The 57,671-nt window shown below is 56.1% G+C and carries 49 protein-coding genes (1 of these 49 running past the window's edge); 25 read left to right on the top strand and 24 right to left on the bottom strand.

Features of this window, described 5'->3' with window-relative positions:
* Nucleotides 1-151, bottom strand: the beginning of a protein-coding gene (gene degP, locus ACSVHP_RS16855; protein WP_417315119.1) for a serine endoprotease DegP. Its footprint begins 1,292 nt before the window's first position; 151 of the gene's 1,443 nt are visible here — the first part of the coding sequence; its start codon is at nucleotides 149-151; its stop codon lies beyond the left edge, outside the window.
* A 131-nt stretch (nucleotides 152-282) separates the two neighbouring features.
* Entirely contained in the window at nucleotides 283-1,797 is a 1,515-nt protein-coding gene (dgt, locus tag ACSVHP_RS16850) for a dGTPase (RefSeq protein ID WP_447552509.1), read from the bottom strand.
* An 82-nt stretch (nucleotides 1,798-1,879) separates the two neighbouring features.
* Here dgt and mtnN point away from each other — a divergent pair, with 82 nt between their 5' ends.
* From mtnN to ACSVHP_RS16835, 3 genes are read left to right on the top strand one after another with little or no spacing between them, the layout of a single operon-like run.
* Complete coding sequence (mtnN, locus tag ACSVHP_RS16845) at nucleotides 1,880-2,578, top strand: 5'-methylthioadenosine/S-adenosylhomocysteine nucleosidase (protein ID WP_417315115.1); 699 nt, start codon at nucleotides 1,880-1,882, stop codon at nucleotides 2,576-2,578.
* Entirely contained in the window at nucleotides 2,571-3,386 is an 816-nt protein-coding gene (gene btuF, locus ACSVHP_RS16840; protein ID WP_447552508.1) for a vitamin B12 ABC transporter substrate-binding protein BtuF, read from the top strand. The genes mtnN and btuF overlap by 8 nt, the downstream gene beginning before the upstream one ends.
* Nucleotides 3,387-3,414: 28 nt before the next feature.
* Complete coding sequence (locus ACSVHP_RS16835) at nucleotides 3,415-4,038, top strand: TRIC cation channel family protein (RefSeq protein WP_417315111.1); 624 nt, start codon at nucleotides 3,415-3,417, stop codon at nucleotides 4,036-4,038.
* Between the two features lie 58 nt (nucleotides 4,039-4,096).
* On the opposite strand, the gene erpA is transcribed toward ACSVHP_RS16835, so the two are convergent.
* Nucleotides 4,097-4,441, bottom strand: a complete 345-nt coding sequence (gene erpA / locus ACSVHP_RS16830; RefSeq protein ID WP_417315109.1) for an iron-sulfur cluster insertion protein ErpA — start codon at nucleotides 4,439-4,441, stop codon at nucleotides 4,097-4,099.
* Nucleotides 4,442-4,520: 79 nt separating this feature from the next.
* Complete coding sequence (gene clcA / locus ACSVHP_RS16825) at nucleotides 4,521-5,921, bottom strand: H(+)/Cl(-) exchange transporter ClcA (RefSeq protein WP_447552507.1); 1,401 nt, start codon at nucleotides 5,919-5,921, stop codon at nucleotides 4,521-4,523.
* A 176-nt stretch (nucleotides 5,922-6,097) separates the two neighbouring features.
* On the opposite strand from clcA, the gene hemL reads away from it, so the two are divergent.
* Nucleotides 6,098-7,378 carry a glutamate-1-semialdehyde 2,1-aminomutase gene (gene hemL / locus ACSVHP_RS16820; RefSeq protein WP_447552506.1) on the top strand — a complete coding sequence of 427 codons (1,281 nt, stop codon included), beginning with the start codon at nucleotides 6,098-6,100 and terminating at the stop codon, nucleotides 7,376-7,378.
* A gap of 95 nt (nucleotides 7,379-7,473) precedes the next feature.
* Here hemL and fhuB read toward each other — a convergent pair whose 3' ends face one another.
* The 10 genes from fhuB to hrpB all read right to left on the bottom strand — a co-directional run bounded on the left by fhuB (nucleotide 7,474) and on the right by hrpB (nucleotide 23,974).
* On the bottom strand, nucleotides 7,474-9,456 hold the full coding sequence (fhuB, locus tag ACSVHP_RS16815) for a Fe(3+)-hydroxamate ABC transporter permease FhuB (RefSeq protein ID WP_447552505.1): 1,983 nt from the start codon (nucleotides 9,454-9,456) through the stop codon (nucleotides 7,474-7,476).
* Nucleotides 9,453-10,343, bottom strand: a complete 891-nt coding sequence (gene fhuD, locus ACSVHP_RS16810; protein ID WP_447552504.1) for a Fe(3+)-hydroxamate ABC transporter substrate-binding protein FhuD — start codon at nucleotides 10,341-10,343, stop codon at nucleotides 9,453-9,455. Before fhuD ends, fhuB begins: the two co-directional genes overlap by 4 nt.
* Nucleotides 10,343-11,140 carry a Fe3+-hydroxamate ABC transporter ATP-binding protein FhuC gene (fhuC, locus tag ACSVHP_RS16805; RefSeq protein WP_447552503.1) on the bottom strand — a complete coding sequence of 266 codons (798 nt, stop codon included), beginning with the start codon at nucleotides 11,138-11,140 and terminating at the stop codon, nucleotides 10,343-10,345. Before fhuC ends, fhuD begins: the two co-directional genes overlap by 1 nt.
* Nucleotides 11,141-11,188: 48 nt before the next feature.
* Complete coding sequence (gene fhuA / locus ACSVHP_RS16800) at nucleotides 11,189-13,435, bottom strand: ferrichrome porin FhuA (protein WP_447552502.1); 2,247 nt, start codon at nucleotides 13,433-13,435, stop codon at nucleotides 11,189-11,191.
* Nucleotides 13,436-13,652: 217 nt separating this feature from the next.
* On the bottom strand, nucleotides 13,653-14,654 hold the full coding sequence (locus ACSVHP_RS16795; RefSeq protein WP_447552501.1) for a fimbrial protein: 1,002 nt from the start codon (nucleotides 14,652-14,654) through the stop codon (nucleotides 13,653-13,655).
* A gap of 18 nt (nucleotides 14,655-14,672) precedes the next feature.
* Nucleotides 14,673-17,156: a fimbria/pilus outer membrane usher protein gene (locus tag ACSVHP_RS16790; RefSeq protein WP_447552500.1), complete on the bottom strand. Its 2,484-nt coding sequence runs from the start codon at nucleotides 17,154-17,156 to the stop codon at nucleotides 14,673-14,675.
* Between the two features lie 38 nt (nucleotides 17,157-17,194).
* Nucleotides 17,195-17,908 carry a fimbrial biogenesis chaperone gene (locus ACSVHP_RS16785; protein ID WP_447552499.1) on the bottom strand — a complete coding sequence of 238 codons (714 nt, stop codon included), beginning with the start codon at nucleotides 17,906-17,908 and terminating at the stop codon, nucleotides 17,195-17,197.
* A 54-nt stretch (nucleotides 17,909-17,962) separates the two neighbouring features.
* On the bottom strand, nucleotides 17,963-18,505 hold the full coding sequence (locus ACSVHP_RS16780) for a fimbrial protein (protein ID WP_447552498.1): 543 nt from the start codon (nucleotides 18,503-18,505) through the stop codon (nucleotides 17,963-17,965).
* A gap of 363 nt (nucleotides 18,506-18,868) precedes the next feature.
* A complete protein-coding gene (mrcB, locus tag ACSVHP_RS16775; RefSeq protein WP_447552497.1) occupies nucleotides 18,869-21,394 on the bottom strand; it encodes a bifunctional glycosyl transferase/transpeptidase in 2,526 nt (841 codons plus the stop codon).
* Between the two features lie 150 nt (nucleotides 21,395-21,544).
* A complete protein-coding gene (hrpB, locus tag ACSVHP_RS16770; protein WP_447552496.1) occupies nucleotides 21,545-23,974 on the bottom strand; it encodes an ATP-dependent helicase HrpB in 2,430 nt (809 codons plus the stop codon).
* Nucleotides 23,975-24,046: 72 nt separating this feature from the next.
* Between hrpB and thpR the strand changes: the two genes are divergently transcribed.
* From thpR to panD, 9 genes are all read left to right on the top strand, one after another.
* Nucleotides 24,047-24,601 carry an RNA 2',3'-cyclic phosphodiesterase gene (gene thpR, locus ACSVHP_RS16765; protein ID WP_447552495.1) on the top strand — a complete coding sequence of 185 codons (555 nt, stop codon included), beginning with the start codon at nucleotides 24,047-24,049 and terminating at the stop codon, nucleotides 24,599-24,601.
* On the top strand, nucleotides 24,591-25,295 hold the full coding sequence (gene sfsA, locus ACSVHP_RS16760; protein ID WP_447552494.1) for a DNA/RNA nuclease SfsA: 705 nt from the start codon (nucleotides 24,591-24,593) through the stop codon (nucleotides 25,293-25,295). Before thpR ends, sfsA begins: the two co-directional genes overlap by 11 nt.
* Nucleotides 25,296-25,471: 176 nt before the next feature.
* Nucleotides 25,472-25,927, top strand: coding sequence for an RNA polymerase-binding protein DksA (gene dksA, locus ACSVHP_RS16755; protein ID WP_012016093.1), 456 nt, complete (start codon nucleotides 25,472-25,474; stop codon nucleotides 25,925-25,927).
* A gap of 59 nt (nucleotides 25,928-25,986) precedes the next feature.
* On the top strand, nucleotides 25,987-26,877 hold the full coding sequence (gene gluQRS, locus ACSVHP_RS16750) for a tRNA glutamyl-Q(34) synthetase GluQRS (protein ID WP_447552493.1): 891 nt from the start codon (nucleotides 25,987-25,989) through the stop codon (nucleotides 26,875-26,877).
* A gap of 42 nt (nucleotides 26,878-26,919) precedes the next feature.
* The gene (gene pcnB, locus ACSVHP_RS16745) at nucleotides 26,920-28,317 is read left to right on the top strand and encodes a polynucleotide adenylyltransferase PcnB (RefSeq protein WP_234675591.1); all 1,398 of its coding nucleotides are present in this window, start codon (nucleotides 26,920-26,922) and stop codon (nucleotides 28,315-28,317) included.
* Nucleotides 28,314-28,793 carry a 2-amino-4-hydroxy-6-hydroxymethyldihydropteridine diphosphokinase gene (folK, locus tag ACSVHP_RS16740; protein ID WP_447552492.1) on the top strand — a complete coding sequence of 160 codons (480 nt, stop codon included), beginning with the start codon at nucleotides 28,314-28,316 and terminating at the stop codon, nucleotides 28,791-28,793. Before pcnB ends, folK begins: the two co-directional genes overlap by 4 nt.
* A 131-nt stretch (nucleotides 28,794-28,924) precedes the next feature.
* A complete protein-coding gene (gene panB / locus ACSVHP_RS16735; protein ID WP_234675540.1) occupies nucleotides 28,925-29,716 on the top strand; it encodes a 3-methyl-2-oxobutanoate hydroxymethyltransferase in 792 nt (263 codons plus the stop codon).
* Nucleotides 29,717-29,727: 11 nt separating this feature from the next.
* Nucleotides 29,728-30,579, top strand: a complete 852-nt coding sequence (panC, locus tag ACSVHP_RS16730; protein WP_447552491.1) for a pantoate--beta-alanine ligase — start codon at nucleotides 29,728-29,730, stop codon at nucleotides 30,577-30,579.
* Nucleotides 30,580-30,638: 59 nt separating this feature from the next.
* Nucleotides 30,639-31,019 (top strand): aspartate 1-decarboxylase, encoded by a 381-nt coding sequence (panD, locus tag ACSVHP_RS16725; protein ID WP_234675538.1) that lies wholly within the window; start codon nucleotides 30,639-30,641, stop codon nucleotides 31,017-31,019.
* A 2-nt stretch (nucleotides 31,020-31,021) separates the two neighbouring features.
* Here panD and ACSVHP_RS16720 read toward each other — a convergent pair whose 3' ends face one another.
* Nucleotides 31,022-32,266, bottom strand: a complete 1,245-nt coding sequence (locus tag ACSVHP_RS16720; RefSeq protein ID WP_447552490.1) for a polysaccharide deacetylase family protein — start codon at nucleotides 32,264-32,266, stop codon at nucleotides 31,022-31,024.
* Nucleotides 32,267-32,628: 362 nt separating this feature from the next.
* Here ACSVHP_RS16720 and ACSVHP_RS16715 point away from each other — a divergent pair, with 362 nt between their 5' ends.
* The 5 genes from ACSVHP_RS16715 (at nucleotide 32,629) to ACSVHP_RS16695 (ending at nucleotide 38,314) form a co-directional block, all read left to right on the top strand.
* Nucleotides 32,629-33,354 carry a fimbrial chaperone gene (locus ACSVHP_RS16715; protein ID WP_447552489.1) on the top strand — a complete coding sequence of 242 codons (726 nt, stop codon included), beginning with the start codon at nucleotides 32,629-32,631 and terminating at the stop codon, nucleotides 33,352-33,354.
* 29 nt (nucleotides 33,355-33,383) lie between these two features.
* Nucleotides 33,384-35,960: an outer membrane usher protein gene (locus tag ACSVHP_RS16710; protein ID WP_447552488.1), complete on the top strand. Its 2,577-nt coding sequence runs from the start codon at nucleotides 33,384-33,386 to the stop codon at nucleotides 35,958-35,960.
* Nucleotides 35,961-35,963: 3 nt separating this feature from the next.
* Nucleotides 35,964-36,560 carry a fimbrial protein gene (locus ACSVHP_RS16705; protein WP_447552487.1) on the top strand — a complete coding sequence of 199 codons (597 nt, stop codon included), beginning with the start codon at nucleotides 35,964-35,966 and terminating at the stop codon, nucleotides 36,558-36,560.
* A 23-nt stretch (nucleotides 36,561-36,583) separates the two neighbouring features.
* Nucleotides 36,584-37,138: a fimbrial protein gene (locus tag ACSVHP_RS16700; RefSeq protein ID WP_417314942.1), complete on the top strand. Its 555-nt coding sequence runs from the start codon at nucleotides 36,584-36,586 to the stop codon at nucleotides 37,136-37,138.
* Between the two features lie 102 nt (nucleotides 37,139-37,240).
* Complete coding sequence (locus tag ACSVHP_RS16695) at nucleotides 37,241-38,314, top strand: fimbrial protein (protein ID WP_447552486.1); 1,074 nt, start codon at nucleotides 37,241-37,243, stop codon at nucleotides 38,312-38,314.
* On the opposite strand, the gene ACSVHP_RS16690 is transcribed toward ACSVHP_RS16695, so the two are convergent.
* From ACSVHP_RS16690 to ACSVHP_RS16680, 3 genes are all read right to left on the bottom strand, one after another.
* Nucleotides 38,305-38,742 carry a PTS sugar transporter subunit IIA gene (locus ACSVHP_RS16690; RefSeq protein ID WP_417314944.1) on the bottom strand — a complete coding sequence of 146 codons (438 nt, stop codon included), beginning with the start codon at nucleotides 38,740-38,742 and terminating at the stop codon, nucleotides 38,305-38,307. The genes ACSVHP_RS16695 and ACSVHP_RS16690 overlap by 10 nt on opposite strands.
* 107 nt (nucleotides 38,743-38,849) lie before the next feature.
* Entirely contained in the window at nucleotides 38,850-39,620 is a 771-nt protein-coding gene (locus ACSVHP_RS16685) for an ABC transporter permease (RefSeq protein WP_316383229.1), read from the bottom strand.
* On the bottom strand, nucleotides 39,617-40,543 hold the full coding sequence (locus ACSVHP_RS16680; protein ID WP_234672544.1) for an ABC transporter ATP-binding protein: 927 nt from the start codon (nucleotides 40,541-40,543) through the stop codon (nucleotides 39,617-39,619). The genes ACSVHP_RS16685 and ACSVHP_RS16680 overlap by 4 nt, the downstream gene beginning before the upstream one ends.
* A 107-nt stretch (nucleotides 40,544-40,650) precedes the next feature.
* Between ACSVHP_RS16680 and can the strand changes: the two genes are divergently transcribed.
* On the top strand, nucleotides 40,651-41,313 hold the full coding sequence (gene can / locus ACSVHP_RS16675) for a carbonate dehydratase (protein ID WP_234672542.1): 663 nt from the start codon (nucleotides 40,651-40,653) through the stop codon (nucleotides 41,311-41,313).
* A 61-nt stretch (nucleotides 41,314-41,374) separates the two neighbouring features.
* Here can and hpt read toward each other — a convergent pair whose 3' ends face one another.
* Nucleotides 41,375-41,911: a hypoxanthine phosphoribosyltransferase gene (hpt, locus tag ACSVHP_RS16670; RefSeq protein WP_234672531.1), complete on the bottom strand. Its 537-nt coding sequence runs from the start codon at nucleotides 41,909-41,911 to the stop codon at nucleotides 41,375-41,377.
* Nucleotides 41,912-42,117: 206 nt separating this feature from the next.
* On the opposite strand from hpt, the gene ACSVHP_RS16665 reads away from it, so the two are divergent.
* Nucleotides 42,118-44,508 carry a glucose/quinate/shikimate family membrane-bound PQQ-dependent dehydrogenase gene (locus ACSVHP_RS16665; protein WP_447552484.1) on the top strand — a complete coding sequence of 797 codons (2,391 nt, stop codon included), beginning with the start codon at nucleotides 42,118-42,120 and terminating at the stop codon, nucleotides 44,506-44,508.
* Nucleotides 44,509-44,640: 132 nt separating this feature from the next.
* Here the strand turns inward: ACSVHP_RS16665 and cueO are convergent, their stop codons facing one another.
* On the bottom strand, nucleotides 44,641-46,200 hold the full coding sequence (gene cueO, locus ACSVHP_RS16660) for a multicopper oxidase CueO (RefSeq protein WP_447552483.1): 1,560 nt from the start codon (nucleotides 46,198-46,200) through the stop codon (nucleotides 44,641-44,643).
* 145 nt (nucleotides 46,201-46,345) lie between these two features.
* Here cueO and ACSVHP_RS16655 point away from each other — a divergent pair, with 145 nt between their 5' ends.
* From ACSVHP_RS16655 to speD, 3 genes are all read left to right on the top strand, one after another.
* Entirely contained in the window at nucleotides 46,346-46,693 is a 348-nt protein-coding gene (locus ACSVHP_RS16655; RefSeq protein WP_025756784.1) for a YacC family pilotin-like protein, read from the top strand.
* Between the two features lie 99 nt (nucleotides 46,694-46,792).
* Complete coding sequence (gene speE, locus ACSVHP_RS16650) at nucleotides 46,793-47,662, top strand: polyamine aminopropyltransferase (protein WP_234672525.1); 870 nt, start codon at nucleotides 46,793-46,795, stop codon at nucleotides 47,660-47,662.
* On the top strand, nucleotides 47,663-48,457 hold the full coding sequence (gene speD / locus ACSVHP_RS16645; protein ID WP_234672523.1) for an adenosylmethionine decarboxylase: 795 nt from the start codon (nucleotides 47,663-47,665) through the stop codon (nucleotides 48,455-48,457).
* A 32-nt stretch (nucleotides 48,458-48,489) separates the two neighbouring features.
* Here the strand turns inward: speD and yacL are convergent, their stop codons facing one another.
* Nucleotides 48,490-48,852, bottom strand: coding sequence for a protein YacL (yacL, locus tag ACSVHP_RS16640; protein ID WP_234672521.1), 363 nt, complete (start codon nucleotides 48,850-48,852; stop codon nucleotides 48,490-48,492).
* 207 nt (nucleotides 48,853-49,059) lie between these two features.
* Complete coding sequence (acnB, locus tag ACSVHP_RS16635) at nucleotides 49,060-51,657, bottom strand: bifunctional aconitate hydratase 2/2-methylisocitrate dehydratase (RefSeq protein WP_234672520.1); 2,598 nt, start codon at nucleotides 51,655-51,657, stop codon at nucleotides 49,060-49,062.
* Between the two features lie 417 nt (nucleotides 51,658-52,074).
* Here acnB and ACSVHP_RS16630 point away from each other — a divergent pair, with 417 nt between their 5' ends.
* The gene (locus ACSVHP_RS16630; protein WP_447552482.1) at nucleotides 52,075-53,661 is read left to right on the top strand and encodes a DUF3300 domain-containing protein; all 1,587 of its coding nucleotides are present in this window, start codon (nucleotides 52,075-52,077) and stop codon (nucleotides 53,659-53,661) included.
* A gap of 10 nt (nucleotides 53,662-53,671) precedes the next feature.
* Nucleotides 53,672-54,466: a DUF2950 family protein gene (locus ACSVHP_RS16625; RefSeq protein ID WP_447552480.1), complete on the top strand. Its 795-nt coding sequence runs from the start codon at nucleotides 53,672-53,674 to the stop codon at nucleotides 54,464-54,466.
* Between the two features lie 94 nt (nucleotides 54,467-54,560).
* On the opposite strand, the gene lpdA is transcribed toward ACSVHP_RS16625, so the two are convergent.
* Both lpdA and aceF read right to left on the bottom strand, forming a co-directional pair.
* Nucleotides 54,561-55,985 (bottom strand): dihydrolipoyl dehydrogenase, encoded by a 1,425-nt coding sequence (lpdA, locus tag ACSVHP_RS16620; RefSeq protein WP_234672513.1) that lies wholly within the window; start codon nucleotides 55,983-55,985, stop codon nucleotides 54,561-54,563.
* 175 nt (nucleotides 55,986-56,160) lie between these two features.
* The coding region (gene aceF / locus ACSVHP_RS16615; RefSeq protein ID WP_447552479.1) for a pyruvate dehydrogenase complex dihydrolipoyllysine-residue acetyltransferase at nucleotides 56,161-57,671 on the bottom strand (1,511 nt) is incomplete at its 5' end.

Raw genomic sequence — 57,671 nt, 5'->3', positions numbered from 1 at the left:
GCATCACTTTTTCGAGCATCGGTGCCAGGCTCGGCATCTGCTGCGCGGTTGCTGCCGACGACGCGGTCTCGGCTGCGGTAGCAGTCAGAGGAGACAGCGCTAAACCTAAACTCAGAGCCAGTGCACTCATTGCTAATGTGGTTTTTTTCATGTTTCTTAATCTCGATTAACAGATAACGCAAAATTGCTGTGTTACTCAGATTCGTTTTATACCGCTTAGTTCCGGGAGTAAGTTTATGGAAAAAGTAAAAATTTATTGGTCGTCTTTACAAAACTCAGACATTATTCCACGGCCATCAGCTTACGGTATTCATCCCACGCATAGAGATCGGTCATCCCGCTGATATAGTCCTGAATAAGACGGCAGCGATAATAATATTCCAGCACCGGCCATTGGGTAGAATCGCGCTCAATCTTGCTAATCGCCTCCACATAAGCAAGACGATGGCGGGTCGACAGTTTATGAAACAGCCGGGTTTCAATCGGCAATCGGCGCACCCGCTCTTTTTCCACCAGCTCGCAAAATTCGTCGGTCGATAATTGCAGTAATGGCCGGTAAATTTCCAGCAGTCCGCCGATCACCCGATATCCCTGTAGCTCCAGCTGTTCAACGTCGGGGTGGCTGAAGACGTGGCGCACGGCTACGCTCTTATATAATTCAAGCAGTTGACTGAAGTCGCTGTCGTCCTCCAGCAGCGCGTGGTTAAACTCGCCGCTATAAATCGCTGGCAGATTATCAATAAAGCGCGAGGCGGCGTAGGGCACCAGCTTATTTAGCGTGTTGACCCGCAAATACATAAAGAACTGATCTTCCGTACTGCGGCTCAGGGTATTTGAGCGGGATTTCTCCCAGGCATTTTCCACCACCTGCGCAAACAGCGATCCTTTTTCATGATTTCCCCAGGCTTCATAAAGGTGCTGATAAAGCTCCTCGACGCTGAATATTCTTTTCTCGACCGCGTCTTCCAGATCGGCCACGCAATAGGAAATATCGTCGGCGGCCTCCATTATCCAGGTGAGCGGGAAGCGGCCATTCGGCGTCAGCGAAAGTTCTTTACGCAGCCTTTCAATATATGCCTCTTCGGATAAATAATAGCCGGGCTTTTTCATTAAATAACTGTGCGAGGCGGGCGGTTCACCCATCCACCATGCCGGTCTTGTATATTTGAGAATGCAGCCCACCTGCGCCCACGTCAGATTCATGCGCATTAACGTATGCACCATCCGGATGCCCTGCGCGTTACCCTCGAAGTGGCAGAGGTCCTGACGCACCTTGCGCCGCAGCTCGTTAAGCGCCTCTTCCCCTTCTCGCAGACGCAAATCCCGGACGATACAGCGGTCGTCGCTCTGGGGCTGGCTGATGGCATCGGACGGGAAAAGCCGCTGTTTGAACCAGTCGTTAATAGCCGCCTCGCCAAAATGACCAAACGGCGGGTTGCCGATATCGTGCATCAGGCAGGCCATCTCAACGATGCTTTCAAACGGGCCGGTCAGCTCGTCAAGGCCGTAGGTTTCGAGCAGGCGCTGCTCTTTGAGGCGGCTTAGGATCTCTTTCGCAATGTAGCGCCCGACCTGCTGAACTTCCATGGAATGGGTGAGCCGCGTGCGCACCGCCGCATTACGCTCCAGCGGGAACACCTGGGTTTTTTGCTGCAAACGGCGGATCGCCGGAGAGTTAATGATGCGCCCGCGATCGCTTTCAAAGATACGCAGGATCTCATGTTCACTTTTCTCTCCCTGTGGAGAGCGAAAACGGCGCTGCCAGTTAATCTTGGTGCGAAAATCGATTGGTGCCATGTGCTCCCCCGCCTGAGAATGCGTTTCCCCTTATGCGCATGATAGACTATGCATCTTAACAAGGCACATCGCGAGTAAATCTATGAAAATCGGCATTATTGGTGCAATGGAAGAAGAAGTTACGCTGCTGCGTGACAAAATTGAGAACCGTCAGACGCTGTCTCTGGGTGGCTGTGAAATCTACACTGGCCAGCTGAACGGCGTTGAGGTTGCTCTGCTGAAATCAGGCATCGGTAAGGTTGCGGCGGCGCTGGGGGCAACGCTTCTGCTCGAACGCTGCAAGCCAGACGTCATCATCAATACCGGCTCTGCGGGCGGCCTGGCGCCGACGCTGAAAGTGGGTGATATCGTGGTTTCTGACGAAGCGCGTTATCACGACGCCGACGTGACCGCGTTCGGTTACGAATACGGTCAGCTTCCGGGCTGTCCGGCCGGTTTTAAAGCGGACGACAAGCTGATTGCCGCCGCAGAAAGCTGCATTGCCGAGCTGAACCTGAACGCCGTGCGCGGTCTGATCGTCAGCGGCGACGCGTTCATCAACGGTTCCGTGGGTCTGGCGAAAATCCGTCATAACTTCCCGCAGGCGGTAGCCGTTGAGATGGAAGCCACGGCGATTGCGCACGTTTGCCATAACTTTAAGGTGCCGTTTGTGGTGGTTCGCGCCATCTCTGACGTGGCCGACCAGCAGTCCCACCTGAGCTTTGACGAGTTCCTGGCGGTGGCCGCGAAGCAGTCTACCGTGATGGTAGAAACCCTGGTGCAGAAGCTGGCGCGTGGGTAAATATGCTTTCAGGGCGCTCGCAGCCCTGCTTCTGTTAGCACCGGCATGGCTCCTCGCCGTGCCGCGTGTGATCACCCTCTCCCCCGCCAATACCGAGCTGGCCTTCGCCGCTGGCATCACTCCCGTTGGCGTGAGCAGTTTTTCCGATTATCCCCCGCAGGCCGCCGGTATCGAGCAGGTGTCAACCTGGCAAGGGATGAACCTTGAACGCATCGTGGCCCTTAAGCCCGACGTGGTGTTGGCCTGGCGCGGCGGCAACGCGGAGCGGCAGGTAAATCAACTCACCTCGCTTGGCATTAAGGTGATGTGGATTGATGCCGTGAGCATCGAGCAGGTGGCGCAGGCGCTGCGCGATTTAGCACCCTACAGCCCTGCCCCGCAACAGGCCGAACGCGCGGCGCAAACCCTGCTGAGCGACTACGCCGCGCTAAAAGCGAAATACGATAACCCCGCCAAAAAGCGCGTCTTCCTGCAATTTGGCAGCCAGCCGCTGTTTACCACCGGAAAAGGCTCTATCCAGAATCAGGTGCTTGAGGTGTGCGGCGGTGAAAATATCTTTGCCGCCAGCCGGGTGCCGTGGCCGCAGGTCAGCCGGGAACAGGTTCTGGCAAGGCAGCCGCAGGCCATTGTGGTGGTCGGAAATGCGGGAGAGATCCCTAAAATAGAACAATTCTGGCAGGGTCAACTCAAAATTCCGGTAATACCGCTCAACGGCGACTGGTTTGAACGTGCCGGCCCGCGTATTATCCTCGCCGCAAAACAGCTCTGCGCGGCTCTGGCGCAGAGTCAGTCACACACAGACCATTAACATAGACCCGTAGTTCGAGGATTTCACGATGCTCGTATATTGGCTGGATATTCTTGGCACAGCCGTTTTTGCTATCTCCGGCGTTCTGCTCGCCGGGAAATTACGCATGGATCCGTTTGGCGTGCTGGTGCTGGGCGTAGTGACCGCCGTCGGCGGCGGAACAATCCGCGATATGGCGCTGGCGCACGGCCCGGTATTTTGGGTGAAAGATCCCACCGATCTGGTGGTGGCGATGGTCACCTGCATGTTGACCATCGTGCTGGTGCGCCAGCCGCGCCGGTTGCCAAAGTGGGTGCTTCCGGTGCTGGACGCCGTCGGCCTGGCGGTGTTTGTGGGTATTGGGGTCAACAAAGCCTTCAACGCAGGGACCGGCCCGATGGTCGCCATCTGCATGGGGGTGTTAACCGGCGTGGGCGGCGGGATTATTCGCGACATTCTGGCGCGCGAAGTGCCGATGATCCTGCGAACGGAAATCTACGCAACGGCCTGCATTGTGGGCGGAATAGTCCACGCCACGGCGTATTACACCTTTGCGGTTCCGCTGGAAAACGCGGCGATGCTGGGAATGGTGGTCACGCTGGCCATTCGTTTAGCGGCGATACGCTGGCATCTGAAGCTGCCGACGTTTGCGCTGGATGAACATTCAAGATAGGCGTCGTTTATAAGCCCGGTGGCGCTTCGCTAACCGGGCCTACAATCCGCATTCAGGCTTAGATGCTGAACGAAGAACCACATCCGCAGGTGCTTGTCGCGTTCGGGTTGGTCACGATAAAGCGAGAACCTTCCAGCCCTTCGCTGTAATCCACCGCACCGCCCACCAGATATTGCAGGCTCATCGGGTCAACCACCAGCGCAACGCCCTGTTTCTCAATGGTCATATCGCCATCGTTCACCTGGTCGTCGAAGGTAAAACCGTACTGGAAGCCGCTGCAACCGCCGCCCGTGATATACACGCGCAGTTTCAGATCGGGATTGTCTTCGTCGGCAATCAGGGTTTTTACTTTATTGGCTGCTGCTTCGGTAAATTCCAGCGGCAGCGCTACGTCATCACTCATCTTATGCTCCCATGAATACTGCTGTTGGGTAAAAATCGCCCAATTCTTGTTGTCATTATCTAATACCCTGGTAATTCATTCAAGTATTCTGCTTGATGGCTTGTTCAGCTTCAGCCTTCGCCAGGGTACGTGCAAGGATGGTGGAGTATAGCGGTTTTCCACCCAGGAACTGGGCTAATAGTGTCGCGCCGAGACAGGTAATGATCATTGGCAAAATGAGCTGGTAATTGTCGGTCATCTCCAGAACCAGCACGATCCCGGTCAGCGGCGCGCGCAGAGAGGCCGCCAGCAGCGCCCCCATTCCCGCAACGGCAAAGGTACCGGCATCCAGGTGATAGGCCGGGAAACTGACCGCCGCCGCCATGCCGAAGGCGGTACCCAGCAGAGTTCCCAGCGCCAGCATCGGGGCGAAGATCCCGCCCGGCGCGCCGGAGGAGAAGCAGAGCACCGTCGTCACCACCCGGGAAATAAACATAAACAGCAGCAGACCGACGCTGAAATTGCCCGCCGCCGCGATAGGGATCAGCCCAAAGCCGCCGCCTGCGGCATTGGGTTCGATAAACCCGAGCACGCCGCACATCCCGCCGAGCAGGCCGCCCAGCAGCACCCACCTGGTCGTATTGCCGCCGTGAATGCGCTGGAACATATCCTGCGCGCGCAGGATCAGGGTGTTAAACAGCGGGCCGACCACGCCGAAAATCATCCCGAGGATCAGATAGAGCCAGAGCGTGTTCACCGGCGCGTTGGTCAGCTTGCCGACCTCGATCACCGCCCCTTCACCGTTGAAAAGGCGGAACACGATGCTCGACATGATCACGCCGGTAAAGACCGCCTTAATGGAGATCAGGTTGTAGCGGAACTGGGCGCGCATCTCTTCAATGATGAACAAGATCCCCGCCAGCGGCGCGTTGAACGCGGCGGAAAGCCCGGCGGCGGCGCCGGTCGCCAGCAGGGTATGGCGCGCCTCCGCGCTGCGCATTCGGAACAGATCGCCAATCATCCGCCCGACGTTACCGCCGAGCTGCACCGTTGGCCCTTCGCGCCCCAGCACCATGCCCGCCCCGAGCGTGCCCATGCCGCCGATAAATTTCACCGGGATCACTCGCCACCAGCGCACCGGACGCAGCTCTTCAAGCGCGCCTTCTATTTCCGGGATGCCGGAGCCGCCCGCTTCCGGGGCGAATTTGCGGACCAGAAAATAGCCGACCATCGCGAACAGCGCCGACAGCCCGAACGCCATCACCCACACCAGCCATTCGCTATCGGCATAGCCCGCGACCGTGCCGATACGCCAGTTGAGCACCACGTTGACCGCTTTTTCAAACGCCACGCCCACCAGCCCGGCCACGCTGCCGACCACCGCTGCCGCCAGCAAAATAGCCAGCGGCGTTTTGTCGCGGTTCAACAGGCGTCGGATGCTGATGCGTCGCTGCGCGCGCGAAAACTGTTGTTCTTCAAAGGAGGAAGGATCTACTTTCATCGCCTGTTCTTTTCGTCATACAAATTTCCGGGAGGATTTTACCAGAGCACGTCGGGCTGTATCGTGAAAAATCCTTAACAATTGTTTGTACATTACCGGGGCAAAAATTTCATAACCCTTCGCGGATCACTTAGAATAGTGCGCTTAATCATTTTATACGAACCAGGAACGATGCCATGAGCAAGTCTGAAAACCTCTACAGCGCAGCCCGCGAGCTTATTCCGGGTGGCGTGAACTCACCGGTTCGCGCCTTCACCGGCGTAGGCGGCACGCCGCTGTTCATCGAACGTGCTGATGGCGCGTATCTGTATGATGTCGATGGCAAAGCCTATATCGATTACGTTGGCTCCTGGGGGCCGATGGTGCTGGGCCACAACCACCCTTCCATTCGCAATGCGGTCATCGAAGCCGCGCAGCGCGGCCTGAGCTTCGGCGCGCCGACCGAGATGGAAGTGAAAATGGCGGCGCTGGTGACCGAACTGGTTCCGACGATGGACATGGTGCGTATGGTTAACTCCGGTACCGAAGCCACCATGAGCGCAATCCGCCTTGCGCGCGGCTTTACCGGGCGCGACAAAATCATCAAATTTGAGGGCTGTTACCACGGCCACGCCGACTGCCTGCTGGTAAAAGCCGGTTCCGGCGCGCTGACCCTCGGCCAGCCTAACTCCCCGGGCGTGCCTGCTGATTTCGCGAAACATACCCTCACCTGCACCTATAACGACCTGAATACCGTGCGCGAAGCGTTCGAGCAGTATCCGCAGGAGGTGGCCTGTATCATCGTTGAGCCGGTCGCGGGCAACATGAACTGCATCCCGCCGCAGCCTGATTTCCTGCCGGGCCTGCGCGCCCTGTGCGATGAGTTCGGCGCGCTACTGATTATCGACGAAGTGATGACCGGCTTCCGCGTGGCCCTCGCGGGTGCGCAATCTTACTACGACGTTGAGCCTGACCTCACCTGCCTGGGTAAAATTATCGGCGGCGGTATGCCGGTCGGCGCGTTTGGTGGCCGCAAAGAGGTAATGGACGCGCTGGCGCCAACCGGCCCGGTTTATCAGGCGGGCACGCTCTCCGGTAACCCGATTGCGATGGCGGCGGGCTTCGCCTGTCTGACCGAAGTGGCGCTGCCGGGGATCCACGAAACCCTGTCTGACCTGACCGCACAGCTGGCAAACGGCCTGTTAAACGCGGCAGAAGAGACCGGCGTTCCGCTGGTGGTGAACCACGTTGGCGGGATGTTCGGGATTTTCTTCACCGATGCCAAAACCGTGACCTGCTATCAGGACGTGGTGAAGTGCGACGTTGAACGCTTCAAGCGCTTCTTCCACCTGATGCTGGAAGAAGGCGTGTACCTGGCACCGTCAGCGTTCGAAGCGGGCTTTATGTCCGTAGCGCACAGCAAAGAAGACATTAATAACACCATTGACGCGGCGCGTAAGGTGTTTGCTAAGCTCTAAGGTACGTGCGGTCTGGTGCCCTCACCCCGGCCCTCTCCCACGGGGAGAGGGTGCAAATCCTAAAACGGCAATCTACGGATTGCCGTTTACTTTTATTACCGGCTCTGCTTTCTCAACAGATAGATAAAGTACGGTGCTCCGATAAAGGTCGACAGCAGTCCTGCCGGGATCTGATACGGGAACAACACCATCCTTCCGCACCAGTCCGCAAACACCAGCATCACGCCCCCGGTCAGCGCAGACACCACGATATGCGGCATTGTTCTGCGGAACCCCATCATTCTGGCGATATGCGGCGCCATTAACCCGACAAAACTCAGCGGCCCGATGGTCATCGTCGCCGTGGCCGTCAGACAGGCCGCCAGCAGCAGCAGGCCAACGCGCGCAGGGGTCAGCGCCATTCCGACGGCACGCGCGGTTTCGCCGCCGAGCGGCAGAATGGTCATCCAGCGGCGGCACAGCGGCACGATTGCCAGCAGCACAATCATCGCTATTCCGGTATGGATCACCTGACTTTCGGTCGCGCCGTAGGTCGAGCCTGAGATCCAGGTGAGGATTTGCGCCATTCGCGGATCGCCGCTGGCCTGCAACATCATCAGCAGCATGGTAAAGGCGGTGCTGAGCGCCATTCCGGCAAGCAGCATTCGGTGCGGCGAGAACCCGCCGCGCCCGGAGGCGATCAGGATGATCGTCAGCGTCGCCGCCGCGCCGATACTCCCGGCAGGCATCAGCCAGCCAAACGCATTGCCCGGCACCAGAAAGAGCATCAGCACCACGCCAAACGCCGCGCCGGAGCTGATCCCCAGCACTTCCGGGCTTGCCATCGGGTTACCGGTTAAACGCTGAATAATGCAGCCCGCGACCGCCAGCATCATCCCGGCAATCAGCGCGGAGGCGATGCGCGGCCAGCGCCACTGCATCAGTTCGTTGAGCAAATCCCCCGTCGCCCAGTGCCAGCCCGACGCGTCACGGCCAAGCGAGAGCGCCGCAAACGCGGCGATAGCCAGCACGGCAAGTCCGGCCAGGCTAAACCAGAGAACGGACTGGCGTTCGACGTAGGCTTTATCGCCCGCATCCATCGCCGGGGCGCTCATGCTGCGCAGGCGCGGCAGCAGCCACAGCAGCAGCGGCGCGCCGATCAGCGCCGTTACCGAGCCGGTGGAGACTTCCATCCACACCCGCGCCAGCCAGAGAATGATTTGATCGGAAAGCCAGAGGATCAGCGCCCCAATCAGCGGGGCCAGCATCAGACGCGACAGCAGACGCCGCGCGCCGAGCATTTTCGCCAGCAGCGGCGCAAAGAGGCCGATAAAGCCAATAATCCCCACCGCGTTGACCAGCAGGGCGCTGAGCACGATCGCCAGCGTCAGCGCCGCCAGACGGGCCAGCGACAGCGCCAGCCCCAGGTTGCGCGCCACGCCGTCATCCAGCCCCATTAACGTTAATGGGCGCAGCAGCAGCAGGGTCAGCACCACGCCGCCAATGAGCTGCGGCCACAGGCGCTGCACCACCGTCCAGTCGGTCTGGGTGAGCGTGCCGGTGCTCCACAGGAACATGCTTTGCAGCTGATCGTGATGGAACAGCACCAGCAACTGGTTGATCGCGCCGCAGTAGAGGCTCACCACCAGACCGGCGAGGATCAGCGTCACCGGGGAAAGCCGCTTGCCCCAGGCGACGCCGAACACTAGCGCGCCCACCACGCAGGCGCCCGCAAGGGCAGCAAACTGCGAGGTTAACGCCCCGGGCAGCGCCCACAGCGTGGTAATGGTAATGCCAAGCTGCGCGCCCGTCGCGACGCCAAGCGTGGTCGGCTCTGCCAGCGGGTTACGTAAAACCTGCTGGAACAGCACGCCCACCAGCCCTAATCCGGCACCGACCAGCAGCGAAATCGCCAGTCGCGGCAGGAGGCTGTAGTGGAACAGCATCTGCTGAATATTGTCGATATCCGGCGCGGCAATGGCGCTACTCCACTGCCCGCGCGGCAGCTCCGTCGACAGGTTGAACCAGGTCAGCGCCAGCGCCACGACGAAAAGCAACGTCAATAATAGCGCCGGGAAACGTGCGATACGCGTGCTCATGCTTTGCCTCCCAGCGCGCCGTCCAGCACCCGGGCAAAGTGCATGGCAGAGAGCGTTGCGCCGTAGAACCATACCGCCGGCACGCGCTGGAACCGCTGCTCGCGCACGAAGGGCATCGCCTGCCAGAGCGGCGTCGCCATCAGGGTTTGCATCTCGCGCTCGTTACCATGATCGAAGCACAGCACATCCACGTCGCGGAAGGCCGCCAGGCGATCGATACCCACGGTGGTGCTGCCCCAGAAGGTCATCTCCCCTTCCCAGGCGTTACGAATACCAAAGCTATCAAGCACTTCCTGAAACAGGCAGTTATGACCAAACACCAGCATGTGGCGGGCATCCAGCAGCGTGACCATCAGCAGCGGACGGTCGCCCCGGTGGGCAAAGCGCGGCTTAAGGGAGTCAATCAGCGCGTCGAATTCGTCGAGGTGGCGTTTCGCCGCCGCCTCTTTATTTAAAAACTGCGCCATCTCGTTAATGGAGCTGCGCGCCATCGTCAGCGGCTTTTTGCCGTCGCTGAAGGAGAATCCACGGCCGGGCGCGATACGCGCCATGATTTCTTCCGAAGGGCCATATCCGGCAGACCAGAACAGAAACGAGGGCTTCATCTGGGTGAGCAGTTCAAGATTGGGTTCGGTGCGCAGGCCGATGTCGATCACCGACGCGGGCAGCTTTGGCTCGTTCACCCACATGTTGTAGTTCGGGATATCGGCAACGCCGTAGGGGGTGACGCCCAGCGCCATCATCAGCTCAACGGGCAGCCATTCCAGCGCCACAATCCTGTCAGGATTGACGGCCGCCGCGCGCGCGGTGTGCATTTTTAACAGCAGCGGCGAGAGCGCCATCGCCGTCAGCAGGCGACGACGCGTAATCAAAGTGGAATCCAGCATCAGTACACAAAGCTCACCGGTGCAGCCCCGGCAGGGTGAGGCAAAATCCCCATAGGAATACCGTAGATGTGCTCCAGCGTGTCGCTGCGCATCAGTTCAGACGGCGTGCCTTGCGCGATCATTTCACCGCCGCGCAGGGCCACAAGGTAGTCGCAGTAACGGGCGGCCATATTGATATCGTGTAAAACGGCGATCACCGTCAGGCCTCGCTGCTGGCTTAGGCGATGTACCAGGGCGAGAACGTCGACCTGATGGGCAATGTCCAGCGCAGAAGTAGGTTCATCGAGCAGCAGGCAGCGGCTGTCCTGGGCCACCAGCATCGCAATCCACGCGCGCTGACGCTCGCCGCCGGAGAGGCTATCCACCAGGCGGTGCGCCAGCGGTTTTAAACCTACCAACGAGATGGCCTCTTCTACCTTCTCCCGGTCGGCGACACCAAAACGTCCTAGCGCACCGTGCCACGGATAACGCCCAATCGCCACCAGCTCGCGCACCGTCATCCCTTCCGCCTGCGGCAGCTGCTGCGGCAGATAGGCTACCTTGCGGGCAAAAGCTTTACTGTTCCAGCTCTCCAGGGGTTGTCCGTCCAGCAGGATGTCGCCCTCGGAAGGGGGCTGATGGCGGCCAAGCATTTTGAGAAGCGTGGATTTACCGGAACCGTTGTGACCAATCAGGCCGGTCACTTTACCCGCGGGGAACGTCAGAGAGAGCGGGTGCAGCAGGGTGCGCCCGGGTACGCGAAATGAGAGATTGTTGAGCGCAAAGGTGGTGTCGGATTGCGTTTTGTTATCCTGCATGTCAGCCAACTTAGTAAAAAGGGCACGAAAGTCGTGCCCAAAGAGAGATTAGAAGCGGAAGGTCGCTGTCGCAACAACCTGACGTTCTGCGCCCCAGAAGCATCCGTAGGTGTTAAAGCAGCTCGCAACATACTCACGATCGAACAGGTTGTTCACGTGAAGGGCAATGTTAGATCCTGCCATGCCCACACGCGCCAGATCGTATCGGACCAGCGCATCCACCAGGGTGTAGCTGCCCACGGTGAAGGTGTTCGCCGGATCGCCTTTGCTGGAGCCGGTGTAACGAACGCCGGTACCGAGCGTCAGGCCAGAGAGCGCCCCGTCATAAAGGGTGTAATCGCCCCACAGGGATGCCATATGTTTAGGCACCTGCGCTGGCGTGTTGCCTTTATAGTTGGTGTCGGTAGTGTACTCAGCTTCGGTGTAGGTATAAGAACCCACCACGTTAACGCTCGCAGACAGTGCCGCTTTCGCTTCCAGCTCAACGCCACGGGAGCGGATTTCGCCGCCTTCAACCGAGAAGAATGATCCCGCAGGATCGCCCATCAGGTTGTTAGATTTGGTCAGCTGGTATACCGCACCGGTGATCACGATCGGACGATCGCTCGGCACGTACTTCACGCCCGCTTCGTACTGCTTGCCTTTAGACGGCGCGAACAGTTTGCCCTGCGCGTCGGTCTGAGAAGCCGGTTCGAAGGATTCGCTGTAGCTGAAGTACGGAGTTACACCGTTATCAAACAGATAGTTAACACCGCCGCGCCAGGTGAACTGCTTATCATCACGCTTAGACGTGGTGTTCGCCACACGGTTGTAGGACTCCTGATCGGCCCAGTCATAACGACCGCCCAGCGTGACCAGAACTTTATCCCACTGCGCCTGATCCTGAACGTACAGGCCGGTTTGTTTCTGGCGGTTGAGGATCTGGTACGCGCCTGAGGTTGCCGGATCTTTAGAGCCGAAATCAAAGTCGCTGTTAACCGGATGGTAGAGATCTAACAGCGGCACAGAGTCGTCGTAACCGAACCAGGAGTTGATGTCGTTACGCATACGCATGAAGTCAACGCCGGTCAGCAGGGTGTGGTCCACTTCGCCGGTCGCAAACTTGCTCTGCAACTGGGTATCTACGGTGAAGTTTTGCAGCTTTTCATCATCAACGACGTATTTACGTGCCAGGTAGTGGCCTTTGTCCGTCGGGGCTAACGCCGCACACTGCTTGCTGTAAACGTTGGCCGGATCGGAGCAAACGCCATAGCCGTAAACGCTGTTTTGCGAGGTTTTGTTCTCAGCGAAACGCAGGTTCTGACGCACGGTAAAGGTATCGTTGAACGCGTGGTCGAAGCTATATCCCACCATTTTCTGGTTACGGGAATAGGTGTTGTTCTTCGCGCCTTCATTGAAGTCGGTCGACAGACGATCGCCATTTGGCAGCGGATCAACCGTCCCCTCTTTTGGCAACCAGCCGTAGTAGCCCGTTTCAGGTTCGTTCTGGAAATAAGAGAGGAAGGTAAAGTTCGTCTTGTCATCAGGACGCCAGGAGAAAGACGGCGCGATAGCGTAGCGCTGCTCGCCTTTATCCTGCTGCTGCGCATTGTTAGAGCGCGCTACGCCCGTTAAGCGGTAAGAGTAAACGCCGTCATCGTCGATGGCATCGCTAAAATCAAAGCCGGTCTGGAACAGACTGTCCGTGCCCACTTTGAACTGGATCTCTTTCAGCGGCTCGGTGGTTGGGCGCTTACTGACCATGTTCAGTAAACCGCCTGGGCTGCTTTTTCCGTACAGAACGGAAACCGGACCACGCATAATTTCGGCGCGCTCCAGCATATAAGGGTCTATTACCGCGTCGTTATAGAAGTTGCCCTGCATCTTCATACCGTCGAGGTAGTTATTCTGGCTCTGGCCATCAGCAGCGAAACCGCGAATAACAAGATAGTCGTAGGTGTTGGATGCACCGCGCGTTCCTACCGCGACGCCAGGTGTATAGCTCAGAGCTTCTTTAACAGAGCGCGGCTGATGGAGCGCCATCTCTTCGGCAGTGACCACGGAAATAGACTGTGGCACCTTTTGAATTGGGGTATCGGTTTTGGTCCCGGTCGCGGATTGCCTCGCCGCGATCGTTGCCGCCGGTCCCCAGGCACTTTCCTGGGCAGCCGGTGCTGCGGTAACGGTGATGGTTTCTTCTTTTGGTTTATCGGCAGCGTGAGCAAATGCAGACATGCCGCTAACCGCTGTAGCTACAACCACTGCGAGTTTACGCAGCGAGGTATTGACTGGCTGAGCAGTTTTTGAAAGCGCCATTGGTAGTTCTCTGATGAAAGCGTGAATGAAAACGTAAACGAGAATTATTATTATGCCCGGAGAATAATATGCGAAAGGCTGGCGGCAAAGCAAGCAGTATGCCGCCCTGGAATCATTGAGGGTTTAAGAAATAACCAGATGAAAATAGTGCGTTAATTTTTTGGTGAAAGGGGTTATAAAAATAAAAAAGGCCTGAAAAACTCAGGCCCTTAAAAGGTTAACGGTAGTTGACTTCGAAGGTTGCGATGGCGTTGACAAGACCAGGAACGATATCACCGGTTTTTACATAGCGAGCCGTAAAGGGAAGCCTGATAGAGTCCCCTTCCACCGTTTTTGACTTGACGATATAAGCTTTATTGAACTCCACTATATTCTTGTTGATCCCGATCATCTGAATGCCAACGCCCTGCGCCATATTCGCCCCGGTGCTGTTTGCGAGAGTGTAGTTATCAACCAGGCCGCTTGAGCCAGAACTGCTGAATGTTAAATCAACCGAAATCCCGGCATTACAGTTAGCCAATTCAATATAAAAGGGATCGTTTGTCACCCCGGTTGCCGCGTTAAAAACAAAATCATCCGTGTTGATCGGCCTCAGGTTAACGACAAGGTCTTTTTCAACCAGATCGCAACTTGTGCTAGCCACATTAATGGTTGAGCCAACAAACGTTATTACAGCCACTTCCGTACCATCATAAACCCACTGTGCTTGCAAAGAGGCGACATCAATGTCTCCCGATTGAACTGGCCCGGTGACGACCAATTCCACAAGTGCATTAAACGTCAGGCTATAGGGCATATCTTCGACTTTTGAGGTACCTAAAGCGTAGGGCTTGATGTAACTTCCATTGGCAAAGGTTGCACTGCCTGTATTAACCCAGGTCGCCCGTATACCAACCCCGGGAACATTAGTGGCATAGACTCCAATTAACGGGTTATCTGAAACGTAATCTGAATCATATAACGACTTATAGCCTTGCCATATCTTCCCGGAGGACGTGCAGTCAAGCCTGCTGTTCGCTGAGGTAAGATTCCCGGAATACAATACCGTGCCAGGGCGAGCATCCTGCGGAACAGTAATTGACGGAATATTAAAGATAAATATTGCTTTCGAACCACTTGTAAAACTACATTTAGCCCAAAGCGGTGATGCGAAGAGAGAAAGTACAAGCAAAGCAATCACTTGCAAGGTTCTTGTCATGTAATCCCATTTTAAATTCATTTTTAACTCCTCCATGAGTTATTGACAGGTCACGGTCATCGCCAGTAAACGCGCTTTAGCATCCTGCGGCGTAACCACTTTTCCTGAGCAGCGTTTATCGGAACCCTCACCCCATTGCACGGTAAACGTCTGCGTGCCTTTGAGTCCGGTCAGGTAAACCTCTCCGTCATCACCCACAATGGCAGTTACGTCTTCCATACTGAGCACTGCGCCGAAAGGTACATAGCTCTGACCCCACTTCAGCGTAATCAACCCACGCTTGCCGGAACGTGCTGAAAAATCAGCAGCAACCACCGCTCCTTTCGTTGGGATCACATCAAGAGAAGCATCCTGAATATCGATATTTTCATGCCCGCGGGTGTTCACCACCACGCTATTACGGCGATAAGGCGTCATATAAGGGACAATGGCGTTGCCCCAGCGATCGGTATAAATACCCTGTGAGTTTTGCACCTTCACGTCATCCCCGCCGTCGATGTGTACAACCCCGAAGGCGCTCTGTACTGACTGCCCCAGGGTGACGCCATGTGGATGGGCCACAACTGACCCCTGGGCGCTGTAGCTCCACTGCTTGTTATCTTTCTTGTAGCTGTAGCTGGTGGAAAAATCGCCCATAGAGCTACGATAGCGGGACGATAAATAGGCCCCATTGCCATCATTCTTATTGTCGTAAGTCTGCTGGAAGTTGTAGGTCAAATTATTATCTTCCAGCAACGTACCGCTGATACCAGCCTGGTGCGTGGTTGAACCTTTTTTTACCGACGTCACGTTATAGCTTGCCCAGGCGTTTGGCAGGAATCTCGCCAGGGGAACGTTAACGGTGAAAGAAAGCTGCTGGTCGTCGTTGGTTGAGGGCGACTTCGTCAGGTTGTAGTTAACTGACCAGTTAATATTGCGCCAGTTACTGCTATACCCCACAGCGATGCTGCGCTCGTGACCACTTAGACCCCAGTAGTCCTGCTGATAAGCATTAGCATAAATCGTGCCCCAGGACTGTAGCGATTGCGAAAGGTTAAGCTGCAAACGGCTGCGGCGGTTATTCGTATTACGATAATTATAGAAATCATCGTCACTAGAATAGCTGCTGCGCTGATCCAGCGCTTCCTGGAAGGTATAGAACCCGGACGTTGAGTAACGATAGCTCGCCAGCGTCACCGTGGTATCGGTTGCCGGGAAGTCTTTTGCAAACTGCGCACGCCAGGACTGACCGCTAGACGGATCGCGCCCGTTGCCCAAATCTGCTTTGGCGGCTGTCAGGTCCATAGAGATCGAACCCATACTGTGAAGATCGGCACCAATCCCGATCAACCCTGCATAGTACATAGAGGCGCCCTGTGCTCCCCCATACAGCGTAATACCGTAAGGTAAGCCAAAGACCGCCGTGCTTTGACCAAACTCGGGTTCTTCACGCGCATCTGCATCGCGGAATTTCCCCGCGGCGAAGCTATATTTCCAGGCACCTTCACGCAGCATTACGGGAACGGAAGAACTGGCCTGAATAAAATGCCGCTCTGAGCCGTCGGCTTCCCGTACGGTAACTTCAAGATCGGCACCCGCCGTTACCTGCGAAAGATCGCGGATTTCGAAGGGACCAGGCGAAACGTTGGTCTGATAAATGGTGTAGCCGTTTTGCTTAACCGTCACTTTTGCATCGCTCGCCGCAATACCACGCACCACCGGCGCAAAGCCTTGCAGGCCGCTCGGCAGCATGTTGGTGTCGCTTTCAAGCTTCACGCCCGTCATCTGCACGCTGTCGAAGAGTTCTCCGCTGGTGTAGGTTTGCCCGATAGCAAGCTGACTGCGCAGGGATTTAATGTCACGTTCCAGCGCTGTGCTGATCGACTGCGCGCCGGAATCGCTGTTCCAGTTGGTCGAGTTGAGCAAACGCCACGGGCCCAGGTTCAGGCCAGAACTGAAGCTGGCCCACTGTGAGGACGCAGCCTGCCCGTTCGTCGTCTGACGACTTCCTGAAACGTAGTAGCTTGTCCACAAAGCAGGCACGCCGTCATCCCAGTTCTTCGGCGAGGTTTCGCCCGAAATATGGTTATTGCGATAAATCTGCGGGATGCGTAACTGCAACACGTGGCTGTCAGCGTTGAAGTCATAGCGTGCATCGGGTACAAACGCGCTAATGTCAGAGACCATCGCGCTGTCGTCTTCCTCTTTTAACCGAGGAATATTGTCAACTTTGACGCCAAGGTCGCGCAGCTCGCTTTTAGTAAACTGTGGCAGAAGTTTTTTATTATCCGCGGACAGCACGTAGTCGATATTTCGCTTATCAAGGACATCCTGATCCCAGACAATCGATGTCAGATAACGGCCAGGCACCAGCCCATTGTTATGGAGGAAAGCCTCCAGGGCGCCGGAGTTTTCAAGCGGAGTTTCAGTTTCGAGAGCGCGAATATTAAAATAGTCCTCTGCATAGACAGGATAGACCGCCGCAGATATCGCCAGCGCGAGAGCTCTAACAGTAAAAGGACGTAAACTATTCAAAGGGAACATAATCCGCACCAATAAATTAATAATTTTTCAGGCTAAAATCACAAACTTTGCTTACGCAGTTCGGTCTCGGCACCAAAATCATTGATAGCATTCCACTTCAGCTGCCCTTTCGCGTTTGCGGGGATAGCGAAGCTTTGCTCGCTAAATGGGGCAACCATCATGGTTAATGCCGTAGGCGCGCTCTGATTTTTAACAGGCGTGATATCTTTTCCGCCCAGCGATAACTGGCCGAACGTGACATAAAATGGCGTTGGATTTTTAACAACTAGCTGATTATTTACGCGTTTGAACGTCAGCGATTCCCAGGCACTATTTGCTGATTTGCCATTTAACGCAGAAGGACGGTAAAACAGTTTTATTTTACTTTTGATCGCAAATTGCAGAGTGTTGCTGTTTTTGAGCTCTTCAGGAAGTGCAGAAACAGACTTAACATTCATGATAAATAAGGATTCACGATCCTGCGGTAACGCCGTATTTGCCCCGGTATAAACCACATGTAAAAGCGTCTGGCGGCTTTCTTCCAGTTTATAAATAGGCGGCGTAATAACAAAAGGTGCTTTGCTGTCGTCAAGATTACTGACCCAGCTTTGAACCAAATAACGTTTGTCGTTATCGGTATTTTTTAGCGTTACCTGTACTTCAGGTTCGCTGGCAGGATAAATAATGCGAGTTCCACCCACCACAACACCTGCCTGAGACAGGCCGGAGTATAAAATTAACAAAAGAGACAATATCGAGGTATAGCGTTTCATCAGTTTCATTCCATTGAAATAACTGGCCCATCCGGGCCAGTATTGACTCACGTATTAGCGATAAATCAGGGTGTAAGTCGCCTGAGCAGAGTAATCACCCGCTGTTGGCGCATCTGCACCAATCTGAATAACTTCAGCTGAGTAATTAAATACTACGCTTGAACCGTTCGCTTTGTTGGACGCTGAGTCCGGTACAGAACCATCGAATTTCACGTAAGAAGAACCGCCTTCTGGCAGTAAACGAATACCGACGTTTTTCGCATCACCGGTTGGTTGCAGAACTTCATCGTCGTAACCGCTAATACGGGTACCGGCAAAGGTCACGTTCAGGTTTTTAATCGCGGAATCACATTTGGTGATAGTTAATGCCAGAGGTTGTTTATCACCAACGGTTTTATCTGAACCAAAAGAAGTCTGAGAAAGGTTGTTAAATTTCACAGTACTATTCGTTGTTGCACCGTTTACATCTACCGCACAGGTATCAGCAACGATTTTTCCATTAAACGTAATTGTTCCGGTATCAACAGCCAGCGCTGGAGCAGCAACGGCTGCTAATACGCCGGAAATCAGGATACGAGAAATCATTTTTTTAGACATATTGTATTCCTTACATATGTTTTAGTGAGATGTGTTTGGCGGGATATATGCAGGTAAGACTAATTCACTTCTGAATATGCGAAGGCTATACAACAGAGCAAATCCCTTGCCTGAAAGACCCTTGGTCGGCGGGATTCTATATTCGCAATAAGGTTAATGTCTATCTATCATCACCATGACAAATATCAAAATCCACATAACTCGTTGTTTTAAAGAATAAAACACCCGCCTTAATTATAATTAAAAGCAACTTAATCAAAATTTAAACCATAAATTTAGAAAATAAGTCAGTGAGATTTATTATTTTTAAATATCATAAAAAAAGCCTGCAATTTACGCAGGCTTTTACAGTAAATGCTTAAATTAATTACCGCCGAACATATCCTTAATCCATCCGGCTACACCGTCACTGTCTTTCTTCTCATTTTGCTGCTGCGGCTGTGATTGCTGCTGCTGCGGCTGTTGTTGAGAAGATTGATCGAACGGATTACCCGAAGGCTGCTCGGGCTGAGCCTGCTGGCAAAGTGAGTCCGGATTTGTTGTCCATACCGGCAAGGTACGCACCCCACCACCGCAGACAAAATTACCGGAACCATCAACACCCATATCCACGATGTCTTCTGGCGCCACCAGATTCAACGGCACCGGGGACTGATTTGCCAGATAACGCTGGTAAATCGACATCGCACCGCTCGCACCGTACAGCTTCGTCGGCTGGTTGTTATCGCGGCCAACCCAGGTGATCACCACTTCACGGCCATCAATACCGGCAAACCAGGTATCGACGTTGTTGTTGGTGGTCCCAGTTTTACCCGCCAGATGCAGGCCTGGATATTTCGCGCCCAGCTGACGACCGGTGCCGCGCTGGACAACCTGCTGCATGGTCCACAGCGTCATATAGGCCGCCTGTGCCGGAACGGCGCGTTCTGCCTGCGGGAAGCTCTGATACAGCACCGAGCCATCTTCGGCAATCACCGAACGCAGCGCGGAAAGCTGTGCGCGGTTACCGCCGCTGGCGATGGTCTGGAACGCCTGCGCCACTTCGATTGGCGTCAGGTTCAGTGCCCCCAGAATCATCGCCGGAACCGGATGAAGCTGATCCTTCGCCACGCCCAGCTTCTGCCAGGTGTCGGTAATAGCTGGCAGACCCAGCGCCATCCCCAGGTTAACCGTTGGCACGTTCATGGAGCGGGTCAGCGCATCCACTAACATCACCTGGCCGCTGAACTGTTTATCGTCGTTCTGCGGCGACCACACCTGGCCGTTAGGCTGGCGCAGGGAGATAGGCGCATCGGCAATCCAGGTGTTGAGGCGATACTGGTTTGGCTGGCTCAGGGCGGTCAGATAGGTCGCCGGTTTTGCCAGAGAACCAATTGAACGACGCGCCTGCATCGCACGGTTATAACCTGCGAACTGCGGCTCTGCACCGCCCACCATTGCACGGACTTCACCGCTGTTTCGATCGACCACCACCATGGCGGTTTCGAGGTCGCTCAGCTTGCGCTGTTTCTTCAGAACCGGAATACCTTCAACGGCCGCTTTTTCCGCCGCATCCTGGGCAACGGAATCGAAGGTGGTGAAGATCTTCACGCCGGAGAGATCTTTAACCTTATCGCCGAGCTTGCTTTGCAGCTCCTGGCGCACCATCTGCATAAAGGCTGGCTGTGGTGAGATCACCCCACCGCGCGGCTGCACGCCCAGCGGACGGGCACTCAGCATGTCGTACAGCTCCTGGTCGATCACCTGCTGCTGTTGCAGCAGACGCAGTACCAGGTTACGACGCTCCAGCGCCAGCTTCGGATTACGCCACGGGTTATAGATAGAAGCACCTTTCACCATGCCCACCAGCAGCGCCTGCTGGTCGAGGCTCAGCTCTTCCACCGGACGGCCAAAGTAGTACAGGCTTGCCAGCGGAAAGCCGCGGATCTCGTTATCACCGCTCTGACCGAGGTAGACCTCGTTCATGTACAGCTCAAGAATACGATCCTTGCTGTAGCGGGCGTCCATCAGCACAGCCATGTACGCTTCGTTGGCTTTACGCCAGTAGGAGCGCTCGCTGGAGAGGAACAGGTTCTTCACCAGCTGCTGCGTCAGGGTACTCGCCCCCTGCACGGTACGGCCCGCCGTCAGGTTCGCCAGCACCGCACGACCGATGGAGTACAGGCTGATACCGTCATGCTCGTAGAAGTGACGGTCCTCGGTTGCCAGCAGGGTATCTACCAGCAGATCCGGGAAGCCGTTACGCGCCACGAACAGACGCTGCTCGCCGGTGGTCGACGAAAGCATGGTGATCAGACGCGGATCAAGACGGAAGAAACCGAACTGACGGTTGTTATCCATGTTCTCGATGGTATCCAGGCGATCGCCGTCGAAGGTCAGACGCGCGCGCACCTGCCCCTCTTTACTGTCCGGGAAATCAAACGGACGACGGATCATCTCGATGCTTTTCGCCTGCACGGTAAACTCACCGGGACGGGTCATCTTCGTCACCTGGCGATACTGTGTCGCTTGCAGCAGCTTAACCATCTCGTTTTTGCTGATCGACATATCCGGCTCAAGGTTCACCATGCGCCCATACACGGCCGCAGGCAGTTGCCAGACTTTGCCATCAATACGGCTGCGGATCTTCTGATCCAGATAGACGCCGTAAATCGCAATCAGCACCACAAAAATAATGAACAGTTTCAGCAGCAGCCAGAACCAGCCACGTTTTCCACGAGGCTTACGCCCTTTGCCCTTCCCTTTACGCGGCATCGGTTCTTCATCCTCATAATCGTCTTCATAGTCATCGTCGTAATCTTCATTACTGCGACGACGGCTCACCTTTTCTTTTGCCGGACGCGAAGGTTTACCCTTACGTCCTATTGGCTCGCGGTCATTCCCCGCCATGCTTTTTCTCCGCAACATTCAGGCGCAAAGGCCAGATTTTCTTTTCTTTCACAAACCTGTGAAAGAAGAAATCTCTCAAAATCTCTTACTCCCTCTCCCTGTGGGAGAGGGCCGGGGTGAGGGCACCAGACCGCACTGTCCAGCCGCCCCCTATGAATATTTCTTCGTGCGCCTCGTCGGCGCCGTATTCGCCGGATCGTCTGGCCACACGTGTTTGGGATAACGACCTTTCATCTCTTTTTGTACTTCCCGATAGCTCCCCGCCCAGAACGCGCTCAGGTCGCGGGTGATCTGTAATGGCCGATGCGCGGGAGACAGCAGCTCCAGCACCAGCGGCACCCGCCCCTGGGCGATGGACGGCGTTTTGGCCTCACCGAACATCTCCTGCATCCGAACCGCCAGCGCGGGGGGATTATCCTCGTGATAACGAACGGCAATCCGGCTTCCGGTCGGCACAGTGTAATGCCCTGGCAGTTCACTATCCAGACGTTGACGTAACGACCAGTCGAGTAAATTTTGCAACGCCGCTTTCATATCAAGCGCTTTCAGCGCCCGCAGCGAATGCACGCCGCTCATTTGCGGCAGCAGCCATGTTTCGAGCGAGGCCAGCAGCGTGTCGTCGTCAACCGCAGGCCAGTCGTACTCCGGCAGCCAGCCCGCCGCACAGTGTAGACGAATTCGGTACTGTTCGGCTTCCGGCGTCCAGTTCAATACGCCAAGCCCTTTTTCACGGATACCGTTCAGCATCGCCCGATGAAGTTCCTCTTCCGAGGGCTTCGCGAGCGGCTTAGTGCCCAGCGTTAAACGGCCAATCTGGCTGCGGCGAAACGCCTTGAGCGTGCCCTGCGCATCGTCCCATTCCACGGTGTCGGACTGCTCAAGCAGTTGCGGACAGGCGCGCGTCAGCGCGTCAATATCCACCGCGATCGCCTGCAAAATCCGCGCGTCCGGCGAGTGGCTGCCCTGCAATAATAGCGGAGCGATAAGCCATTCGTGGCGCGTTAGCGCATCGTCGCTGTCCAGCATCGCGCCCATGCCGTTTGCCAGCTGATAACGCCCGTCCAGCCCGCGGCGACGGGCTATCCGGTCAGGGAAAGCCTGCGCCAGCAGTGCTGCAATGGAATCAGCGTCAGGTGTTCCGCCACGGCTGTTGAGCCGCTGGCACAGCTGCTTCGCCCGCTGCTGCCAGTTAGGCTGATTGCGCGAAAACGCCTGCGCCAGATCGCTGTTCGCACCGCGCGGGGGCTCTTCCAGAATAGCCGCCAGTTTCGCTGCCGTGGCAATTTCGTCTTCCCCAACGGCTGACACCAGCATGGCCGCCAGCCGCGGATCGTTGCCGAGCGCCGCCATCCGCTGACCGCGCGGCGTCAGGCGCTGCCCGTCAAGCGCACCCAGCCGGGTTAATAGCGTGCGTGCGGCGGCAAGGTTGACCGCTGGGGGCGGGTTAAGCCAGGTCAGCTGTGACGGTTCCGGGCAGCCCCACTGCAACAGATCCATTACCAGGCTTGAGAGATCGCATTGCAAAATCTCCGGCGTGCTTTGCTGCGCGGCGCGCTCGGCCTGCTCGGCGCTGGTTAAATGCAGACAGATGCCGGGTTCGAGTCGCCCGGCGCGACCCGCGCGCTGGGTCATCGACGCCTGGCTAATGCGCTGGGTCAGCAGCTTTGTCAGGCCGGTGCGCGGATCGAAGCTCGCCACCCTCTCCTGCGCGCTATCGACCACCAGGCGAATGCCTTCGATGGTTAAGCTGGTTTCGGCAATATTGGTGGCCAGCACCACTTTACGCTGCCCGGCGGGTGCGGGAAGAATGGCTTTGCGCTGCTCGGCTAAGGGCAGAGCGCCGTAGAGCGGGCAGAGGATCGTATCGCTGCCGGTGCGGGCGGCAAGCTGCTCCTGTACGCGCTGGATCTCCCCGACGCCCGGTAAAAACAGCAGCAGCGATCCCGGCTCCTGACGCAGCAGCTCTGCGGTAGCGATCGCCACGGCCTCGTCAACACGCTGATGCGCCGACAGCGGCTGGTAACGTCGCTCGACCGGGAAGGCGCGCCCCTCGGAGGAAATCACCGGCGCATCGGGCAGCGCCTGCTGCAACCGTTCGTTATCAAGCGTGGCCGACATGATCAGCAGGCGTAACTCATCCCGCAGCCCCTGCTGTACATCGAGCAGCAGCGCCAGCGCCAGATCCGCCTGCAAACTGCGCTCGTGAAACTCATCGAGGATCACCAGGCCGATACCGCTCAGCTCAGGATCGTTTTGCAACATGCGGGTGAGAATGCCCTCGGTCACCACCTCCAGCCGCGTGGCGGGCCCGACGCAGGTGTCGGCGCGCATCCGGTAGCCCACCGTTTCGCCCGGCTTCTCGTTAAGCAGCTCCGCCAGCCGCTGCGCCACGTTACGCGCGGCGAGCCTGCGCGGCTCCAGCAGGATGATTTTGCCGTCGATAATGCCTGCGTTGAGGATCTGCAACGGCAGCCAGGTCGATTTCCCCGCCCCGGTGGGGGCGTTAAGCAAAACCTGCGGGGCATTTTGTAAGGCGGCGAGTAGCTCAGGAAGTACGGCGGCGACCGGCAATGAGGACACTAACAGCTCCAGAGGGTTAACATTAGTCGGCGTACATTGTAGCATCGGCGCATATCATTACCGAGCCCCCCTATGTCTGAATCGAAACGACTGTTTTTTGCCATCGAGCTGCCCGCCGCGCTTCAGCGACAAATCGTTCGCTGGCGCGCCGATAGTTTTCCCCAGGAGGCGGGCCGCCCCGTTGCCGCGGCGAATCTGCACCTGACGCTGGCGTTTCTCGGCGAGGTCAGTGCGGAGAAACAGCGCGCGCTGGCCGCAATGGCCGGACGCATTCGCCAGCCCGGGTTTACGCTTCAGTTTGATGACGCCGGCCAATGGCTGCGCTCGCGGGTGGTCTGGCTCGGTACGCGCCAGCCGCCGCGCGGGCTGTTGCAGCTCGCCAGCATGTTACGCGCCCAGGCCGCCCGCAGCGGGTGTTACCAAAGCCCGCAGCCTTTTCATCCGCACATCACCCTGCTGCGCGACGCGAGCCACGCGGTTGCCATTCCGCCGCCGGGGTTTCACTGGGCATTTCCGGTGAAAGAATTTGTCCTCTATGAATCGGTCTTCGGCCAGGGACGCACCCGATACACGCCCTTACAGCGCTGGACGCTGGGGGACACACTAAGGAATCCCGATGAAGTTTAGCCCGCCGCTACAGCCCGCCACGCTTATTCAGCGCTACAAACGTTTTCTTGCCGACGTGGTGACGCCCGAGGGTGAATACCTCACGTTGCACTGCCCCAACACCGGGGCGATGACCGGCTGCGCCACGCCCGGTGATACCGTCTGGTATTCCACTTCAGAAAATACTAAACGCAAATATCCCCATACCTGGGAGGTTACGCAGACCCAACAGGGGGCTTTTATTTGCGTTAACACCCTCCGGGCGAACCAATTAGTTAAGGAAGCTCTTATCGCCGGGAATATTCCGGAAATCGTCGGCTACGATCTGATTAAAAGCGAAGTGAAATATGGCGAAGAAGGCAGCAGAATTGACTTCATGTTACAGGCGGAAGGACGACCTGAGTGCTATATTGAAGTGAAATCAGTGACGTTAGCGGAACAAGAAAATGGCTATTTCCCGGATGCGGTTACGCTACGTGGTCAAAAGCATCTTCGGGAACTCATAAGCGTAGCGGCGGCGGGCAAGCGCGCCGTGTTGCTGTTTGCAGTGCTGCACTCAGCAATAGCGCGGTTCTCACCGGCCCGCCATATTGATCCAAAATACGCGCAATTGTTGAATGAGGCACAAAAGCAGGGGGTGGAGGTTTTCGCTTATAAAGCGGAACTTTCTGCCGATAATATGACTCTGAGATTGTCTCTCCCCGTTACGTTATAAGGGGTTAGCCGATTGATTATTATGTGTTCTGGTCGCGTGCGCAAATACGCTTTTCCTCACAGGCTTGTCAAGTGTTACGTTTAGATAATTGCTAATCGGAAAAGCATCTGCTATTTATAGCGACCTGATTTTTCCCCCAACACGGGGATCGATAGTGCGTGTTAAGGAGAAGCAACATGCAAGAAGGGCAAAACCGTAAAACATCGTCCCTGAGTATTCTCGCCATCGCTGGGGTGGAGCCGTATCAAGAGAAGCCGGGCGAAGAGTATATGAACGAAGCCCAGCTGTCGCACTTCAAGCGTATTCTTGAAGCATGGCGTAATCAACTTAGGGATGAAGTCGATCGCACCGTTACACATATGCAGGATGAAGCCGCTAACTTCCCGGATCCGGTCGACCGTGCCGCTCAGGAAGAAGAATTCAGCCTCGAACTGCGTAACCGTGACCGCGAACGCAAACTGATCAAAAAGATCGAGAAAACACTGAAAAAGGTTGAGGACGAAGATTTCGGCTTCTGCGAATCCTGCGGTGTTGAAATTGGCATTCGTCGCCTGGAAGCGCGACCAACCGCCGATTTGTGCATCGACTGTAAAACGCTGGCAGAAATCCGCGAAAAACAGATGGCCGGTTAATTCCAGCCCTGTAAACACTCTATAAAGGCGGGAGTCTCTCCCGCCTTATTACTGTTGATATGTCTGAATCACACTATATTGGGCGCTTTGCGCCATCCCCCTCTGGTGAACTCCATTTCGGCTCATTAATTGCCGCCCTCGGCAGCTATCTGCAAGCCCGTGCCCGTGACGGTATCTGGCGTGTCCGTATCGAAGATATTGATCCCCCGCGTGAAGTTCCCGGTGCAGCAGAAACCATTCTGCGTCAGCTGGAACATTACGGTCTTCACTGGGACGGCGAGGTGCTCTGGCAGTCGCAACGCCACGACGCCTATCGAGAACGTCTGGCCTGGCTCTACGAACAGGGCCTTTCCTATTATTGCACCTGCACCCGCACGCGCATTCAGAGCGTCGGGGGAGTCTACGACGGCCACTGCCGGACGCTGAATCACGGCCCGGAAAACGCCGCCGTGCGCCTGTTGCAGCGCGCACCCGTCACCCATTTCCAGGATCGTCTTTCCAGTGAAATTGAGGCCGATGCCCGCCTTGCCCGCGAGGATTTCATTATTCATCGCCGCGACGGTCTGTTTGCCTATAACCTGGCGGTGGTGGTCGATGACCATTTTCAGGGCGTGACGGAAATCGTGCGCGGGGCAGACCTGATTGAGCCGACGGTAAGACAAATATCGCTTTATCAGCAATTTGGCTGGACGGCACCGGACTATATTCATCTGCCGCTGGCGCTGAATGCCGAGGGCAACAAACTGTCGAAGCAAAATCACGCTCCGGCCTTGCCAGAGGGCGATCCGCGCCCGGTTTTGATCGACGCGCTGCGATTTCTCAACCAGACTGTAACGGACGAATGGCAGGATCTGCGCATTGATGAATTGCTGAAAATGGCTACTCACAACTGGACGCTTAAGAATGTGCCCAAAATCCAGCATTCTCAAACGCGTCGCGCTGAGCTATGATTAGCCGCTTTTTTCATAACAAAACACACTACGAGGTGTACTATTTTTACCCGAGTCGCTAATTTTTGCCGTAAGGTGCTAAGCCGCGAAGAGAGCATGGCGCAAGAAGCCGATGCTCAAACCCATATGTCGGTTATCCCGCGTGAGCAGCACAATATTTCCCGCAAAGATATCAGTGAAAATGCCCTCAAGGTGCTCTATCGTCTGAATAAAGCAGGCTACGAGGCCTATCTCGTCGGCGGCGGGGTTCGCGATTTACTGCTGGGCAAAAAACCGAAAGATTTCGATGTGACCACCAGCGCCACCCCTGAACAGGTTCGCAAGTTATTCCGTAACTGCCGCCTTGTCGGTCGCCGCTTCCGTCTTGCTCACGTCATGTTTGGTCCTGAAATCATTGAAGTGGCAACCTTCCGTGGTCATCACGAAGGCACGCCTTCCGACAAAGTGACCTCCCAGCGTGGCCAGAACGGGATGCTTTTACGCGATAACATCTTTGGCTCAATCGAAGAAGATGCCCAGCGTCGTGATTTCACGATTAACAGCCTCTATTACAGCGTGGCTGATTTCACCGTTCGCGATTACGTCGGTGGGATGCAGGATCTTAAAGCGGGTCTGATCCGCCTGATCGGGACGCCGGAAACGCGCTACCGTGAAGATCCGGTGCGAATGCTGCGTGCCGTGCGCTTTGCCGCCAAGCTGAACATGCGTATCAGCCCGGAAACCGGTGAGCCGATCCCGCGCCTTGCGACGCTGATTAACGACGTGCCGCCCGCGCGTCTGTTCGAAGAATCGCTGAAACTCCTGCAAGCCGGTTACGGGTTTGACACCTATAACCTGCTGCGCGAGTACAACCTGTTCCAGCCCCTGTTCCCGACCATTACCCGCTACTTTACGGAAAATGGCGACAGCCCGATGGAGCGCATGATTGCTCAGGTGCTGAAGAACACCGACACCCGCATCCACAGCGACATGCGCGTGAACCCGGCGTTCCTGTTCGCGGCGATGTTCTGGTATCCGCTGCTGGAAACCGCACAGAAAATTGCCCAGGAGAGCGGTCTGGCCTATTACGACGCCTTCGCGCTGGCCGCAAACGACGTGCTGGACGAAGGGTGCCGCACGCTGGCGATCCCGAAACGTATTACCACGCTGGTGCGCGATATCTGGCAGCTTCAGCTGCGCATGTCCCGTCGTCAGGGTAAACGCGCCTGGAAGCTGATGGAGCATCCAAAGTTCCGTGCCGCCTATGACCTGCTCTCTCTGCGTGCTGACGTTGAGAAAAACCCGGAGCTGCAACGTCTGACCCAGTGGTGGGGCGAGTTCCAGGTGTCCGCACCGCCAGAGCAGAAAGACATGCTGACGGACTTAGACGACGATCCGGCTCCGCGCCGCCGTCATCGCCGCCCGCGTAAGCGCGCACCGCGCCGCGAAGGCACAGCATGACCCTTGCGTATATCGCCCTCGGCAGCAACCTCGCCTCTCCGCTGGAGCAGGTGAACGCTGCCGTTAAGGCGCTGGGCGAGATCCCGCAAAGCCGCATCGTCGCGGTGTCGTCGTTTTACCGCACCCCGCCGATGGGGCCGCAGGATCAGCCTGATTACCTGAATGCCGCCGTGGCGCTGGAAACCGCGCTGGATGCAGAAACGCTGCTGAATAACACCCAGCGTATCGAATTGCAGCAGGGGCGCGTGCGCAAAGACGAGCGCTGGGGGCCGCGAACCCTGGACCTCGACATTATGCTGTTTGGTCAGGATGTAATTGCCACCGAGCGCCTGACGGTCCCCCATTACGACATGAAAAACCGTGGCTTTATGCTCTGGCCGCTGTTTGAAATTGCCCCCGATCTTCTCTTCCCCGACGGCGTTTCGCTGCATACTCTTCTTTCCGGTCTGAACGCAGAAAAACCGGCCCGCTGGTAGCACGATTTTTTTATTGATTAGCCGCAGAATATTTGTGGTTAATCGATTGCCTAAAATCATTGTTCCCTCGAATGTTACTGTTAGAATGCGCAAAGATTTGCTTCAGGGCTTTCAGAAACGCAGGAAACAGTATGAAACCAACCACCATCTCCTTATTGCAGAAATGCAAACAGGAAAAGAAACGCTTCGCCACCATCACCGCGTATGACTACAGCTTCGCCAAACTCTTTGCCGAAGAAGGGATTAACGTCATGCTGGTGGGAGATTCGTTAGGGATGACGGTACAAGGACATGATTCCACCCTGCCGGTAACGGTCGATGATATTGCCTACCACACGCGTGCAGTGCGTCGCGGCGCACCCGCCTGCCTGCTGCTTTCCGATCTGCCCTTTATGGCCTATGCCACGCCGGAGCAGGCGTTTGAAAACGCGGCTGCCGTGATGCGCGCGGGCGCTAACATGGTCAAAATTGAAGGCGGCGCATGGCTGGTGGATACCGTCAAAATGCTGACCGAGCGCGCGGTTCCCGTGTGCGGCCATTTAGGTTTAACGCCGCAGTCGGTGAATATCTTCGGCGGCTATAAAGTGCAGGGTCGCGGCGACGCGGCACAAACCCTGTTTGATGATGCCGTTGCGCTCGAAGCCGCAGGCGCACAGCTGCTGGTGCTGGAGTGCGTGCCGGTTGAGCTGGCACAGCGTATTACCGAGGCGCTGACGATCCCGGTCATCGGCATTGGGGCCGGTAACGTCACCGACGGTCAAATCCTGGTGATGCACGATGCGTTCGGGATCACCGGCGGCCATATTCCAAAATTTGCCAAAAATTTCCTCACTGAGGCGGGCGACATGCGCGCTGCGGTCAGGCAGTATATTGCCGAGGTTGAATCCGGTGTTTACCCGGGTGAAGAACACAGTTTCCATTAAGGAGTCTTGTTGTGCTAATCATTGAAACCCTGCCGCTGCTGCGCCAGCACATTCGCCGCCTGCGCCAGGAAGGTAAACGTATTGCGCTGGTCCCGACAATGGGCAACCTGCACGACGGCCACATGAAGCTGGTCGATGAAGCGAAAGCGCGTGCCGACGTCGTGGTCACCAGTATTTTCGTCAACCCGATGCAGTTCGACAGAGCCGACGACCTGGCGCGCTACCCGCGTACGCTTCAGGAAGATTGTGAAAAGCTGAAAAAGCACCACGTCGATTTCGTCTTCTGCCCGGCGCCGTCGGATATTTACCCGCAGGGCACGGAAGGCGCGACCTTTGTTGACGTGCCGGGCATATCGACCATGCTCGAAGGCGCCAGCCGTCCGGGCCATTTCCGCGGCGTGTCGACCATCGTCAGCAAGCTTTTTAACCTGGTACAGCCGGACATCGCCTGCTTTGGCGAGAAAGATTTCCAGCAGCTGGCGCTGATCCGCAAAATGGTGGCCGACATGGGCTACGACATTGAGATCGTCGGCGTGCCGATTGTCCGCGCGAAAGACGGCCTGGCGCTGAGCTCCCGCAACGGGTATCTGACCGCCGACCAGCGTAAAATCGCGCCGGGCCTGAGTAAAGTGATGAATGCAATGGCCGAACAGCTGGCGGCAAAAGAGCTCGCGCCAGAAGAGATCGTCGCCCTTGCGGAACAGGCGCTGAATGACAAAGGCTTCCGCGCCGACGATATTCAGATCCGCGATGCCGACACCCTGCTCGAACTGACGGATGCCAGCAAACGCGCGGTGATTCTGGTTGCGGCATGGCTCGGCCAGGCGCGTCTTATCGACAACAAAGTGGTTGAACTGGCCTAAGCCCGTTCGCTCGGCCCTTTGCCAGCAGAGGGCTTAACGCATGATTAAAGGTAAACGTAATGATTCGCAAAATGCTGCAAGGCAAGCTTCACCGTGTAAAAGTGACTCAGGCCGACCTGCACTACGAAGGCTCCTGCGCCATCGATCAGGATTTTCTTGATGCGGCGGGTATTCTGGAAAACGAAGCCATTGATATCTGGAACGTGTCTAACGGCAACCGCTTCTCCACCTACGCGATTGCCGCCGAGCGCGGCTCTAAAATCATCTCCGTGAACGGTGCGGCAGCGCACTGCGCCAGCGTCGGTGACATCGTGATCATCGCCAGCTTCGTGATGATGTCTGACGAAGAGGCCCGCCGCTGGCAGCCAAAAGTCGCCTACTTCGAAGGCGACAACGAGATGAAACGCACCGCGAAGGCCATTCCGGTTCAGGTGGCGTAACCCTACCCCTGCGGCTGGTTGCTGATCAGCCGCGACATGGTCTCTAATGAATCCGTTCTGAGAATATACAAACGCTTAAGCAAGAACGGATTATCCCCCGGCTTCACCTTCCCTTTCACCGTCGTCACCGCCAGATGGAACCCGGCCTCGTTTGCCGCCTTCACCGCCTTATCGTTGTAGGCACCGAACGGATACGAGAGATACAGCACGTGCGGGTTGAACTGCGTCAGATCCCGGCGCGAGCGCTGAAAATCGAACAGGATGACGTGCTGGCTGCGGCTGAGCAGGATCGGATGTTTATAGCCGTCTACCCGGTGCAGGAAATGGGTGTGCGACTGGACGTCGAATACGTCCTGAATGCCTTTAAGTTCCGACACGCTCATAAATTGCAGCGATTTGGGATCCCACTTCTGCGGATGGCGCTTGATCCGCGATGAGATAATAAAAGCGGTGGCGTTAAAGCCGTACTCTTTGAGGGTCGGGTAAGCATAGCGGCTCACCGACTTCAGCCCGTCATCAAAGGTGATCGCCACGGCGCGGGCGGGCAGATTGATTTTATTTCGAATGTATCCTTCAACCTGATACATCGTCAGCGTGGTGTACCCCCGATCGCGCAGCCAGGCCATCTGGTTATTGAAGGCGCGCACGCTGGTGGTCGTGGAGGTATGGCGAAAACGCGTGTTCTCTTCATCGCGCAGAATATGGTGATAGGTGAGGATCGGCAGGCCGTTATCCTCCTGCGCGTCCAGGCTGCTGACCCACGCCAGCCGGTTGCCGATGCGGATCTGGAACCAGGTCTGATTCAGGCGGTCTTTCAGCTTGTTCAAAATGGGGTAGCGCAAATTATTGCTGAGCGTGCCGAACGGCGCGCTGCCGGTGTCCGGCGCGTTGTAAACCGGAGTATCTTTCCAGGTCACCAGATTCTGATTGCTGAGCGGCTTATTAAGATCGCCCAGGCTATCCTCCACCCGCTGCTTGCCCTGCACCGCCTCCAGATGCTCCCGGTCGATAAACCCGGTGCCAAAACCAAAGCGGAACTCATAGTAATCCGCCTTAATCGGCACCACGGCGATAATTTGCCCGGCGCGGATGTTGCCCACGTTCACAACACTGTTGCCCACCTGCGCCCAGATGGCCGCATCTTCCGTGGTCTGCATGTACTGAGCTGGCACGCGCTGCTCGCTCAGTAAACTCGCTGATGCGCTAAACGAAAACATCATCAGGATGATGATAAACCGGATAAACATAGGCCCAATAAGTCATCAAAGTTAATATCACCGCATTGTAACATAAGGTTATCCTGATCCCGCCTTTTCCTCTCCCGTCACGCCCCCTCCTCCAGGACGCGGAACAGAATTAACGATAAAAAAATGCAAAAAATAACGTCATCAGGCGATCGCACGAATAAGCAAATTAATTCAACCCGCTGTAACTATTGCCAAAAAAACTCCTCAACAGCCTCGATTTTTAACATGTAGAAAAACTACATCCGCGCCTAAGAAAAACGAAATTTCACCAAATTCATATTTCTTTAGTATGCAAACCCGTGAACAAATCACGCAGAGAAATATATCAATTATTTAACACAGGTGAACTCGTGAAAGGCAACATGTTTAAAATGGCAAATGCGTCAATTCTTATCCTTGCTGGGGTAATGTCTTTTAATGCCTGCGCAGATATTGTTATTTCCGGGACGCGTATTATTTATTCGTCGAAATCAAAAGACGTCACCGTAAACCTGGAAAATAAAGGCAATAAGCCGTTGCTGGTTCAGTCCTGGCTTGATGACGGGCGTGATGCCGTTAACCCACAAGAGCTTAAAATACCTTTTATTATTACGCCGCCGGTGACCCGCGTGGATGCGCATAAAGGCCAGACCGTGCGCATCACCTGGCTGGGTCAAAACGTCCCGCAGGACCGGGAATCCCTGTTCTGGTTTAACGTTCTGGAAGTGCCGCCTAAAGCCCAGGGTGCCGATACGCAAAATCTGCTACAGGTTGCGTTTCGCACCCGTATCAAGCTCTTCTTCCGCCCGAACGGGCTGAAAGGTACGCCAGAAGAGGCGGTGAAACACCTCAAATGGTCGGTCACCTCGTCGGCGGGCAGTTATTATCTGACGGCTAAAAATGATTCGCCGTATAACGTATCTATCGCCAGCGCCGATCTCGTGGTGGGCGGCAAGAAATATTCCACCGAAAGTCATTCGATTAAACCTTTTTCAAATCAAAACATGAAAATTAAAAACGGTGCTTCGGTCTCCTCCGGCACGGTGAAATTCGTTTCGATTAATGACTTTGGCGGTACTGAAGATAATCAGGCAAATCTGAACAACTGATTTTTTCCTCACGTATAACGAATGTGAAAATGTTAATTCGACCATCACTAACGTGCCTGTTTCTTTGCTCTGCGTTGAGTGCGTATGCAGCGGAAAACGCTGCCCCGCTTCCGGAGTCAGGGGAACAGAACGATGTCGAATTTAACGATCAATTTTTATATAGCACGGGCAGCAGTATCGACGTGCATCGTTATTCCAGGGGGAACCCGGTGACCCCCGGGCAACATCGGGTCACGGTGGCGGTTAATGGCATGACGAAATTGACCACCGACGTTGAATTTAAAGACAACGGGACACCCCGTGCGGCGCCCTGCGTGACGTTAAAGACCCTGAAACAAATGGATGTCGACATGGCGCATATCGACGCGGATAACGATGAAGAGACCTGCCGGGATCTCGCCGCCTTAATGCCCGGCTCGTCCGTCGATTTTGACACCTCGACCCAGACCCTGGCCTTTAACATCCCGCAGATATACGTGCTGAAACACGCGGCAGGCTATATCGATCCCTCCTTGTGGGATGACGGGATCACCGTGGGGCTGCTCTCTTACGATCTTAACGCCTGGCACAACCAGGGGAATGAGGCCGAAGGAGATACCGCCTATGCCGGGCTGCACTATGGGGCGAACTATGGGCCGTGGCGTCTGCGTTCAAACGGAAGCCTGAACTGGAACCAGGAGACGGGCGCCAGCTACGTGAACCAGGATCTCTACGTGCAGCGGGATATTACCGCCCTCAAAGCCCAGATGGTGCTGGGGGATTCCTGGACGCGCGGCGATGCCTTTGAAGCGATTAGCCTGCGCGGCGCGCGGATGTTTAACGATGACCGCATGCTGCCGAGCGGGATGTCGAACTATGCCCCGACGATCCGCGGCACGGCGAACACCAACGCCAAAGTTACCGTGTCGCAAAGCGGCAATAAGATTTACGAAACCACCGTGCCGCCGGGCGCGTTTGAGATCAACGACATTAACGCCTCGGGCTATGGCAAAGATCTCACCGTAACGATTGAAGAGTCCGACGGGAGCCAGCACTCATTCACCGTGCCGTTTTCCTCAGTCACGCAGATGCTGCGTCCAGGCTATGCGCGCTGGGAAACGGGCGCAGGGGAGCTGCATGACGATACGCTGCACGCCGCGCCTAAGCTCGGCTACGGCACGCTTTACTATGGCCTGAACAACACCTTCACGGGCTATACCGGTTTGCAGTACACCGATATGGGCTACACCGCAGGGCTGCTTGGTATTGCCATGAACACCGAGCTGGGAGCGCTGGCGTTTGACGTTACACATTCTTCGGCGCACATCGAGGGAATGCCCTCAAAGCAGGGGCAGAGCTATCGTCTGTCGTGGAGTAAAACGGTGGATGAAACCGATACGTCACTGAACGTCGCCGCCCTGCGATTTTCGACCCAAGCGTATTTAAGCCTGACCGACGCGGCCCAGCTTGCCGACCAGATAAAATATGAAAATACCACCAGCGAGGCGGCCTGGAATAATTTACAGCAGATGAAAAATCAGTTGCAGGTGGATGTTAACCAGCCGCTTGAAATTAATAAGCATAATTACGGTTCTATTTATATCAACGGGAGCTGGCAGTCCTACTGGAATGATAATAACCAGACGGCAAGCTATGCGATGGGCTACAACAACAGCTTTCGCTACGGAAGTTATAGCATGTCGCTACAGCGAACCTATGACGCTTTTGGAAAACCGGACAACAGTCTGTATGTGAATATTAATATTCCGTTTGACTCGCTCCTGGAAAATAAACGCAGCTTCGCGGGCTTTAATAACGTCAATATGGGCATGAGCTCCGATTTAAAAGGCATGAACAATCTCAACATGACGGCCAACGGCTCGTCTGAAGACAGTCGTTATAACTACAGCGTGACCACAACGTATAACACAAGCTCAACGACGGATCTGAGCCAGCTCAGCGCGTACGGCAGCTATAACAGCGCCTATGGGCCGCTGAGCCTGTCGGCATCCTCAAGCTCGGATAATAGCCAGCAGTTTTCCGCGAGCTATAGCGGCGGGCTGATTGCCCACGCAGGCGGCATTACGTTTACGCCCGGCAGCATTGGCGAAACCGACTCGCTGGCGCTGATTAAAGCCACCGGCGCCACCGGGGCGAAGGTGAATAACAGCCGTGGCGTAATAGGTGATTCGGGCTATGTCGTGATGCCCTATCTCACGGCCTATCGTGAAAACCGCATCACGCTGGATACCAGCACGCTGACGGCGGATGTGGATGTGGAAGGCAACAGCACCGTTGAAGTACCGCGTAACGGCGCGGTCGTGATGGTGAATTTCAAAACCAATCAGGGCCGTTCGGCGGTACTCGAACTGCTGCGCTCAGACAAAGGATTTATTCCGCTGGGGGCAGATGTCATGAATGAAAAAGGAGAAATCATTGGAAACGTAGGCCAGGCAGGGCAAGCGTATGTCAGGGGGGTTAATGAAACAGGAAAATTAACGGTGGTATGGGGAGCAGGAAAAGAGAGTACCTGTTCCGTGAATTATCAGTTTGGTTCTGATGAACAAAAAGTGGGGTTAACCACCATTCTCCATAATCAACTATGTAATATGCAAAGGGATCTTTAAAGCATGGAAATTAAAATAGCTGAGTTAAACAAAAAACGGTTATTTGTCAGCACATCACTTGTGGCCATTTTATTATCTGCCGCGAGCGCTGTCAGCGCGGCCGAAAACCTTGACCTGACCTTCAGTGCAAATATCCGGGAAACCACCTGTGATATTAAAATTGATGGCGGTACGGGTGACGGCACAAATAACACTATCGCCATTGGCGCTAACGGCAGTACCCGCGTTGACACCATTGCGACGGGTGGCGCAAAAGAAAACTTCAAGCTGGTCATCACCGAATGCCCTTCCAGCCTTACCGCGCTGAAAACAGCGGTAAGCGGGACTGTCTCAGATAGCCTGAATACGGCCATCGTGAACAGCGTGGGAACAGAAGCCGGTGGTGCCGCCAACGTGGGGCTTTCAATTGCACGTTCTTCCGCGCCGGATGCCCCTTTCGTCATCAACTCAACGGATGACAGCAAGCGGCTGGTGTGGACTCAGGATGAAATCACCGCGAAAGAAGTGGGCCTGGTAGCAACGCTGGTCGAGACCGCAGCCAATCAGGCCGCGACGGGCTCGTTCCGCGCTATTGCCACGTTTAACTTCAGCTACGAATAACGATACAGAGAAAGGAAAAAGTAATGCGTAAACATATTTCGGCTTTGACATTAGCAGTTTGCGGCGGTTTTTTGGCGTTCGCCGCACAAGCGCAAATCACCGGCACATCCAGTCTGACCGCCACATTTCAGACTAACGTTGTCCCGGGCACCTGTACCGCAGAGATTCAGGATTCAACAGGCAACCCGTCTTCAGAAATCAGTTTTGGCGACGTGTTTAAATCCGATCTGACCGCAAAAAGTCGTATCGAATCCCTGAAGCTGAATTTCAGCGACTGTTCGGGTGTAAAAAGTGCGGAAGTGCAGGTCGCGCCCGGCGCGGGAAGCAATTGCTCAACCGCCTCCAGCGATAAGTTTGGTTCAACGAATGGCACCGCCTTTGAGCTGTGGAAAGGCGCAGCCGATTCCGGCTCGGTCCTGAGCTGTACCACTCAGCCAAAACAGAACGTTACGATAAGTTCTGGTAACGGCAATCTGGACATGAATGCGCGCATTGTTATTGCCGATGGTAAAACCATTGCTGATGTTACGCCCGGTGCGGTGACATCCCTGGTAACGTTCATGGTGACCTATCAGTGAAAGTGTAAAGAGTTGTCGGGCAATGGCGCACGGCAACTCTTTTTTACAGGTATTCAGGCTATTTAAAAAAAAATGAAAAACGTTTCCTTTCGTCCCCTGCTAATGCTCTTACTGCTCACGCTGGCCGCGCTGCTGAGCCGCCCGGTCTTTGCCGATCAAAGCTGCTATATAAACAGTACGAACGGAGGGACGTACACAACCGGCAGTTCTCCCCTGCTCAACTTATCTACAAAGCACGTCACCACGCCCACCAGCCTTGGGGCGGGCTACACCTGGGTTATTCAGTTCTTAACTAACGATCCCATCGGGTGCGAAGACCTCACCCCTTACGACAACACCATCCATTTCATCAATTCGGCCGGCAGCAATCTCGACGACAATTACACTACGCCCGAGGGATATGCCCTGCTTAAAACCACGATACCGGGGATTGATTACACCGTTGAACTGGTTTGCCTGGTCTCGGACGGATGCGGGACATCACACCCTGCGATAGATCTTTTCCTGAAAGGCAAAAACGGAATGGACAGCAAATTTCCTTCCCAGAGCGGTAATCCGCCCTACACCGATGCAGACAGCCAGTGGAAGCTGAAATTTGAGATGTGGGTAACACCGGAATTTACGCCGCAAAAAGGGATCAACATGGGAAATGCGCTGCCCGGGACAATCGCGGATTTTCGTATCGGATCGCCCAGTCAGGCAACGATCGTTTTCAACGCCACCGCCAGCACCTTAACGTTTACCGTGCCGGCCAGCAGTTGTTCATTCGGCGTGGCGCAGGGCAATAGCGTGTCGGGGAATAATGTCAGTCTTGGCGATTACTGGATTAATGACGTGAAAAACGGCAATACGCCAGTGGTCCCCTTCGCCATCTCACTGGAGAACTGCAATACCCCGAAGCTGATGATCAAAATGACGTCACCCTACGTCACGGGCAACAAGTCGATGCTCGGAAAAAGCAGCGGGACTGCCTCAGGCGTCGGCCTGAAGATACGGGATACCGATCTGAATAGCCCAATGCTTCCAAACAGCTCGACCAGCACGGACTACGATCGCAGCGATGACTGGTCGTCCATGGCAAATCTGAACTTCTCGGCGCAGCTCCTGACGACAGGCGAGCCTCTCCAGGCGGGGGATTTCAACGCGATTGCGACCTTCCAGATGGATTACGAATAGAGATCGTGCAGCAGAACGAAGGGCGGATTTTTCTGCTGCTGGTGCCATAAGCTGCTGGCGTCCGGCGCGCCCTGGCGCACGATGGCGTCACGAAATTCAGCGCTGCTCAGCGCGTCACGATGGGGATACATCGCCTCAAGAAGCGGGTAGCTAATGCCCGAGATCACTTCGCAGTTGTCATGCTTATGGCTCATCAACGACGCCACGCGATAGGGTGCCGCGCCGGTGTTATCGGTTAAGAAAATCACCCCTTCGCCGGAATCGGTCTGGTGGAGCGCATCGCACATCATGCGGCTTAACATGTTGCTGCTCAGCCCGCGCCAGTAGTTGACCGCCCGGCACTGCACCAGCGGACCAAACTGCTTCTCCAGCCGATCGAGAATCGACTGCGCTTTATCATCGTGACAGGTAATGACCCAACCCAACATAACGTCTCTCCTTAGCGGGCGAGTAGTTTAGCGGAGTGAAAGTCAGCGTGTGGTGATAGTAATCAAAGAAAAGCGCCCGGCACGCGCGAGGGTGCCGGGCGAGGCGATTAGCTGCGCAGTCCGCGCCCGCGCTGGATCAGATACCAGCACAGAAGGTAAAACGCGATGATGAAGACCACCAGCACGGCAACCGTGGTAAACAGCGGCACGTCGGTAATGCCGAGGAAGCCAAAGCGGAAGCCGCTGATCATGTAGACAATCGGGTTCAGGTGCGACAGCGCCTGCCAGAACGGCGGCAGCAGCGTCAGGGAGTAGAACACCCCGCCGAGGTAGGTCAGCGGCGTCAGCACGAAGGTCGGGATCAGGCTGATATCATCAAAAGTTTTCGCGAACACGGCGTTCAGCAGACCCGCCAGCGAGAACAGGATCGCCGTCAGCAGCAGCGTGAGCGCGACAAACAGCCACGAGTGAACCTGGAACGGGACGAAGAACAGCGAGATCGCCGTGACCAGCACGCCCACGCACAGCCCGCGCGCCACGCCACCGCCGACGTAGCCTGCGATAATGACGTGCGTCGGCACCGGCGCCACCAGCAGCTCTTCAATATTGCGCTGGAACTTGGCGCTAAAGAACGACGAGGCCACGTTGGCGTAGGCGTTGGTGATCACCGCCATCATGATCAGGCCCGGCACGATAAACTGCATATAGGTGAAGCCGTGCATCTCACCAATCCGGGAGCCAATCAGGTTACCGAAGATGATGAAGTAGAGCGTCATGGTGATCACCGGCGGCACCAGGGTTTGCACCCAGATGCGCATGAAGCGGTTGATCTCTTTTGCCCAGATACTTTTCAGCGCAACCCAGTAAAGATGCGTCATGCCTTGTCTCCTTGTTTTTCATGCACCAGAGAGACAAACAGCTCTTCCAGTCGGTTGGCTTTGTTACGCATACTCAAGACCTGCACGCCCTGCGCGCTGAGCTGCGCAAAGACGCTGTTGATCCCCTGCTCGCGCAGCACTTCCACTTCAAGCGTAGAGGTATCCACCAGGCGATAGTTATAGCCTTCTAGCTTCGGCAGCGGGCTTTTCGCCGCCAGATCGAGAATAAAGGTCTCTGACTTCAGCTTGGAGAGCAGCGCCTTCATGGAGGTGTTCTCCACCAGCTCGCCGTGCTGAATGATGCCGATATTGCGGCACAGCATTTCCGCCTCTTCGAGATAGTGGGTGGTCAGAATAATGGTGGTGCCTTTGTCGTTCAGATCTTTCAGGAAGCCCCACATGGAACGGCGCAGTTCGATATCTACGCCCGCGGTGGGCTCGTCGAGGATCAGCAGTTTTGGCTCGTGCATCAGCGCGCGGGCGATCATCAGGCGGCGCTTCATCCCGCCGGATAACATCCGCGCGCGTTCGTTGCGTTTTTCCCACAGGTCGAGCTGTTTGAGGTACTTCTCGCTGCGCTCCATCGCCTCTTTGCGCTCAACGCCGTAATAGCCCGCCTGGTTGACGACGATCTGCTGCACGGTTTCAAACGGGTTGAAGTTGAACTCCTGCGGCACCAGCCCGAGCTGGCGCTTGGCGTTCACCACGTCTTTTTGCAGGTCGTAGCCAAACACGCTCACCCGGCCAGAGGTTTTGTTCACCAGCGAACTGATAATGCCGATGGTGGTGGACTTACCCGCCCCGTTCGGCCCCAGCAGGGCGTAAAAATCCCCCGCCTCGACTTTAAGATCGATTCCGCGCAGCGCCTGGACGCCGCCCGGATAGGTTTTCTTAAGCTGTTCAAGCTCCAGTGCTATTGCCATGAATTAAACTTACCTATAGTTCTGACACACGTTGTGTGGTTTCATTAAAAGTCGGGTTACCCTATAGTAGCGCAACGCAATCACTCGGTTACAGGTCGTTAACCTCCATGAATGACATAGATACACTCATCAGCAACAATGCACTATGGTCAAAGATGCTGGTGGAAGAGGATCCCGGCTTTTTCGAGAAACTGGCGCAAGCGCAAAACCCGCGCTTTTTGTGGATTGGTTGTTCCGACAGCCGCGTACCTGCCGAGCGTCTGACCGGCCTGGAGCCGGGCGAATTATTTGTTCACCGTAACGTCGCCAACCTGGTGATTCATACGGATCTCAACTGCCTCTCAGTGGTTCAGTACGCGGTCGAGGTGCTGGAAGTCGAACATATCATTATATGCGGCCACTACGGCTGCGGCGGCGTGCAGGCGGCGGTCGAAAACCCGGAACTGGGTCTTATTGATAACTGGCTGCTGCACATCCGCGATATCTGGTTCAAACATAGCTCACTGCTGGGGGAAATGCCGCAGGAGCGTCGCCTTGATACCCTGTGCGAGCTTAACGTGATGGAGCAGGTTTATAACCTGGGGCACTCCACCATCATGCAATCGGCGTGGAAGCGCGGCCAGAAGGTGTCCGTACACGGCTGGGCATACGGTATTCATGACGGCCTGCTGCGCAATCTGGAAGTGACCGCCACCAACCGTGAAACGCTGGAGCAGCGCTACCGTTCAGGGATTGCCAACCTCAAGCTTAAGCACGTGAACCACAAATAAATCCGGGGATTTTCACCCTCTCCCTGTGGGAGAGGGCCGGGGTGAGGGCATCAGCCCGCAACTATTCGTCCAGAATCACAACCTTGCCAACATACGGCAGATGACGATAACGCTGCGCGTAGTCAATGCCGTAGCCGACCACGAATTCGTCTGGGATCGAGAAGCCCACAAACTCCACGGGCACCTGCACTTCGCGGCGCTCGGGTTTATCCAGCAGCGTACAGATTGCCAGCGACTTAGGCTCGCGCAGGCTTAAGATCTCGCGCACTTTAGAGAGCGTGTTGCCGGAGTCGATGATGTCTTCGACGATCAACACATCTTTGCCACGAATATCTTCATCCAGATCTTTCAGGATTTTCACATCACGGGTTGTGGACATGCCGCTGCCGTAGCTGGAGGCGGTCATAAAATCGACCTCATGGGACACCTGCACTTCACGGCACAGGTCCGCCATGAACATGAAAGAGCCACGTAACAGACCTACCAGCACCATTTCGCTGCCGCTGTCTTTGTAGTGTTCGGTGATTTGACGACCCAATTCGGCGATACGTGCTTTGATCTCGGCTTCCGGGATCATCACTTCAACAGTATGTTTCATATTACTAACCGTATGATTTTAATGAAAATCTTTCAATGCTGGCATTGCTCATTCCGGCATCGATTCGCAAGCGGGGCATTATAACAGCAAATGGATAACCCTGGCGCATGAGTTATAAAAAGCAGTTTTTGTGATTCCGATCACACTTGTTAATACCTATAATTAATTGCTAGCAAATAATTAACAAAACTGACGAGTACTTTTCTATGGCTGAAATACAAAGTAAACAGCCGCGTCTACTGGTGACATTAACAGCAGCGTTCGCAGCCTTCTGCGCGCTCTATTTGTTAATCGGTGGCGTATGGCTGGTCGCGATTGGCGGCTCCTGGTACTACCCGATTGCGGGTCTGGTGATGGTGGGCGTAACCGTCCTGCTGTGGCGCAGAAAGCAATCAGCACTGTGGCTTTACGCTGCATTACTTCTTGCCACCATGATCTGGGGCGTCTGGGAAGTCGGCTTCGACTTCTGGGCACTGACGCCGCGCAGTGACATTCTGGTCTTCTTTGGTATCTGGCTGATTTTGCCTTTCGTCTGGCGTCGCCTGTGGGTGCCGTCCAGCGGTGCCGTTGCGGCGCTAGTGGTGGCACTGCTGATCAGCGGCGGTATCCTGACCTGGGCTGGCTTTAACGACCCGCAGGAGATCAACGGCACGCTGAATACGGAATCCACCCCTGCGGCGGCGATTTCGCAGGTGGCAGACGGTGACTGGCCGGCCTACGGTCGTAACCAGGAAGGTCAACGCTACTCCCCGCTGAAGCAGATCAACGCGGATAACGTTAAAAATCTGAAGGAAGCCTGGGTATTCCGTACCGGCGACCTGAAGATGCCGAACGATCCGGGTGAACTGACCAACGAAGTGACGCCGATTAAAGTCGGCAACATGCTTTATCTCTGCACCGCGCACCAGCGTCTGTTCGCGCTTGATGCCGCGACCGGTAAAGAGAAGTGGCACTTCGATCCGCAGCTGAACTCTAACCCGTCCTTCCAGCACGTCACCTGCCGTGGTGTCTCTTACCACGAAGCGCGTGCGGATAACGCCAGCCCTGAGGTGGTCGCCGACTGTCCTCGCCGCATTATGCTGCCGGTGAACGATGGCCGTCTGTTTGCCATCAACGCCGAAACGGGCAAGCTGTGCGAAACCTTTGCCAACAAAGGGATCCTGAATCTTCAGACCAATATGCCGGACACCACGCCGGGTCTGTATGAGCCAACCTCTCCGCCAATCATCACCGATAAAACCATCGTGATTGCCGGGTCGGTAACGGATAACTTCTCTACCCGCGAAACCTCCGGCGTTATCCGTGGTTTCGACGTGAACACCGGTAAACTGCTGTGGGCCTTCGATCCGGGCGCGAAAGATCCAAACGCGATCCCGTCGGACGAGCACACCTTTACCTTTAACTCGCCAAACTCCTGGGCACCGGCCGCGTATGACGCGAAGCTGGACCTGGTCTACCTGCCGATGGGTGTGAGCACGCCAGACATCTGGGGCGGTAACCGCACGCCAGAGCAGGAGCGTTACGCGAGCGCCATCGTGGCGCTGAACGCCACCACCGGTAAGCTGGCATGGAGCTACCAGACCGTACACCACGATCTGTGGGATATGGATATGCCGTCCCAGCCGACCCTGGCGGATATCAACGTTAACGGCAAAACCGTTCCGGTGATCTACGCTCCGGCGAAAACCGGCAACATCTTCGTGCTGGATCGCAGCAACGGTAAGCTTGTTGTGCCTGCGCCGGAAAAACCGGTTCCGCAGGGCGCCGCCAAAGGCGACTACCTTTCTAAAACGCAGCCGTTCTCTGACCTGAGCTTCCGTCCGAAGAAAGACCTCAGCGGGGCAGACATGTGGGGTGCCACGATGTTTGACCAGCTGGTGTGCCGCGTGATGTTCCATCAGCTGCGCTACGAAGGTATCTTCACGCCGCCGTCTGAGCAGGGCACGCTGGTCTTCCCGGGTAACCTGGGGATGTTCGAGTGGGGCGGGATCTCCGTTGACCCGAACCGTCAGGTGGCGATTGCCAACCCGATGGCGCTGCCGTTTGTTTCCCGTCTGATCCCACGCGGCCCGGGTAACCCAATGGAGCAGCCGAAAGACGCGAAAGGTTCTGGCACCGAAGCCGGTATTCAGCCGCAGTACGGCGTACCGTATGGCGTGACCCTGAACCCGTTCCTGTCTCCGTTTGGTCTGCCGTGTAAACAGCCTGCCTGGGGTTATATCTCCGGTCTGGATCTGAAAACCAACCAGATCGTGTGGAAAAAACGTATTGGTACGCCTCAGGACAGCATGCCGTTCCCGATGCCGGTTCCTGTACCGTTCAATATGGGTATGCCAATGCTGGGTGGCCCAATCTCTACCGCCGGTAACGTGCTGTTCATCGCGGCAACCGCAGATAACTACCTGCGCGCGTACAACATGACCAACGGTGAGAAACTGTGGCAGGGCCGTCTGCCAGCCGGTGGACAGGCAACCCCGATGACCTATGAAGTGAATGGCAAGCAGTACGTTGTCATCTCTGCGGGCGGTCACGGTTCGTTTGGCACGAAGATGGGCGACTATATCGTCGCGTATGCGTTGCCGGATGACGCAAAATAAAACGCAAAACGGCAACCTCGGTTGCCGTTTTTTATGGTTGTTCCCTCTCCCTGTGGGAGAGGGTCAGGGTGAGGGCATCAGGCAGCACCTGCCAGACGTAGGCCGGGTAAGGCGTAGCCGCCACCCGGCTTTTTATACGGTAAACCCGAGCATCATCCCTGTATCTTCATGCTCCAGCAGATGACAGTGCGCCATGTAGGCAAACTCCTTCGGCGCGTCGTGGTCAAACTTCACCAGCACCTCGCTCACGCCCCCTTCAACCCTGACCGTATCCTTCCAGCCCGCGCGATGCACGGCCGGCGCGTTACCGTTCTCAGACAGAATGCGGAACTGCGTGCCGTGGATGTGGAACGGGTGCAGCATCATGTCGCCCTCACCTGAAATCACCCAGCGCTCGTACTGGCCTTTGGCGGCGGCGAACATCGGCGTGTTCATATCAAACGCCTGGCCGTTGATGCGGTTGGCGTTGTGGAAATCAAAGCCGTGCGCGCCGTGATCCATTCCGCCCATCTTGCCGTGATCCCTATTCATATGGCCCATCATCTGCCCGTGGTGCATCCCGGCCATCGCCTGATTGCCGTATTTTTTCATCAGCGCCTGCATCCCCATCATGTCGAGCATCGGATCCATTGAAAGCTGAAGTTTACGCTGGGTAAGCCCCTCAAGCGCTGGCAGCGCGGGCACGGTGGCTAAGGTATCCGGCAGGATGCCGGAGGCGGCAATCTGGAGCGGCTGAATGCGCAGCACCGGATGGGGCTTATCAAACGGCGCAACGGCCATCCCCATCTGGCTCACCGGCAGCGTCACGAGATCAAAGGCTTTGCCGTCGCTGATGTCCACCAGCACTTCAAAACGCTCGCCCATCAGCATCGGCAGTTCCGTCACCTTCACCGGCTCGGCCAGCAGGCCACCGTCGCTGGCCACCACGTACAGCGGGCGCTTATCGCTGGCGGCAAAATTCAGGGAACGGGCATTACAGCCGTTCAGCAAGCGCAAACGCAGCCAGCCCTTCGGCGCGGCGTGCTGAGGATAAATCGCGCCGTTGGTCAGCAGCGTATCGCCGAACCAGCCTACCGCCGCGCTCATCACGTCCAGCTGGTAGTCAATTTGCCCGTCGGCGGTGAATTTCTTGTCCTGCACAATCACCGGAATATCGTCGATGCCCCACTGTTTGGGCAGGCGCAGCAGGCGGCTTTCGTCATCTTCAATCAATACCAGGCCCGCCAGACCCATCGCGACCTGATGGCCGGTTTTGCCATGCTGATGCGGGTGGAACCAGCAGGTCGCGGCGCGCTGGTCGGGCGTGAAGGTCACGCTGCGCTTGCCGCCGGGCTTGATAATGCCCTGCGGACCGCCGTCCACTTCACCCGCGACCTCCAGCCCGTGCCAGTGAACGGTCGTTTCTTCCGCCAGAGTGTTATGAATATCGACGGTGACGGCTTTGCCTTTGCGTAGCTGAATTGCCGGGCCGAGCAGATTGCCGTTATAGCCCCAGGTTGACGCGGTGTGCGGCCCAAAGGTGGTTTTACCCGCCTGAACGACGAGCTGAATGCGGCTACGGGCGTCGGCGGCAAGCAGATCCGGAATCGGCAGCGCGGGTCTGTCGGCAGAGAAAGCGGCACGGCTCCAGAGTGGTAACGCGCTGGCAACCCCCAGCGCAACGGAATATTTCAAAAAATCACGGCGTTGCATGTTCATTTCCTTATTTCCAGCAGGCGATTAATTGAGCTTAAACCCTCCCCTTACCGGAAGGTCAAGCAACGCCGAGATAATAAAGATCGTCGCGTTGGCATCAAGTATGCTAACGTTAATTTTCCGTGACGCAGTGGTAGAAGCAATGAAGACGTTTTTCAGGACAATTTTGTTCAGCAGCCTGATGGCAATGTGTGCGAACAGTTATGCGCTAAGTGAAAATGAAGCGGAAGATATGGCCGATTTAACGGCGGTTTTTGTATTCCTGAAAAACGATTGTGGTTACCAGAATTTACCCAACGGGCAGATTCGTCGCGCACTGGTCTTTTTTGCCCAGCAGAACCAATGGGATCTCAGCAACTACGATAGCTTCGACATGAAGGCGCTCGGTGAAGACAGCTACCGTGATTTAAGCGGTATCGGCATTCCCACTGCCAAGAAATGCAAAGCGCTGGCTCGCGATTCACTTAGCCTGCTCGCCTACGTCAAATAATTCCCGACGCCTCTCGTTGTCCGGCTGGCCGCCTCATCGCGGTCAGTGGTTGCGCCATTCTGCTGTCGATAATGGATGTTAACGAAAGAGGTATCACCCATGTCCGAAAAAACGGTATGGCATGAAACGCTGCATGACCAGTTTGGTCAGTACTTTGCCGTTGATAATGTGCTTTATCACGAGAAAACCGATCATCAGGATCTCATCATCTTCGAAAACGCCGCCTTTGGCCGCGTGATGGCGCTCGACGGCGTGGTGCAGACCACCGAGCGCGACGAGTTTATCTACCACGAGATGATGACCCACGTTCCCCTGCTGGCCCACGGCCACGCAAAGCATGTGCTGATTATCGGCGGCGGCGACGGCGCGATGCTGCGCGAAGTGTCTCGCCATAAAACCGTTGAATCCATCACCATGGTGGAGATCGACGCCGGGGTGGTCTCTTTCTGCCGCCAGTACCTGCCAAACCACAATGCCGGAAGCTATGACGATCCGCGCTTCACCCTCGTGATCGACGACGGCGTGAACTTTGTTAACCAGACCTCGCAAACCTTCGATGTGATTATCTCCGACTGCACTGACCCGATTGGCCCCGGCGCGTCGCTGTTTACCTCATCGTTCTACGAAGGCTGCAAGCGCTGCCTCAAGCCGGGCGGGATCTTCGTGGCGCAGAACGGCGTCTGCTTCCTGCAACAGGATGAAGCACTCGACAGCCACCGCAAGCTCAGCACCTATTTTTCCGACGTTAGCTTCTATCAGGCGGCCATTCCCACCTACTACGGCGGTGTCATGACGTTTGCGTGGGCCACCGACAACGAGGTGCTGCGCCATCTCTCGACGGAAATCATTCAGGCACGCTTCCACCAGGCGGGGCTGAAATGCCGTTATTACAATCCGGCGGTACACACCGCAGCGTTTGCCTTACCGCAATATTTGCAGGACGCACTGTCATCTGAGGGGGTGAACTAATTGAAAAAGCTTAAACTGCATGGCTTTAACAACCTGACCAAAAGCCTGAGTTTTTGTATTTACGATATCTGCTACGCCAAAACGGCAGAAGAGCGCGATGGTTATATCGCCTATATCGATGAACTCTACAACGCCAACCGCCTGACGGAGATCCTGTCTGAGACCTGCTCGATTATCGGCGCGAATATCCTCAATATCGCCCGCCAGGACTATGAGCCGCAGGGGGCAAGCGTCACCATTCTGGTGAGCGAAGAGCCGGTCGACCCACAGCTTATCGACAAAACCGAGCACCCTGGCCCGCTGCCGGAAGTGGTGGTGGCGCACCTGGATAAGAGCCATATCTGCGTACACACCTACCCGGAGAGCCATCCGGAAGGCGGGCTGTGTACCTTCCGCGCCGATATTGAAGTCTCAACCTGCGGCGTGATCTCCCCGCTGAATGCGCTGAACTATTTAATTCACCAGCTTGAGTCCGATATCGTCACCATCGATTACCGCGTGCGCGGCTTTACGCGCGATATTAACGGCATGAAGCATTTCATCGACCACGAGATCAACTCGATTCAGAACTTTATGTCCGACGACATGAAATCGCTGTACGACATGCTGGACGTGAACGTGTACCAGGAAAATATCTTCCACACCAAGATGATGCTTAAAGAGTTCGATCTTAAGCACTACATGTTCCATACCCGACCTGAAGATCTGAGCGAAGAGGAGCGGACGGCGATCACCGACCTGCTCTGGAAAGAGATGCGCGAAATCTACTACGGCCGCAATATCCCGGCCGTGTAAAGGTGCCTGGAGCAGGGACGCTCCGGGGTAGGTTACTTCTGTTTCATGAACTCGCGGTAGGCCGCCACGACCGAAAGAAAATCCTCAACGCCGCACAGCGACAGGCTCTCTTCGTCGTAGTAGTTCATCCCCTCTTCCATCTCGTCGCCCGAAAACTCAAGCTGGTTGGCGCGCACCATGACCTCTTCGCCATCCATCCACAGCGTGTATTCATGTCCCGCACGCTGCCAGGAGCGCTCGCTGCCTTTTACCGTCCGGGCCGCCTGCTCAACCTCGTCAAGAAGTGACAGGTTTTCTTTCACCTCTTCGTTAAACCAGTGCCCAACCGCTTCGTGGCCCATCGACATACGCACTTTCACCACCCCGGTGATGTCGCGCAGAAATTCGTAATCCATCGTGTTTTCCTCTGCAAAGCCATTAGGGTAATTATCGCAGCAGAGAGGAAGAAAAAAAGCGTGGGAGCGTAGAGGAATGAAAATAAAAAACCCACCGCCGTTGCGATGGGTTTTGTAGGCCCGGTAAGCGTAGCGCCACCGGGCAATGGGTCAGGTGCGATCTGGTGCCCTCACCCCCAGCCCCTCTCCCACGGGAGAGGGTAGCTTTTATACTGCCGTCTGGAAGATAACCCCGTCGGCTTTCTCGGTGTACTGAGAAAGCTGGTCGAAGTTCAGATAGCGATAGGTATCCACCGCCGTCTTATCAACCTGCGCCACGAAGGTCTGGTACTCTTCCGGCGTTGGCAGCTTGCCGATCAGCGCCGCAACCGCCGCCAGCTCCGCAGAGGCCAGGAAGACGTTCGCTCCGGTGCCTAAACGGTTCGGGAAGTTACGGGTAGAGGTGGAGACCACCGTCGCACCGTCGGCCACGCGCGCCTGGTTCCCCATACACAGGGAACAGCCAGGGATTTCGATACGCGCACCGCTCTTGCCAAATACGCTGTAGTAGCCCTCTTCGGTCAGCTGAGCCGCATCCATACGGGTTGGCGGCGCCACCCACAGACGGGTCGGCAGCTGGCCTTTGTGGGTATCCAGCAGTTTACCCGCCGCACGGAAGTGGCCGATGTTGGTCATGCAGGAACCGATAAACACTTCATCGATTTTTTCACCCTGCACCGCAGACAGCGGACGCGCGTCGTCAGGATCGTTTGGCGCACACAGGATTGGCTCCTTGATATCCGCCAGATCGATGTCGATCACCGCCGCGTACTCTGCGTCAGCGTCGGCTTCCAGCAGCTGCGGATCCGCCAGCCATTTTTCCATGCCCTGAATACGACGCTCCAGCGTACGGCGATCGCCGTAGCCTTCTGCAATCATCCACTTCAGCAGCACGATGTTGGAGGTCAGGTACTCTTCGATTGGCGCCTGGTTCAGCTTAATGGTACAGCCCGCAGCGGAACGCTCGGCAGAGGCATCGGTCAGCTCGAACGCCTGCTCTACTTTCAGATCCGGCAGACCTTCAATTTCCAGAATGCGGCCAGAGAAGATGTTTTTCTTGCCCTTCTTCTCAACGGTCAGCAGACCCTGTTTGATGGCGTACAGCGGGATCGCGTGCACCAGGTCGCGCAGGGTGATGCCCGGCTGCATTTTTCCCTTGAAGCGCACCAGTACCGATTCCGGCATGTCCAGCGGCATCACGCCGGTCGCGGCGGCAAACGCCACCAGACCAGAGCCCGCCGGGAAGGAGATACCGATAGGGAAACGGGTATGGGAGTCACCGCCGGTGCCGACGGTATCCGGCAGCAGCATACGGTTCAGCCACGAGTGGATAACGCCGTCGCCCGGACGCAGAGAAACACCGCCGCGGTTCATGATGAAGTCCGGCAGCGTGTGGTGCGTGGTGACGTCAACCGGCTTCGGATACGCCGCCGTGTGGCAGAAGGACTGCATTACCAGGTCAGACGAGAAGCCCAGGCACGCCAGGTCTTTCAGTTCATCACGGGTCATTGGGCCCGTGGTGTCCTGAGAACCTACGGAGGTCATCTTCGGCTCGCAGTACGCGCCAGGACGCACGCCCGCTACGCCGCATGCGCGACCGACCATTTTCTGCGCCAGGGAGTAGCCGCGGCTGCTTTCCGCCACGTCTTTCGCCTGACGGAACACGTCAGAGTGCGGCAGGCCCAGCGCTTCACGCGCTTTGGTGGTCAGGCCGCGACCGATGATCAGCGGGATACGGCCACCGGCGCGCACTTCGTCGATCAGCACGTCGGTTTTCAGCTCGAAGCTCGCCAGCAGTTCGTTAGTGTCGTGGTTACGCACTTCGCCTTTGAACGGGTAAACGTCAATCACGTCGCCCATGTTCAGGTTGCTCACGTCCACTTCGATTGGCAGCGCGCCCGCATCTTCCATGGTGTTGAAGAAGATAGGGGCAATTTTACCGCCCAGGCACAGGCCGCCGCCGCGTTTGTTCGGCACGTGCGGGATGTCATCGCCCATGAACCACAGCACGGAGTTGGTGGCGGATTTACGGGAAGAACCTGTCCCTACAACGTCACCGACGTAGGCCAGCGGGAAGCCTTTAGCGGCTAACGCTTCGATCTGTTTGATCGGGCCAACGCTGCCCGGCTGATCCGGGTGGATGCCTTCGCGGGCGTTTTTCAGCATCGCCAGCGCGTGCAGAGGGATATCAGGACGGGACCAGGCGTCCGGTGCCGGAGACAGGTCGTCGGTGTTAGTTTCACCGGTCACTTTGAAGACGGTAACGGTAATTTTTTCAGCCAGCGCCGGGCGGTTCAGGAACCATTCGGCATCAGCCCAGGACTGCATCACCTGCTTCGCGTAGACGTTGCCCGCTTTGGCTTTTTCTTCCACATCGTAGAAGTTATCGAACATCAGCAGCGTAGAAGAGAGCGCTTTGGCGGCAATCGGCGCCAGCTTGTCGTTGTCCAGCGCGTCAATCAGCGGATGAATGTTGTAGCCGCCCTGCATGGTACCGAGCAGTTCAATGGCTTTTTCAGGAGAAACCAGTGGGGAGGTTGCGTCGCCTTTGGCAACGGCAGCAAGGAATCCGGCTTTTACGTAGGCAGCTTCATCTACGCCAGGCGGTACGCGGTTAATCAGCAGATCTAACAGGAATTCTTCTTCGCCCGCAGGCGGGTTCTTCAGCAGCTCGACGAGCGCGGCCATTTGGGTTGCATCTAAAGGTTTGGGTACAATTCCCTCGGCGGCACGTTCTGCTACGTGCTTACGGTATTCTTCTAGCACGACGGTTCTCCTCGCTCTCATTGTCATATGCGGCCGGCGTTCTCTTCACGCTCCTGTGAGACAGCAGTTTGTAGGGTAATTGCCCGATACCGCGTCGGGCAGCATAGCAGGATTTCTGCACAGTGTTAATCTGTTTACAAAAAAGCAACATTAAAATATTTGCTGAATCGTTAAGGATGGTATAGCGGCAGAACCGGGCGGATTTCAGGCACAAAATTCAACGCTGAATATAGTGAGCGGGCTTTTGAAACCCAGCGACTTTTCGGGCATCAGATATAATTGTGTCATAAATGCACACACTCTTTATCGGGTCAGATCGGGTGGTTTCCCAATTAAAGTCAAAACTGTCATGAGCGGGTAAATGATACTCGCGGCAACAGTATCGCCTTACGGCAAAGCTCTCTCTGGAGTCACTTTATGAAGTTGCCCTTTAAGCCACATCTGCTTGTTCTTCTGTGCAGTGCCGGGCTGTTTGCCGCCTCTGGCGCGATGTTCGTCAAAAGCCGCGCAACGGAAACCCCCGTTACCCCTGCCCCCGTTGCTCAACAACCCGCAACCGCTGCTCCAGCTCCGGTTGCGCAGCCTGCGGCCGTTGTTGCTCCAACCTACACGCCCGCGCAGATCGACCAGTGGGTCGCGCCCATTGCGCTCTACCCGGACGCGCTGCTGTCGCAAATCCTGATGGCCTCCACCTATCCGGCGAACGTCATCCAGGCGGCGCAGTGGTCGAAGGACAACCCCAAAATGCAGGGCGATGCCGCCGTTCAGGCCGTTGCGGGCCAGCCGTGGGATCCGAGCGTGAAATCGCTGGTCGCCTTCCCTCAGCTGATGTCGCTGATGGGCGAAAACCCGCCGTGGGTGCAAAGCCTGGGGGATGCGTTTCTCGCCCAGCCTAAAGACGTGATGGACTCCGTACAGCGCCTGCGCCTGCTGGCGCAGCAGACCGGAGCATTGCAATCCACCCCGCAGCAGACGGTCACCACCGTGACCAAACCGGCTCCGGCCAAAACCGCCGCCACGCAAACTACCACGACCACCAGCACCACTACATCCACCGCCAGCCCGACGGTGATCAAGATTGAATCTGCCGACCCGCAGGTGATTTACGTCCCGACGTATAACCCGAACACGGTGTACGGCACCTGGCCGAATACCGCCTACCCGCCAACCTATTTACCGCCTTCGCCCGGCCAGCAGTTCACCAACAGCTTTGTTAACGGCTTAGGGTTTAGCCTCGGCGTGGCAACCACCTATGCGATATTTAGCAATATCGACTGGGATGACGACGATGACTGGGACCACCACCATCACGATGACGACTGGGATCATCACGGCGGCTATAACCGCAACGGTGATAACAACATCAATATCAACGTGAATAATTTCAATAAAATCAGCGGACAACACCTCACCGACGCGAACCGGACCTGGCAGCATAACCCAGCCTATCGTCAGGGCGTGCCGTATCCGAACAGTCAGCTGAACACCCGTTTCCACTCCACCAGTACGCCCACGGGGCTGAGCTCAACGCAGCAGAAACCGGTCAGCCGCGACAATCAGCGTCAGGCAGCGCTGGCGCAAATGGAAAAATCCACCGGGAAGACCTTCCCGCAAACGGCGCGCAGCGGCACCAAAGAGGCCCAGCGTCAGGCCGCGAACCAGCAGCTGAAGCAGATTTCCCGGCGCAATAACTATCGCGGGTACGACACCGGCAAAGCGCAGACCGCGAAAAGAGAAAACGTGCAGCAGGCGCGGGAGAACCGCAAGGCGGCCCCGCAAAGGCAAGAGCTAAGAGCTTCACACGCCGCCCCGCAGCGGGAAGTGCAGCAACGTAATCTATCCCAGCGCGTCAGCCAGACGCGCGCCAACGCGCTGAGCGGCAACGACAGTCGCTCCGGCAACTGGCAGGCGCAGCAGCAGCGCGGTGCGCAGAGCCGTCAGCTTGCGTCGCGCAACCTGGAGGCGCGGCAGGCCCCTGCGCACCGTGAATTCCGTCATCGTTAAGGGAGCCGACATGAAGACTCAATTATTCAGTGGGATCGTGTTGCTGATGGCATCCACCCTCGCGCAGGCCCAGCAGCATTTCAGCACACCGGATCAGGCAAGCGATGCCCTGACCGCTGCGATTGGCGAACACAATGAAAGCGCCATGAGCAGCCTGCTCGGCGACAGCTGGCGCGACTTCCTGCCTGCCGAAGGCGTCGATCCTGATGCGGTCGACCGCTTCCTGCGCGACTGGAAGGTGCAGCACAACACGGTGATAAGCGGCGATGTGGCGCACCTGGTCGTGGGTGAGAACAGCTGGCAGCTGCCTATCCCTATCGTGAAGACCGCGAACGGCTGGCAGTTTGATATTCAGGCGGGCGCCGACGAGATCCTGACCCGCGAGATCGGGCGCAACGAGCTGGCCGCCATCGAAGCGCTTCACGCCTACGTGGACGCGCAGCAAAGTTACTACGCGATGACGCAAACCTACGCGCAGAAGATTGTCAGTTCAGAAGGTAAAAAAGATGGCCTCTACTGGCCAGCCGCGCCCGGCGAAGCGCCCAGCCCGCTCGGCCCGGCATTTAGCCCGTCCGAGCCCGGCGCGGGCTATCACGGATATCGCTTCCGCATCCTGCCGGACAAACATAACGGCTTTGCGATGGTTGCCTGGCCTGTCGACTATGGTCAGACGGGGGTCATGAGCTTTGTGATTAATCAGGACGACAAGGTGTATCAGAGGGATCTGGGCAAGGATTCAGGGCAAAAAGCGCAGGCGCTTAAGGAATACGATCCCGATAAAACCTGGCAGCCTGTCGCACCGTAAAACGGTAGGCCGGGTAAGCGCAGCGCCACCCGGCGCTGTTTCTCCAGACAAAAAAAACGCCTCCAGAGGAGGCGTTTCGCAATCAGGAAGAAACTTATTTCTTCTTCGCTTTCGCGTTTGGCAGGTCGGTGATGCTGCCTTCGAACACTTCTGCCGCCAGGCCCACTGACTCGTGCAGAGTCGGGTGCGCGTGGATGGTCAGCGCGATGTCTTCAGCGTCGCAACCCATTTCGATTGCCAGACCGATCTCACCCAGCAGCTCGCCGCCGTTGGTACCGACAATCGCACCACCGATTACACGGTGAGTCTCTTTGTCGAAGATCAGCTTGGTCACGCCGTCTGCGCAGTCGGAAGCGATAGCACGGCCAGAAGCAGCCCACGGGAAGGTGGCGGTTTCGTAGCTGATGCCTTTCTCTTTCGCTTCTTTCTCAGTCAGACCCACCCAGGCAACTTCTGGCTCGGTGTAGGCGATTGATGGGATCACTTTCGGATCGAAGTAGTGCTTCATGCCGGCGATAACTTCAGCGGCAACGTGACCTTCGTGAACACCTTTGTGCGCCAGCATTGGCTGACCGACGATATCGCCGATAGCAAAGATGTGCGGCACGTTAGTGCGCAGCTGCTTGTCAACGCGGATGAAGCCACGGTCGTCCACTTCCACGCCAGCTTTGCCCGCGTCGAGGTTTTTACCGTTCGGCACACGGCCGATTGCCACCAGCACCGCGTCGTAACGCTGTGGTTCCGCAGGGGCTTTTTTGCCTTCCATGGAAACGTAAATACCGTCTTCTTTCGCTTCAACGGCAGTCACTTTGGTTTCCAGCATCAGGTTGAATTTCTTGCTGATGCGTTTGGTGAAGACTTTAACGATGTCTTTGTCAGCGGCCGGGATAACCTGGTCGAACATTTCAACCACGTCAATCTGTGAACCCAGCGCGTGATATACGGTGCCCATTTCCAGACCGATGATGCCGCCGCCCATAACCAGCAGACGCTCAGGAACGGTTTTCAGCTCCAGCGCATCGGTGGAGTCCCACACGCGTGGATCTTCATGTGGAATGAATGGCAGTTCGATTGGGCGAGAGCCTGCCGCGATGATCGCGTTGTCGAAGTTGATCACGGTTTTGCCGTTTTCGCCTTCCACTTCCAGGGTGTTCGCACCGGTAAATTTACCCAGACCATTTACCACTTTCACTTTACGGCCTTTGGCCATACCCGCCAGACCGCCGGTCAGCTGAGTGATAACTTTCTCTTTCCAGGTACGAATTTTGTCGATATCGGTTTTCGGCTCGCCGAAGACGATACCGTGTTCAGCCAGCGCTTTGGCCTCTTCGATAACTTTCGCTACGTGGAGCAGCGCTTTAGAAGGGATACAGCCGACGTTCAGACAAACACCGCCGAGGGTGCTGTAACGTTCTACGATGACGGTTTCCAGACCTAAATCCGCTGCACGGAACGCTGCGGAGTAACCTGCCGGGCCTGCCCCAAGTACTACGACCTGAGTTTTGATTTCTGTGCTCATCATGACCTCTTAATTTATACCCGTCGTCCACCGGGTCGTTCTATCCGCTCGTATTTTACAAAATTGTTAACAATTTTGAAACAACAAACGGCTCACGAGTTATCGCTTTCGCCAATAACCTCACAAACCCCATGAGATTATCAGAAAAAAGCCGGCCGATTGGCCGGCTTTTCTTTTACATCACCAGGCGGCGAATGTCGCTCAGCATGTTGTTGATGATGGTGATGAAACGCGCACCATCAGCCCCGTCGATGACGCGGTGGTCGAAGGACAGAGAGATTGGCATCATCAGACGCGGCACGAACTCTTTGCCATTCCACACCGGCTCCATCGCGGACTTGGACACACCGAGGATAGCCACTTCCGGCGCGTTCACGATCGGCGCGAAGTGGGTAGTACCCAGGCCGCCGATGCTGGAGATAGTGAAGCAGCCGCCCTGCATTTCGCCGGCAGTCAGCTTACCATCACGCGCTTTCTTGGAGATGGTGGTCAGTTCACGGGACAGCTCAGTGATGCTCTTCTTGTTCACGTCTTTGAAGACCGGAACAACCAGACCATTTGGCGTATCAACCGCAACACCGATGTTGATGTATTTCTTCAGCGTCAGCTTCTGGCCGTCTTCGGACAGGGAGCTGTTGAAGCGCGGCATCTGCTCAAGGGCAGCGGCAACGGCTTTCATGATGAAGACCACTGGGGTGAATTTCACGTCCAGTTTACGCTTCTCAGCTTCGGCGTTCTGCTGTTTACGGAACGCTTCCAGATCGGTGATATCGGTTTTGTCGAAGTGCGTAACGTGCGGGATCATCACCCAGTTACGGCTCAGGTTCGCACCAGAGATTTTCTGAATACGGCCCAGCTCCACTTCTTCGATTTCACCGAACTTGCTGAAGTCGACTTTCGGCCACGGCAGCATACCCGGGATACCGCCGCCAGCGGCTGCCGCAGGTGCAGCTTCAGCGCGTTTCACCGCGTCTTTCACGTAGCTCTGAACGTCTTCGCGCAGGATACGACCTTTACGGCCAGTCCCTTTCACTTTCGCCAGGTTCACGCCGAATTCGCGCGCCAGGCGGCGGATCAGCGGAGTCGCGTGGACGTAAGCGTCGTTTTCAGCAAACTCAGATTTGCCTTCCGCTTTCGCAGCAGGAGCCGCAGCCGGTTTAGCCGCCTGAGCTGGAGCCGCCGCAGGTGCAGCCGCTTCTTGCTTAGCCGGAGCCGCAGCAGGCGCAGCGCCTTCTACTTCGAAGACCATGATCAGAGAGCCGGTAGACACTTTGTCGCCGGTGCTGATTTTGATCTCTTTAACGGTACCCGCGAACGGCGCAGGGACTTCCATAGAAGCCTTGTCGCCTTCAACGGTGATCAGTGACTGTTCAGCGGCAACTTTGTCGCCCACTTTCACCATCACTTCGGTCACTTCAACTTCGTCACCGCCGATGTCCGGTACGTTAACGTCTTTCGCGCCGCCAGCGGCTGCTGGTGCAGCGGCCTGTGCCGGAGCAGCTTCCGCTTTCGCTGGAGCCGCAGCGCCTTCAGCGCCCGCCACTTCAAAGACCATAATCAGGGAGCCGGTAGACACTTTGTCACCGGTGTTGATCTTGATCTCTTTAACGGTACCGGCGAACGGTGCAGGCACTTCCATAGAGGCTTTGTCGCCTTCTACGGTGATCAGCGACTGTTCAGCTTCAA

The organism is Enterobacter sp. 186315 (assembly GCF_053290175.1).
Note: the sequence above shows the minus strand (reverse complement) of the source record. Positions and strands in the feature narration are given on the sequence as shown.

Bases quoted from the DNA above. Each gene is read 5' to 3' on its own strand.
- dgt (WP_447552509.1), bottom strand. From the start codon at position 1,797: ATGGCACCAATCGATTTTCGCACCAAGATTAACTGGCAGCGCCGTTTT.
- mtnN (WP_417315115.1), top strand. From the start codon at position 1,880: ATGAAAATCGGCATTATTGGTGCAATGGAAGAAGAAGTTACGCTGCTG.
- ACSVHP_RS16835 (WP_417315111.1), top strand. From the start codon at position 3,415: ATGCTCGTATATTGGCTGGATATTCTTGGCACAGCCGTTTTTGCTATC.
- erpA (WP_417315109.1), bottom strand. From the start codon at position 4,441: ATGAGTGATGACGTAGCGCTGCCGCTGGAATTTACCGAAGCAGCAGCC.
- clcA (WP_447552507.1), bottom strand. From the start codon at position 5,921: ATGAAAGTAGATCCTTCCTCCTTTGAAGAACAACAGTTTTCGCGCGCG.
- hemL (WP_447552506.1), top strand. From the start codon at position 6,098: ATGAGCAAGTCTGAAAACCTCTACAGCGCAGCCCGCGAGCTTATTCCG.
- fhuB (WP_447552505.1), bottom strand. From the start codon at position 9,456: ATGAGCACGCGTATCGCACGTTTCCCGGCGCTATTATTGACGTTGCTT.
- fhuD (WP_447552504.1), bottom strand. From the start codon at position 10,343: ATGCTGGATTCCACTTTGATTACGCGTCGTCGCCTGCTGACGGCGATG.
- fhuC (WP_447552503.1), bottom strand. From the start codon at position 11,140: ATGCAGGATAACAAAACGCAATCCGACACCACCTTTGCGCTCAACAAT.
- fhuA (WP_447552502.1), bottom strand. From the start codon at position 13,435: ATGGCGCTTTCAAAAACTGCTCAGCCAGTCAATACCTCGCTGCGTAAA.
- ACSVHP_RS16795 (WP_447552501.1), bottom strand. From the start codon at position 14,654: ATGAATTTAAAATGGGATTACATGACAAGAACCTTGCAAGTGATTGCT.
- ACSVHP_RS16790 (WP_447552500.1), bottom strand. From the start codon at position 17,156: ATGTTCCCTTTGAATAGTTTACGTCCTTTTACTGTTAGAGCTCTCGCG.
- ACSVHP_RS16785 (WP_447552499.1), bottom strand. From the start codon at position 17,908: ATGAAACGCTATACCTCGATATTGTCTCTTTTGTTAATTTTATACTCC.
- ACSVHP_RS16780 (WP_447552498.1), bottom strand. From the start codon at position 18,505: ATGTCTAAAAAAATGATTTCTCGTATCCTGATTTCCGGCGTATTAGCA.
- mrcB (WP_447552497.1), bottom strand. From the start codon at position 21,394: ATGGCGGGGAATGACCGCGAGCCAATAGGACGTAAGGGTAAACCTTCG.
- thpR (WP_447552495.1), top strand. From the start codon at position 24,047: ATGTCTGAATCGAAACGACTGTTTTTTGCCATCGAGCTGCCCGCCGCG.
- sfsA (WP_447552494.1), top strand. From the start codon at position 24,591: ATGAAGTTTAGCCCGCCGCTACAGCCCGCCACGCTTATTCAGCGCTAC.
- dksA (WP_012016093.1), top strand. From the start codon at position 25,472: ATGCAAGAAGGGCAAAACCGTAAAACATCGTCCCTGAGTATTCTCGCC.
- gluQRS (WP_447552493.1), top strand. From the start codon at position 25,987: ATGTCTGAATCACACTATATTGGGCGCTTTGCGCCATCCCCCTCTGGT.
- folK (WP_447552492.1), top strand. From the start codon at position 28,314: ATGACCCTTGCGTATATCGCCCTCGGCAGCAACCTCGCCTCTCCGCTG.
- panB (WP_234675540.1), top strand. From the start codon at position 28,925: ATGAAACCAACCACCATCTCCTTATTGCAGAAATGCAAACAGGAAAAG.
- panD (WP_234675538.1), top strand. From the start codon at position 30,639: ATGATTCGCAAAATGCTGCAAGGCAAGCTTCACCGTGTAAAAGTGACT.
- ACSVHP_RS16720 (WP_447552490.1), bottom strand. From the start codon at position 32,266: ATGTTTATCCGGTTTATCATCATCCTGATGATGTTTTCGTTTAGCGCA.
- ACSVHP_RS16715 (WP_447552489.1), top strand. From the start codon at position 32,629: ATGTTTAAAATGGCAAATGCGTCAATTCTTATCCTTGCTGGGGTAATG.
- ACSVHP_RS16710 (WP_447552488.1), top strand. From the start codon at position 33,384: ATGTTAATTCGACCATCACTAACGTGCCTGTTTCTTTGCTCTGCGTTG.
- ACSVHP_RS16705 (WP_447552487.1), top strand. From the start codon at position 35,964: ATGGAAATTAAAATAGCTGAGTTAAACAAAAAACGGTTATTTGTCAGC.
- ACSVHP_RS16700 (WP_417314942.1), top strand. From the start codon at position 36,584: ATGCGTAAACATATTTCGGCTTTGACATTAGCAGTTTGCGGCGGTTTT.
- ACSVHP_RS16695 (WP_447552486.1), top strand. From the start codon at position 37,241: ATGCTCTTACTGCTCACGCTGGCCGCGCTGCTGAGCCGCCCGGTCTTT.
- ACSVHP_RS16690 (WP_417314944.1), bottom strand. From the start codon at position 38,742: ATGTTGGGTTGGGTCATTACCTGTCACGATGATAAAGCGCAGTCGATT.
- ACSVHP_RS16685 (WP_316383229.1), bottom strand. From the start codon at position 39,620: ATGACGCATCTTTACTGGGTTGCGCTGAAAAGTATCTGGGCAAAAGAG.
- ACSVHP_RS16680 (WP_234672544.1), bottom strand. From the start codon at position 40,543: ATGGCAATAGCACTGGAGCTTGAACAGCTTAAGAAAACCTATCCGGGC.
- can (WP_234672542.1), top strand. From the start codon at position 40,651: ATGAATGACATAGATACACTCATCAGCAACAATGCACTATGGTCAAAG.
- hpt (WP_234672531.1), bottom strand. From the start codon at position 41,911: ATGAAACATACTGTTGAAGTGATGATCCCGGAAGCCGAGATCAAAGCA.
- ACSVHP_RS16665 (WP_447552484.1), top strand. From the start codon at position 42,118: ATGGCTGAAATACAAAGTAAACAGCCGCGTCTACTGGTGACATTAACA.
- cueO (WP_447552483.1), bottom strand. From the start codon at position 46,200: ATGCAACGCCGTGATTTTTTGAAATATTCCGTTGCGCTGGGGGTTGCC.
- ACSVHP_RS16655 (WP_025756784.1), top strand. From the start codon at position 46,346: ATGAAGACGTTTTTCAGGACAATTTTGTTCAGCAGCCTGATGGCAATG.
- speE (WP_234672525.1), top strand. From the start codon at position 46,793: ATGTCCGAAAAAACGGTATGGCATGAAACGCTGCATGACCAGTTTGGT.
- yacL (WP_234672521.1), bottom strand. From the start codon at position 48,852: ATGGATTACGAATTTCTGCGCGACATCACCGGGGTGGTGAAAGTGCGT.
- ACSVHP_RS16630 (WP_447552482.1), top strand. From the start codon at position 52,075: ATGAAGTTGCCCTTTAAGCCACATCTGCTTGTTCTTCTGTGCAGTGCC.
- ACSVHP_RS16625 (WP_447552480.1), top strand. From the start codon at position 53,672: ATGAAGACTCAATTATTCAGTGGGATCGTGTTGCTGATGGCATCCACC.
- lpdA (WP_234672513.1), bottom strand. From the start codon at position 55,985: ATGAGCACAGAAATCAAAACTCAGGTCGTAGTACTTGGGGCAGGCCCG.